38 protein-coding genes, 2 tRNA genes and 2 rRNA genes are annotated in these 49752 nt (G+C 36.9%); 31 read left to right on the top strand and 11 right to left on the bottom strand.

Going from position 1 to position 49752, the window contains the following annotated elements; genetic code table 11:
* From BM361_RS16760 to BM361_RS16735, 6 genes are all read left to right on the top strand, one after another.
* Positions 1-86 (top strand): 23S ribosomal RNA (locus BM361_RS16760); the annotation flags it as partial.
* An 87-nt stretch (positions 87-173) separates the two neighbouring features.
* Positions 174-281 (top strand): 5S ribosomal RNA (gene rrf / locus BM361_RS16755).
* Between the two features lie 149 nt (positions 282-430).
* Positions 431-2446, top strand: coding sequence for a LamG domain-containing protein (locus BM361_RS16750; RefSeq protein WP_074980287.1), 2016 nt, complete (start codon positions 431-433; stop codon positions 2444-2446).
* Between the two features lie 99 nt (positions 2447-2545).
* Positions 2546-3892, top strand: coding sequence for a Gfo/Idh/MocA family protein (locus tag BM361_RS16745; RefSeq protein ID WP_074980285.1), 1347 nt, complete (start codon positions 2546-2548; stop codon positions 3890-3892).
* A gap of 19 nt (positions 3893-3911) precedes the next feature.
* On the top strand, positions 3912-4667 hold the full coding sequence (locus tag BM361_RS16740; protein ID WP_074980284.1) for a 3-keto-disaccharide hydrolase: 756 nt from the start codon (positions 3912-3914) through the stop codon (positions 4665-4667).
* Positions 4664-5257, top strand: a complete 594-nt coding sequence (locus BM361_RS16735; RefSeq protein WP_074980282.1) for a 3-keto-disaccharide hydrolase — start codon at positions 4664-4666, stop codon at positions 5255-5257. The genes BM361_RS16740 and BM361_RS16735 overlap by 4 nt, the downstream gene beginning before the upstream one ends.
* A gap of 218 nt (positions 5258-5475) precedes the next feature.
* Here BM361_RS16735 and BM361_RS16730 read toward each other — a convergent pair whose 3' ends face one another.
* Complete coding sequence (locus tag BM361_RS16730; RefSeq protein WP_074980281.1) at positions 5476-5709, bottom strand: DUF6095 family protein; 234 nt, start codon at positions 5707-5709, stop codon at positions 5476-5478.
* A gap of 163 nt (positions 5710-5872) precedes the next feature.
* Here BM361_RS16730 and BM361_RS16725 point away from each other — a divergent pair, with 163 nt between their 5' ends.
* Positions 5873-6985, top strand: coding sequence for an acyltransferase family protein (locus BM361_RS16725; protein ID WP_074980279.1), 1113 nt, complete (start codon positions 5873-5875; stop codon positions 6983-6985).
* Between the two features lie 241 nt (positions 6986-7226).
* Here the strand turns inward: BM361_RS16725 and BM361_RS16720 are convergent, their stop codons facing one another.
* The gene (locus BM361_RS16720; RefSeq protein WP_074980277.1) at positions 7227-7685 is read right to left on the bottom strand and encodes a GNAT family N-acetyltransferase; all 459 of its coding nucleotides are present in this window, start codon (positions 7683-7685) and stop codon (positions 7227-7229) included.
* A 157-nt stretch (positions 7686-7842) separates the two neighbouring features.
* Positions 7843-8700: a winged helix-turn-helix domain-containing protein gene (locus tag BM361_RS16715; protein ID WP_175496602.1), complete on the bottom strand. Its 858-nt coding sequence runs from the start codon at positions 8698-8700 to the stop codon at positions 7843-7845.
* 124 nt (positions 8701-8824) lie between these two features.
* On the opposite strand from BM361_RS16715, the gene BM361_RS16710 reads away from it, so the two are divergent.
* From BM361_RS16710 to BM361_RS16700, 3 genes are all read left to right on the top strand, one after another.
* Entirely contained in the window at positions 8825-9487 is a 663-nt protein-coding gene (locus BM361_RS16710) for a YceI family protein (protein ID WP_074980274.1), read from the top strand.
* Positions 9488-9530: 43 nt separating this feature from the next.
* Complete coding sequence (locus BM361_RS16705) at positions 9531-10577, top strand: ligand-binding sensor domain-containing protein (protein ID WP_083425995.1); 1047 nt, start codon at positions 9531-9533, stop codon at positions 10575-10577.
* Between the two features lie 152 nt (positions 10578-10729).
* Positions 10730-12361 (top strand): ABC-F family ATP-binding cassette domain-containing protein, encoded by a 1632-nt coding sequence (locus BM361_RS16700; RefSeq protein ID WP_038260515.1) that lies wholly within the window; start codon positions 10730-10732, stop codon positions 12359-12361.
* A gap of 126 nt (positions 12362-12487) precedes the next feature.
* Here BM361_RS16700 and BM361_RS16695 read toward each other — a convergent pair whose 3' ends face one another.
* The 3 genes from BM361_RS16695 to BM361_RS16685 form a co-directional block, all read right to left on the bottom strand.
* Positions 12488-13945 (bottom strand): glutamate synthase subunit beta, encoded by a 1458-nt coding sequence (locus BM361_RS16695; protein WP_074980271.1) that lies wholly within the window; start codon positions 13943-13945, stop codon positions 12488-12490.
* A gap of 2 nt (positions 13946-13947) precedes the next feature.
* Complete coding sequence (gene gltB, locus BM361_RS16690) at positions 13948-18465, bottom strand: glutamate synthase large subunit (protein WP_074980269.1); 4518 nt, start codon at positions 18463-18465, stop codon at positions 13948-13950.
* Positions 18466-18817: 352 nt separating this feature from the next.
* Positions 18818-19960, bottom strand: a complete 1143-nt coding sequence (locus BM361_RS16685) for an acyl-CoA dehydrogenase (RefSeq protein WP_074980267.1) — start codon at positions 19958-19960, stop codon at positions 18818-18820.
* 270 nt (positions 19961-20230) lie between these two features.
* On the opposite strand from BM361_RS16685, the gene BM361_RS16680 reads away from it, so the two are divergent.
* The 11 genes from BM361_RS16680 to BM361_RS16630 all read left to right on the top strand — a co-directional run bounded on the left by BM361_RS16680 (position 20231) and on the right by BM361_RS16630 (position 33101).
* Complete coding sequence (locus BM361_RS16680; protein WP_074980266.1) at positions 20231-21457, top strand: Glu/Leu/Phe/Val dehydrogenase dimerization domain-containing protein; 1227 nt, start codon at positions 20231-20233, stop codon at positions 21455-21457.
* A gap of 17 nt (positions 21458-21474) precedes the next feature.
* Positions 21475-22869 (top strand): sodium:proton antiporter NhaD, encoded by a 1395-nt coding sequence (nhaD, locus tag BM361_RS16675; RefSeq protein WP_038260523.1) that lies wholly within the window; start codon positions 21475-21477, stop codon positions 22867-22869.
* Between the two features lie 42 nt (positions 22870-22911).
* Positions 22912-23601, top strand: a complete 690-nt coding sequence (locus BM361_RS16670; protein ID WP_074980264.1) for a MotA/TolQ/ExbB proton channel family protein — start codon at positions 22912-22914, stop codon at positions 23599-23601.
* A gap of 1 nt (position 23602) precedes the next feature.
* Positions 23603-23989 (top strand): ExbD/TolR family protein, encoded by a 387-nt coding sequence (locus tag BM361_RS16665; RefSeq protein WP_038260526.1) that lies wholly within the window; start codon positions 23603-23605, stop codon positions 23987-23989.
* Complete coding sequence (locus tag BM361_RS16660; RefSeq protein WP_074980263.1) at positions 23989-24813, top strand: energy transducer TonB; 825 nt, start codon at positions 23989-23991, stop codon at positions 24811-24813. Before BM361_RS16665 ends, BM361_RS16660 begins: the two co-directional genes overlap by 1 nt.
* A 7-nt stretch (positions 24814-24820) precedes the next feature.
* Positions 24821-26032, top strand: a complete 1212-nt coding sequence (locus BM361_RS16655; protein ID WP_074980291.1) for a bifunctional folylpolyglutamate synthase/dihydrofolate synthase — start codon at positions 24821-24823, stop codon at positions 26030-26032.
* A gap of 69 nt (positions 26033-26101) precedes the next feature.
* A tRNA-Val gene (locus tag BM361_RS16650) sits at positions 26102-26176 on the top strand.
* Positions 26177-26201: 25 nt separating this feature from the next.
* Positions 26202-26276, top strand: a tRNA-Val gene (locus BM361_RS16645).
* Positions 26277-26447: 171 nt separating this feature from the next.
* Entirely contained in the window at positions 26448-27704 is a 1257-nt protein-coding gene (locus tag BM361_RS16640; RefSeq protein ID WP_175496601.1) for a helix-turn-helix domain-containing protein, read from the top strand.
* 666 nt (positions 27705-28370) lie between these two features.
* The gene (locus BM361_RS16635; protein WP_055725792.1) at positions 28371-31496 is read left to right on the top strand and encodes a SusC/RagA family TonB-linked outer membrane protein; all 3126 of its coding nucleotides are present in this window, start codon (positions 28371-28373) and stop codon (positions 31494-31496) included.
* Between the two features lie 12 nt (positions 31497-31508).
* Entirely contained in the window at positions 31509-33101 is a 1593-nt protein-coding gene (locus BM361_RS16630; RefSeq protein WP_175496600.1) for a RagB/SusD family nutrient uptake outer membrane protein, read from the top strand.
* A gap of 73 nt (positions 33102-33174) precedes the next feature.
* Here BM361_RS16630 and BM361_RS16625 read toward each other — a convergent pair whose 3' ends face one another.
* Together BM361_RS16625 and gldJ are read right to left on the bottom strand one after the other, a co-directional pair.
* Positions 33175-34443, bottom strand: a complete 1269-nt coding sequence (locus tag BM361_RS16625; RefSeq protein WP_074980258.1) for a UDP-N-acetylmuramoyl-tripeptide--D-alanyl-D-alanine ligase — start codon at positions 34441-34443, stop codon at positions 33175-33177.
* Between the two features lie 64 nt (positions 34444-34507).
* Positions 34508-36154, bottom strand: a complete 1647-nt coding sequence (gene gldJ / locus BM361_RS16620) for a gliding motility lipoprotein GldJ (protein ID WP_038260538.1) — start codon at positions 36152-36154, stop codon at positions 34508-34510.
* Between the two features lie 362 nt (positions 36155-36516).
* On the opposite strand from gldJ, the gene porV reads away from it, so the two are divergent.
* The 9 genes from porV to BM361_RS16575 all read left to right on the top strand — a co-directional run bounded on the left by porV (position 36517) and on the right by BM361_RS16575 (position 45949).
* Positions 36517-37665: a type IX secretion system outer membrane channel protein PorV gene (gene porV / locus BM361_RS16615; RefSeq protein WP_074980256.1), complete on the top strand. Its 1149-nt coding sequence runs from the start codon at positions 36517-36519 to the stop codon at positions 37663-37665.
* Between the two features lie 2 nt (positions 37666-37667).
* The gene (cdd, locus tag BM361_RS16610; protein ID WP_074980255.1) at positions 37668-38153 is read left to right on the top strand and encodes a cytidine deaminase; all 486 of its coding nucleotides are present in this window, start codon (positions 37668-37670) and stop codon (positions 38151-38153) included.
* Between the two features lie 260 nt (positions 38154-38413).
* Positions 38414-39412 (top strand): pyruvate dehydrogenase (acetyl-transferring) E1 component subunit alpha, encoded by a 999-nt coding sequence (pdhA, locus tag BM361_RS16605; RefSeq protein WP_038260545.1) that lies wholly within the window; start codon positions 38414-38416, stop codon positions 39410-39412.
* Between the two features lie 6 nt (positions 39413-39418).
* Complete coding sequence (locus tag BM361_RS16600; RefSeq protein ID WP_074980253.1) at positions 39419-41047, top strand: pyruvate dehydrogenase complex dihydrolipoamide acetyltransferase; 1629 nt, start codon at positions 39419-39421, stop codon at positions 41045-41047.
* 91 nt (positions 41048-41138) lie between these two features.
* Positions 41139-42101 carry a M28 family metallopeptidase gene (locus tag BM361_RS16595; protein ID WP_074980252.1) on the top strand — a complete coding sequence of 321 codons (963 nt, stop codon included), beginning with the start codon at positions 41139-41141 and terminating at the stop codon, positions 42099-42101.
* Positions 42094-42783: an SDR family NAD(P)-dependent oxidoreductase gene (locus BM361_RS16590; protein WP_074980250.1), complete on the top strand. Its 690-nt coding sequence runs from the start codon at positions 42094-42096 to the stop codon at positions 42781-42783. The genes BM361_RS16595 and BM361_RS16590 overlap by 8 nt, the downstream gene beginning before the upstream one ends.
* Before the next feature lie 12 nt (positions 42784-42795).
* Complete coding sequence (locus tag BM361_RS16585) at positions 42796-43395, top strand: SprT-like domain-containing protein (RefSeq protein WP_074980249.1); 600 nt, start codon at positions 42796-42798, stop codon at positions 43393-43395.
* Positions 43396-43405: 10 nt separating this feature from the next.
* Entirely contained in the window at positions 43406-44485 is a 1080-nt protein-coding gene (locus tag BM361_RS16580; protein ID WP_074980248.1) for a mannose-1-phosphate guanylyltransferase, read from the top strand.
* 3 nt (positions 44486-44488) lie between these two features.
* The gene (locus tag BM361_RS16575; protein WP_074980247.1) at positions 44489-45949 is read left to right on the top strand and encodes a DUF389 domain-containing protein; all 1461 of its coding nucleotides are present in this window, start codon (positions 44489-44491) and stop codon (positions 45947-45949) included.
* A gap of 26 nt (positions 45950-45975) precedes the next feature.
* Here the strand turns inward: BM361_RS16575 and BM361_RS16570 are convergent, their stop codons facing one another.
* Positions 45976-46743, bottom strand: a complete 768-nt coding sequence (locus BM361_RS16570) for an ABC transporter ATP-binding protein (protein ID WP_074980246.1) — start codon at positions 46741-46743, stop codon at positions 45976-45978.
* A 25-nt stretch (positions 46744-46768) separates the two neighbouring features.
* Entirely contained in the window at positions 46769-47506 is a 738-nt protein-coding gene (locus tag BM361_RS16565) for an MlaE family ABC transporter permease (RefSeq protein ID WP_074980245.1), read from the bottom strand.
* 217 nt (positions 47507-47723) lie between these two features.
* Between BM361_RS16565 and pafA the strand changes: the two genes are divergently transcribed.
* Positions 47724-49382, top strand: a complete 1659-nt coding sequence (gene pafA, locus BM361_RS16560) for an alkaline phosphatase PafA (RefSeq protein ID WP_083425994.1) — start codon at positions 47724-47726, stop codon at positions 49380-49382.
* Between the two features lie 55 nt (positions 49383-49437).
* Here the strand turns inward: pafA and BM361_RS16555 are convergent.
* Positions 49438-49752 (bottom strand): integrase core domain-containing protein (locus BM361_RS16555; protein ID WP_139226745.1); only part of this gene is annotated, 315 nt, incomplete at its 5' end.

Genomic DNA, 49752 nt, shown 5'->3' with positions numbered 1-49752 from the left:
TGGAGATGACAACGTTGATAGGCTATAGGTGCAAGTGCAGTAATGCAGGTAGCCGAGTAGTACTAATTACCCGTAAGCTTATGTACTGATTCTTTTTCTTTTGTTGCTAAAACTTATAATTTTTATCTCAATATGTTACCTTATTAGAGTTGGCTACAAGTCAATCAAAGACTTAAGGTGGTTACAGCGGTGGGGCTCACCTCTTCCCATTCCGAACAGAGCAGTTAAGCCCACCAGCGCAGATGGTACTACGAAAGTGGGAGAGTATGTCGCCGCCTTCTTTTAGAAAACCCTTTATCACTACGATAAAGGGTTTTTTTATACCCGAAATCTAACAAAGATTTAAGCATAGTATTCCAATGCCCTATTCCGTAGTTTTTGTTTCCTAAATAACTCTTTTTTGTTACCTTCGGAAATGCTAAACTTAACTATGGAATCTTTAAATATAAAGCATCTTTGTTTTCTGATTATGTTATGCTCTTTACAGGTTTGTCTCGCTCAGAGGGATAAAGAGTTGCATATTTCTATAGTACCGGATAGTACTTCATTACCTGCAAATATCTCTGTTATTAAATTAACTGACGCCTCGCCTTTAGCTGTTGATAATAGCCCTGATTATGCCATAGATTTGTCAGCCGTAGATACGACCTATTGGAATTTGGATAGGTTAGATTCCTTAATTTTTAAAAAAGGCGTATTGCCGCGGGCTCTCATTAAAAGTGATTATAATTTTTATAATAATTATATAGATCATCTTAACTCCATACGGCAACATAAGGTAGATGTCAGTATTAATGGAGAACCATTGGTAAAAACAAGTTGGAAATCGCTGAAGCTTACTACTACCGGTGTTTTTTCTACAGTTTCAACAACCTTGTCACCGCAAAAGCGAGGCTTCTGGTTTTCACCCGATATATTTAACTTTAATGCTTATAACAGTGAGAAGCCCAAAGTTTTTAATGCCTATAAATATAGTTTAGATGAAAAATTAATCTTTTATCTACCTTTTAAAGAAGATATAGCGAATGAAGTTCGTCAGGATCAGGTGGCTACGAATAGAGATATTCAGTTTGTAAAAGATGATGTGAAAGGTCAGGTGGCTTATTTTAACGGCACCACTAGTTATGTTGACTTTCGATCTGATAATGAGGCGGATTTAAAGGAAATAACGGTTACCGCATGGATTAACCCTTCGGATGTGAATAATAGTCATAGTATTATTGGGAAGGGAGAAGTGTTCTCGGCTAAGATTTATGAGGGACGTTTGCAGTTCACAACCCCAGGGATCAAAGATCATCAAACCTCGAAAAAGCTGGTAGAGCCTGATCAATGGAGCCATGTTGCCTTTGTGTATGTCCCTAATAGTAAAATATACTTTTATTTAAATGGCGAACTTGTTTATGAAACGAATGCCTCTACAATTGAACATAGCGACCATTCAATTTTGATTGGTAGTAATTTATGGGGACAGAATTTTGAGGGACTAATGAGTGAATTCTCTTTATGGACCAGGGCACTCAGTGACGATGAAATTAATGAGGTGTATACCAATGGACTGGTTTTAAAGGAAGATACCGCCATTTCCAGTAAACTCATTTGGTTCCTTTTAATCGTGGTAGCAGTTTTGACTTTAATATGGTTTTTGAGGCGGCGTAACCCTGTGGTGAATGATCGGATTCCTGCTGTCATTCAGACGAAAGTAGACAGCCATGGCACCACCGATGTTGTCTATAATATACAACTTCTTGGAGGTTTTAAGATTTTCAACAAGGAGAGAGAAGATATTACCCATAAATTTTCGCCTAAAAGAAAAGAGCTTTTGCTTCTTTTGATTCTCTTTAGTTTAAAGGAAGGTGGAATTACTTCAAAAAAAATGGGCGAACTGCTCTGGCCCTCATTTAGTCCTTCGAGTGTTAAAAATAATCGAAGTACCCAAATCAAAGAGATTAGAAAAGTACTTGATGAGTATGCTATGGATATTTCTATAGTGTATGAAGATAAAAAGTGGAAGATTAGGCTTGGAGAGGGAATTCATATGGACGTGAAATCCCTTAACGAATACATATCATTTTTATTTAAAACAAAGAAGAGTGAACTTCCTTTGGATCGTTTGGTTTCAGTGGTGAATATTGTCGACTCAGGTCCACTTTTACCGAATATAGAAATGGAATGGATAGATGATTTTAAATCGAGATATGATAATAGTATCCTGGAAATCTTAACACCTTATCTTGATCAATACAAATCTAGTATAGCAGAAGAATTACTATTCGACCTTTGTAATGCTGTTTTAGTTATTGATCCATTACATGAATCTGCGGTTAAAACCAAAATAGAGTTATTGATTAAACAAGGTAAGCATATGTCTGCCAAAAAAGTCGCTGAAAATTTTATGCGCCTCTATTTGAGCTTCTACAAGGAAGAATACACTTCTAATCTTATTTAAATTTCAACTTTTTTAAGGTACTACCCCATTTATTACCCCTTCTGATACATCATGTCTACTTAAGTTTAGACAATTATTTAACCTAAACTTTAAATTCACATGAATAATAAAAGGAGATCATTTTTAAAGAACTTAGGGCTTGCGGGAGCTGCTGCAAGTGTTACTCCAATGGTATTTGCTAATGAAGCAAAGACTTTTCAGTTATTAAAAAGAAACAACACATTTTCATTTAATAATACTATCAAAATTGCGCTAATTGGTGCAGGCGGAATGGGGGTTGCTGATGCAAGAACAGCATTGTTAAATCCTAATATAGAAATAGTAGCCGTTTGTGATTTATATACCGGTAGACTTGATGCTGCAAAATCTAAATGGGGAAGTGATATTTTTACTACCAAAGACTATAAAGAAATATTAAAGCGTAGTGACGTAGATGCCGTTATTATAGGAACACCAGATCACTGGCATAAACAAATTAGTATTGATGCTTTAAAAGCAGGTAAGCATGTGTATTGCGAAAAACCAATGGTACACTCTGTAGATGAAGGTTTAGAGCTTATTGATACATGGAAAAAATCTGGAAAGATTTTTATGGTTGGAAGTCAGGGCATGTCTTCATTAGGAAATGAAAAAGCCAAACAATTACTTGCTGCTGGTGTTATAGGAGATATTAATTATGTCGAAGGATTTTGGGCACGTAACTCTCCTGCTGGGGCATGGCAATATGCCATTCCTGATGATGCCTCTACTAAAACGGTAGATTGGAAGCGTTTCATTTCAAATACCAAGAAAAGACCTTTCGATGAAACCAGATTCTTTAGATGGAGAAATTATACCGATTATGGAACTGGAATGTCTGGCGATTTATTCGTACACTTATTTTCGAGTTTACATTTTATTACAGATTCATACGGTCCGAATAAAATTGCTTCTACCGGTGGGTTAAGATATTGGAAAGATGGTAGAGAAGTGCCGGATGTTTTGTTAGGTATGTTTGATTACCCTGAGAGTGATCAACACCCGGCATTTAACTTGTCGTTACGTTGTAATTTTGTCGATGGTACCAGTGGAAGTACATACCTTAAGATTGTAGGTAGTAAAGGATCTATGGAAGTGAAGTGGGAAGAAGTTGTGCTTAAGCTTAATGCGAATGGTCATAGCGAGGATCCATTCCTTCAGGAAAAAGCAAAAGATGGTAAAACTCAAAGAGCAGATCGGAAGGGTATTGTTCCTCCTTTAGAAACTGTATATAAAGCAGAAAAGGGATATAAAGGTGCGCATTACGATCATTTCGCGAACTTTTTTGGAGCAATAAGAAATAATGGAACCGTAGTACAAGACCCAGTGTTTGGATTTAGAGCTGCAGCGCCGGCATTGTTATGTAACGATAGCTACCGTCAGAATAAGTTCATTGAATGGGATCCTGTAAATATGAAACTAGTATAACCACAACCAAAATTTATAAATGAAAAAAATAGTTTATACCTTCATTGCTCTGTCTGTTATGGTGGCATGTAAAAGTAATGGAGATGAGAAGAGCAAAGATGCCGCAACGGCTGAAGCCGGGCAGCAGGAAAATAAAATCGTAGACCAAACGCAAGAAGACGATTGGACGTATTTATTTGATGGAACAAGTACTGATGGCTGGAGAGGCTATAACGCTGAAACCCTACCGGAAGGCTGGGTGATCGAAGATGGTAGTTTAAAATCACTCGGAAAAGGAGGAGATATAGGCGGTGATATAGTATACGGTAAGGAAGAGTTCGGGGAATTTGAATTATACCTCGAGTGGAAAATTGCCAAAGGAGGTAACAGTGGAATTTTCTACCACGTTTTGGAAGGTGAAGAGTTTAAAGCACCTTACTTTAGTGCTCCCGAATATCAGGTGATCGATCAGATCGGTTTTCCACAGAAGCTGGAGTTATGGCAATCTATAGGAGCGGATTATGGAATGTATAATCCGGACTTTGAAGGAGCTGTTAAAAATGCAGGTGAATGGAATACGAGTCGTATAGTGTTTACCAATGATAAAGTTTCTTATTATCTGAATGGTAAAAAAACTGTAGAGTTTGTACCTTGGTCAGAAGACTGGAAAATAAGAAAGGAAAAGGGGAAATGGGAAAAGTTCCCGAATTACGGTAAAGCAAAAACAGGATTAATAGGTCTTCAGGACCACGGAAGTTTCATTTGGTATAAAAACATAAAAATTAAAAAATTATGAAAAAATTAGTTTTATCAGCTATTACACTTTTAACATTGGTAGGATGTAAGTCTGGTTATACTTCATTGTTTAACGGAAACGATTTAACCGGTTGGGAAATCTACGGAACCGAAAAATGGTATGTAGAAGACGGCTTGTTGATTTCAGAAAGCGGCCCGGATAAAAAATACGGTTATTTAGCTACCGATGAGCACTACAAAGATTTTGAACTTACTGTAGAGTTCAAGCAAGAAGCTGATGGAAATAGTGGTGTATTCTTCCGTTCTAGCATTGAAGGAACTAAAATTACTGGATGGCAGGTAGAAGTGGCACCACCAGCTAAACATACCGGAGGTATTTATGAATCTTATGGTAGAGGATGGTTAATTCAGCCAGAAGCTTCAAAAGACGAAAACCTTAAGTATGGTGAATGGAATAAAATGAAAATTAGAGTAGTTGGTAACCATGTAACTACCTGGTTAAACGGTGAGGAAATGGTGAGTTTTACTGACGAAAAAATTGGTAACGCTAACGGTAAAATCGCATTGCAAATCCACGACGGAGGAGGAATTAAAGTGTTTTGGAGAAATCTTAAGGTGAGAAGTCTCTAGAATAACTTGAATAATTCTTTAAATCAAGGATAAAATTGAAATGAATATTGCATATAAGCCATTAGGTTGATGCAGTTGAACAATACAGTATATAAAGAAATTACAGATTAAGTTAGTTAGTTGAAGCGTAGGGGCATTTGAAAATTACAGCATTCGTTTTTCGAATATTAAGTAAAGTTATGTTTGGTTAGTTGCTTAATGTAATCAGTAGAATGTCTCTATTTCTTTCCGAAAAATGCCTGAAGCATGATCTTAATACTGTAAAATCCCATGGCAATTGCGGCAAAGGCACTCAAGACCCCTGTAATTAGTACAGGCCAGTAAAAAGGGTGTCCTTCATTTTTAAAAGCTTGGTAAATAAGAATAGGAGCGATAAACATTAACGCCAGGGTATAGGCGAAATACTTAAAACTCTTGGCAAATAACTTTTTATCTGTACGATGTTGCTCCATTACTTTTTTTTTGTAAAAATAAACAAAATTAAGATGAGAGTCGTCTCCATAAAGAAACCCATTTTAGATATAGGCTGCCCTTTCAGCTTGTCAGCTAATTAAAAATGCGCTGGCCTAAGGAGAATCTTTAGATAATCCGATCTCAACACCAAAAAATAATAGAATGAATAGTACCAATGATGAAAACCTGCTAAAAAGCAAACAACATTTTTATGTGTTAGATGGTTTAAGAGGTGTTGCCGCCATAGCGGTTGTAATATTTCATTTTATGGAATGGGTTTATCCTGATTTTACTGAAAACTTCATAGGTCATGGTTTTTTGGCCGTCGATTTTTTCTTTTGCCTATCCGGATTTGTAATCGCTTATGCTTATGATAACAGGTTGCCAAAAATGGGATTGAAGACATTCTTTACTTCGCGGCTTATAAGACTTCATCCATTAGTAGTTGCTGGAACTGTACTCGGATTAATCGGACTATTCACAGATCCCTTTGCAGACCATGCTGTTAACTATTCAATTTCGTCTGTAGTTCTCATAGTAGTTAGTTCTTTATTACTTATTCCTTTTCCGGTTATGGAAGAGAGAGCTTTTAATCTCTTTAGTTTAAACGCTCCTTCATGGTCATTATTCTGGGAATATGTTGCAAACATTCTCTATGCCCTGATTTTAATACGACTTTCCCGTAAGGCTCTTTGGTTGTTGCTTGTAATAGCAGCCGCTGCCTTAATATGGGTGAGCTATAATGCCGGGAATCTTTTAGGAGGCTGGAGTGGTGGTACTTTCTTAGATGGAGGTGTTCGTATGAGTTATTCATTTATCGCCGGATTGCTGGTGTTTAGATCAGGTTGGATTATTAAAAATAAGTTGGGGTTTGTTGTTTTGTCTTTATTATTGGCTGTAGCATTTATGTCTTCTGGATTAACATATCCCTGGATCGTTGAGCTGATAATTGTAATGTTTTACTTTCCTTTATTAGTAGCCCTTGGAGCGGGATCGGTTTTAACTGACCCTATTCGAAAAATATGTGTTTTTATGGGGAATATTTCGTATCCACTCTACATGACTCACTATGTAGGCATCTGGTTTTTTGGTAATTATTTTATTAGTAAAACCATCCCGAAAGAACAATTGCCATGGGTTATAGGTTTAGGAACTGTATTGATGATCGTATTTGCGTGGTTGGTCATGATTTTATACGACATGCCGGTCCGTAATTTTCTAAAGAGGAAAAGATCAGAAAGGTTAAGACGTAAACAACTAGAATTACAGGGTTAGGATAGTTAAATGGTGTCTATAACGAATTAATTAATGATTTTTTTAAATCTTCTAAACCTAAATTCTTTGCAATAATGATTGCTTTATCATTGATTAGGAAATTGGAACGAACTCCGGTAATTCCATATTAAATGGCGGCCGTGTATTCTTTGCATTTTAAATCACTCACATTGATCCGGTCTAGATTATAATTCTTAAGATTCTGAATTCAGAAAATGTTTCTTGATGCTCGTAAATTGATTTATAGTTCCAATCGCATTTCCACCAGATTAGGCTTAAAGCCAGCTTTAGTATAGGCATTTTTTGCAAGTACGTTTTTGTCGTAAACCTCTAAACGTATTTCAGTAAGCTCTTTAGTTTTAGCCCAATCAATGAGGCTGTTAACAATCTGCCTGTTAATGCCCTTTCCTCTGAATTCAGGCTTTACATACATAAATCCCAGATAGGCATATTCTTTAAACTTCCGAAATGGTTCAGCAGTTAAAATTTTAGCATATCCTGACCCTACAATTTCATTGTCAACAACCGCTACCAACACTTCAGCTTTTGGTGATCGGATAAGTGCTGATAAATCATAGTAGTTAACTTCGCCTTCTTTTAATGTGTTGTCAAAAGGACGTTCAGCTTCTACTATGCCTTGTTCAAAGGTTAGTAGGATTTCAATATCTGATTCCTGTGCTTTACGAATCTCTATGGCCATTCTTAAAATACTTTTGTGCGAATTTAAAATTATTTTTTAAAGAATAAGTGTGTATGATTTTAGTAATTAACCTTATGGGCTATAGAATGCATTTGACTCATGAGATTGATGTCAAAATAACTATATACTTAAAGGCTAATCTAAAATATAGAATGTTTTAAACACTTTTTAGTTCTAGTTTATACCCAATACCATGTACATTTACGATCTTAATATTGGTATCGTCTTTTAGTTTTTTACGTAATTTAGAAATATAAGTGTCTAAACTCCTGCCCACAATCACTCCGTTATCTTCCCATATTTTTTTGGTTAATTCCTCACGAGTAATAATATTATTAGCATTGGTAACTAAAATTAATAGTAATTCACATTCTTTTTTGGATAACGATATTTCATCCGATTGCTTCACGAGTTTATGTTGTTTGGGGTAAAATGAAAAATGACCAATATTCATTATTTCATGATCTTCGATCGATTTCGCAGGATAGTTCTTTTTTTTGAAAGAATAAAAGATCATGCTGGTTAAAATACCTCCAAGGAATATGAACAAAACCCATATCCATTGGTTAGGGGAGGTGTTGGAAACTAAGAATTCAACCGTTATCAAATAACATGCTCCTGGAAGGTTACGACCTTTACACGGAATGATATCCATGTCTTTGGTTTCCTGAACTTGATAGCTATACGCTATTTCCTCATCACTACAGGGGATGACTTCAACGATATATTGTGCTGGTAACGAAGCTTTATTGAAATAATATGATATAATGCTTGTTAAGCTATCAGGTACAATGGTTATCTCTTTTTCAAAAGATAATTGGTATTTCGAAGTACTTATTTGTTCAATAGGTAACACCAGGGAGGTGGAGTCATTTTGAGCCAATAGTAAATGATGCCCAACCGCTCTGAGGGCTACCTTCACTTTTTCCGGGGCTATTTCGTGCTTGTTATTACTGCATGATACCAAGAGCAACACTACCACGAGCCAGGTAGTAACTTGATTTTTAATTTTCATAGGCATGGTAAAGAACATCAATTTTATATCTTTTTACAAGGCTTTGTACTTCTTTTACACTTTTTTGACACTTTCAGGATGGGTTCCCTATAGCTTTGATGAATAATCTTAAAAAACAAGAACCATGCAAAAAGCAATTATCTTATCGAGTATTATGGTGTTAGCCCTTATTCTTAATGGTTGTGCCCAAAAAAACAAAGATGAAAAACCGAACGATTTAACTGCTAATAACGAATTAAAAAGCGAGCAGAAGGCTGCTGATAATTTAAATGGCGATATGGCTATTAATCTGGAGCGAAGTGTTATAAGCTGGAAAGGATCTATGCTATTTAATTTCGGAGAACACTACGGAACCTTACTGCTTAAGCAGGGTGAAATTACTTTTGCTGACAATAAAATTGTTGGTGGGAATTTTACAGCCGATATGAATACAATTTGGAATACCGATGGTGATTACAACAAAAACCTGATTGATCATTTAAAGAATGAAGATTTTTTTGAAGTCAGTAAGTTTCCTGAATCTTCTTTAGAAATTACCGGGATAGAATATGTTGATGAAACCCGAATGAAACTTGATGCCAATTTAACAATAAAGAACATCAAAAGACCTATAGAAATTTTTAAAGCGGATTATGATCGGGAAGCGCATACACTAACTGCAAAATTCAAAATAGATCGTTCAGAATGGGGTATTAATTATAATGCAAAAGGTGTCGCCAAAGTAAAGAATCATGCTATTTCCGATGCTATAGCCATAGAAGCTACTATTTATCTTGATACGAAATAAATACTAAAGCAATAGTAATACATTCTAAAAACCAAATACAGACATGAGATATATTTTAATAGTGTTATTATCAATTTGGTCGGTTTCTCGTATTGCTGAAAACCAAAAGGAGAATATACTAGAAATAGCAAGTTTAATTGGGCAAAACAATGCATCGCAGATTGGACAATATGTAGTTGAAATATATCAGGATTCTAAAGGAAACCTGTGGTTCGGAACCTTAGAAAAAGGTGTTGCCAAATATGATGGAAGTGAATTGATTTATCTCACTACCAAAGATGGATTACCGAGTAACAGAGTTGTGAGTGTTGTAGAGGATAGGTCAGGGAATCTATGGTTTGGTACAGGTTCAGGGCTATCAAAATTCGATGGGATGTCATTTAGCAATTATTCGGTAACCGAAGGACTTTGTAATAATATGATCAGTAATTTGTTTATAGACAGCAAGGAAGATTTTTGGATAGGAACCTGGGGTGGCGTCTGTAAATTCGATGGAGTAGTATTCGAGAAGTTTATTATTCCGAATCCAAGTGTCGACACTCGACTTAATATGGATACAAAAGACTGGGTAACAATAATTATGGAAGATTCCGACGGAAGTATTTGGTTTGGGAGGGATGGATATGGAGCTGTTAAATACGACGGAAGCTCTTTTATTCATTATACCATTAAAGATGGTTTGAATTCTAATAATGTACAGGCAATTGCAGAAGATCATGAAGGAAATATCTGGATAGGAACGAGAGTGGCAGAAAAAGACAATGCTGATGCCAGTAAAAGATTTGGTAAAGGTGGTTTGAACAAATACAATGGAGAGAAGTTTATTCAGTTTCCAAATATTGATGGTTTGAGTAAAAATGATGTATATACTATCTATAAGGACAACTCTGGCAATTTATGGGTTAGTACTTTAGGTGACGGAATTTATAAATATGAGAATAAAGAATTTAAGAATTATCCCTTGTCGAAGCCTACTATGAATATGCTGGAAGATAAGGATGGACGTTTATGGTTTGGTTGTTCGGGCGGATTATATCGTTTGGATTCAAGAGATATCATAAATGTAACAACAACCGGGCCCTGGAATTAAGAACAATAAATGAAACCATGGGCTAAGAATGGAATAAATTATCTTAGTGAAGACATATAAAGTTTGTGACAAATCACTGATTATTAATTTGTCATGAAATCGGTAACAATATCGCTTCAAAACTCTACTTTTGCAGGCTTAAAATTATTGTTATGATTTCAATTAACGGTCTTACTGTTGAGTTTAGTGCAAGAACCTTGTTTAAGGATGTGAACTTTGTTATTAACCCAAATGACAAGATTGCATTAATGGGAAAAAATGGTGCGGGAAAGTCAACTATGATGAAAATTATAGCAGGCGAAAAGCAACCAAATAAAGGAAGTATACAATGTGCTCCTGAAACGGTAATAGCGTATCTGCCGCAGCATTTACTAACAGAAGATAATTGTACCGTTTTTGAGGAGACCTCTAAAGCCTTTGGTCATATATTCGAAATGAAGCGGGAGATGGAAGCGCTTAATAAACAGTTGGAAACTCGAACAGATTATGAGTCTGATGAGTATATGAAAATCATTGAAAGGGTAAGTGAGCTTGGAGAAAAATTTTATTCAATAGAAGACACGAATTACGATGCCGAGGTCGAAAAGGCTTTGCTGGGATTAGGGTTTAAGCGTTCAGATTTTTCGCGTAATACTTCCGAGTTTAGTGGTGGATGGCGTATGCGAATAGAATTAGCAAAAATACTGTTGAAGAAACCCGACCTTGTACTTTTGGATGAGCCGACCAACCATATAGATATTGAATCAGTTATTTGGTTAGAGGACTTCTTAAAGAATAAGGCCAAAGCAGTTATCGTGATCTCACACGATAAAACCTTTATCGATAACATAACCAATAGAACCATAGAAGTAACTATGGGGCGTATTTACGATTATAAAGCTAATTATTCACATTACTTGACGCTTCGCGAAGAGAGAAGAGCTCAACAATTAAAAGAATACAATGAACAGCAGAAGCTAATTAAGGAGACTAAACGGTTTATAGAGCAGTTTAAAGGAACCTATTCAAAAACGAATCAGGTAAGCTCCCGACAAAGAATGCTTGAAAAAATGGAAATCGTAGAAATAGATGAGATCGATACTTCTGCCATGCATTTGCGTTTTCCACCATCGGAGCGTTCAGGTGATTTTCCTGTCACGGTTAAAGATTTAAGTAAATCGTATGGGGATCATACAGTTTTTCAGGAGGCCAATATGGCTATAGCCAGAGGTGAGAAGGTTTCTTTTGTAGGTAGAAATGGAGAAGGTAAATCTACGATGATCAAGATTATCATGGGAGAAATAGGTTTTGACGGACATGCACAATTGGGGCACAATGCCAAAGTAGGATATTTTGCTCAGAACCAGGCATCTTTGTTGGATAATGACCTAACTGTTTTTGAGACGGTAGACAGTGTTGCTGAAGGGGAAATCAGGAAAGAGATAAAAAATATCCTGGGTGCATTCATGTTTTCGGGTGATGCGATTGATAAAAAGGTACAATACTTGTCAGGAGGTGAAAAAACCAGGTTGGCAATGGTGAAATTACTATTGGAGCCAGTGAATGTGTTAATCCTCGATGAGCCGACAAACCACCTTGATCTCAAGTCAAAAGATGTGCTTAAAGAAGCATTGCTAAAGTTTGACGGAACCCTTATTCTGGTATCGCACGATAGAGCATTTTTGGAAGGACTTTCGCAAAAGGTGTTTGAATTTAAAGACCAGCGTGTGATTGAACATTTTGAAACTATCGATGAGTTTTTGGAAAGGAACCGGGTTGAGCAGTTAAAACATCTTGATTTGTAATTGTGCCTATTATGAGATGGCTTCGTTAGATAGTGTTGATGATTTGATCTCAATGTTAAAGCAAAAAACCCCACAATATGACTAGTATTGTGGGGTTTAAAATATATAGTGGTTGGTTAATGGATTCTAAACTGTAGGTAAATCTCCTTTTTCTTTTGTTGGAAGATCTGATGAGCCTGTTAAATAGACGTCTACCTGTCTGGCAGCCTCTCTTCCTTCAGAAATAGCCCAAACGATTAACGATTGACCTCTACGCATATCCCCGGCAGTAAAAACATTAGGAACATTTGTTTGGTAATTGTTGCCTTTTATGTTGCTTCTCGCATCAGTATCTAAACCTAATTGCTCCGGTAATGTTTTTTCCGGTCCTGTAAAACCAAGTGCTAATAAAGCAAGGTCGCATGGCCATTCTTTTTCAGAGCCTTCAACCTCTTTCAACTCTGGACGTTGACCTGGAGTGTGGACCCATTCTACCTCAACAGTTTTTAAGGCTTTTAAATTTCCTTTATCGTCCTTAATAAATTCCTTGGTTAAAATGCTCCAGTTACGATTACATCCTTCTTCGTGTGATGAACTGGTTTTAAGGGTGAATGGCCAATAAGGCCATGGGTTGTCTGAAGTTCTGCTATCCTCAGGACGAGGCATGATTTCAAAGTTGGTTACTGATTTAGCCCCGTGTCTGTTGGAAGTTCCTACGCAGTCAGATCCTGTGTCCCCACCTCCAATAACAATAACATGCTTGTCTTTGGCGTGTAAAGGCTCTGTTGTTTCATTAAGTCCATCAACAACCTCGTTATTTCTCTTTAAGAATTCCATGGCCTGAACAACTCCATTTGCATCGCTTCCTTCAATTGGTAAACCTCTCCTTTGTGTGGCTCCACCACAAAGTACTACAGCATCGAATGATTTCAGTTCCTCAACATCGTAATTCTTTCCAACGTGTACATTGGTTTTAAATTCGATGCCCTCTTCTTTCATAATGTCGAGTCTTCTGTCAATAACAGATTTCTCCAACTTAAAATCAGGAATTCCATAGCGTAGTAATCCACCGATCTTGGCATCTCTTTCAAAAACCGTTACGGTATGACCTGCTCTGTTTAACTGCTGTGCAGTAGCTAAACCTGCGGGGCCAGAACCCACTACAGCTACTTTCTTACCCGTACGGTTTGTCGGAGGTTGTGGCTTAATCCATCCTTCTTTAAATCCTCTTTCAACAATATATTTTTCAATTAACTCTATCGAAACAGATGGTTTTATGATGCCTAATACACATGCCGATTCACAAGGTGCCGGACAAAGTCTTCCGGTAAACTCAGGAAAGTTGTTTGTAGAATGCAGGATGTGCAATGCTTTTTCCCAATTGTTCTTATATACTGCGTCGTTAAAATCCGGTATTAAATTACCCAATGGACAACCACTGTGGCAAAAAGGAATACCGCAATCCATACAACGAGCTCCTTGTTTTTCTAATTCTTCCTGAGGAAGTTCCTGTGTAAATTCTTTATAGTTTTCTACACGTTCTTCAACAGCAAGGTTGCTTTCGTATCCTTTATCAAATTCTAAAAATCCTCTTAGTTTTCCCATGATTATGCTGTTGTTAATTCTTGTTCTTCTTTTTGTTTAGCAAGCATTTCCAATGCTTTTTTGTATTCAGTAGGCATTACTTTTACAAAGTTTTTCTGTTCCTGATCCCAATTATCAAGGATAGACTTTGCAATCGGACTGCCAGTGTACTTCAAATGGTTGCTGATTAAATCTTTCAATTCTTCGATATTCTCCGTCGAAGGTTCTTCAATTTCAACCATTTCCATATTAAAGTTTCTGGAGTCAAGCGAGTTGTCTTTGTTATAGATATAGGCGATACCTCCGCTCATACCTGCAGCAAAGTTTCTGCCTATTTTACCAAGAATCACTGCAATACCTCCAGTCATATATTCACAACCATGGTCTCCAATTCCCTCCACGACAGCTTTTGCTCCGGAGTTTCTAACCAGGAATCTTTCTCCTGCAATACCATTAATATAAGCTTCACCATTAATAGCACCATACATAGCAACATTACCGATAATGATGTTCTTGTGTGGTTCGAAAGTCGCCTCCTCAGGAACTTTAACAATAAGTTTTCCACCTGATAATCCTTTACCCAGGTAATCGTTGGTGTTACCGGTTACAACCATTGTTAAACCTTTAGTAGCAAAAGCTCCGAAACTTTGACCAGCTGCACCTTTAAAGTTTAACGTGAGTGTGTCTTCAGGCAATCCGTTAGCACCATGTGTTTTAGTAATTTCATTACTTAAAATGGCCCCCGTGGTTCTGTTGATGTTCGTAATTGGAAAGTCTAATGACATTTTTTCCTTACGATAAATCGCTGGATGCGCCTGACTGATTATATCAAAATCTAACACATTATCGAGTTGATGATCTTGCTTCGTTGTGTTGTAAAGCTTTGTTGTTGGATCAACTTGCGGTTTGTATAGTATGTTAGAAAGGTCTATTCCTTGTGCTTTATAATGTTCAATGGCAGTATTCATGTCAAGTTTTTGACTCTGACCAACCATTTCTTCAATAGTTCTGAAGCCTAGAGAAGCCATTATTTCTCTTAATTCCTGGGCAATAAAGTACATGTAGTTAATTACATGCTCAGGTGTCCCTTTAAAATTCTTTCTTAATTCAGGGTCCTGAGTAGCAATACCTACAGGACAAGTGTTAAGGTGGCAAGCACGCATCATAATACATCCGGAAGCAACAAGCGGAGCCGTAGCAAAACCAAATTCTTCAGCACCTAATAAAGCAGCGATTGCTACATCACGTCCTGTTTTTAATTGACCATCACATTCAACTACAATTCGATTTCTTAGATCGTTTAATACTAATGTTTGTTGTGCTTCAGCAATACCTAGTTCCCAAGGAAGTCCCGCGTGCCTAAGAGAGGTCAAAGGCGATGCACCAGTACCTCCATCATATCCTGATATTAAAACAACATCGGCCTTCGCTTTTGCCACACCGGCAGCAATTGTACCTACGCCTACCTTAGAAACTAACTTAACGTTAACTCTGGCTTCTCTGTTTGCATTTTTTAAATCAAAGATCAGTTGAGCTAAATCTTCTATCGAATAGATGTCGTGGTGCGGAGGAGGAGAAATTAATCCAACGTAAGGAGTCGAGTTTCTCGTTTTGGCAATTTCCGGATTTACTTTTGGTCCTGGTAATTGACCACCTTCTCCTGGTTTAGCACCTTGAGCCATTTTAATTTGTATCTCTCTGGCATTCGATAGGTAATCTATAGAAACACCAAACCTACCCGATGCAACCTGCTTTATTGCACTGTTTCTCCAGTTTCCATTAAGGTCTTTTTGGAAGCGTCCAGGATCTTCTCCACCTTCTCCAGAATTACTCTTACCGCCAATTCTGTTCATGGCTATAGCCAGGTTCTCATGAGCTTCACGACTAATAGATCCAAACGACATGGCGCCTGTTTTAAATCGCTTAACAATATCCGTCCAAGGTTCTACCTCGTCAATAGATATAGGATTCAGGTCTTTGAATTTGAACATCCCTCTCAAGGTCATCAAACGTTCACTTTGTTCATTTATAAGGGAAGCGTATTCTTTATAAGTGTCATATCTGTTCTGTCTTACTGACTGCTGTAATTTAGCAACTGAAGCAGGGTTGAACATATGGCGTTCTCCATTTCTTCTCCAACGATAATCACCACCGATTTCAAGATCCATCTCGGCACCAATCTGACTGTTTGAGAATGCTTTTTGGAAGCGCTTTTGTATTTCTTTTTCTATTTCATATAAACCAATACCTTCTATACGTGTAGAGGTGTTACAAAAATATTTGTTGACGAACTTTTCATTAAGACCTAAGGCTTCAAATATTTGGGAACCTCGATAAGAATGTAAAGTGGAGATTCCGATTTTGTTCATTATTTTAATGATCCCCTTACCGATGGCTTTATTAAAATTTTGAATCGCAACCGGAGCTTCAATTCCATTAATTTCACCTTCATCAACAAGGTTCGCTATAATTTCATTAACCATGTACGGGTTAATTGCACTAGCTCCATAGCCAAACAAGGTAGCGAAATGATGAGGTTCACGTGGCTCAGCAGATTCAACGATTATCCCCATAGAAGAACGCTTTTTATGCTTCTTCAATCCGTGGTGTACAAAAGAACATGCTAACAGCGAAGGTATTGGAGCCATAGTTTCAGAAACACCTCTGTCCGAAAGAATAATGATGTTAAATCCTTCATCAATAGCAGTAGATATTTCTTTGATAATATCTTCTAGTCTGGATTCCAGTCCGTTAAGTCCTTTAGCTGCTTCATAAAGAATGGAAATAGACTTGGTTTTAAAGTCTGGATGCTCAATGTATTTTATTTTGTCTAAATCCTCATTTGAAATAACAGGGTTTTGTATGCGTAGTTTTTTCGCTTGTTCAGGAATAACATCAAATATATTTTTATCTGCTCCGATCGATAAACTGATGTCAGTAACTATTTCCTCACGAATTCCATCCAAAGGCGGATTGGTAACTTGCGCGAATAATTGCTTGAAATAGTTAAATAACAATTGTGGCTTATCTGATAAAACCGCAAGAGGAGTGTCGGTACCCATTGACCCAATAGCCTCCTTAGCTCCGATAGCCATTGGACTAATAATTGTTTTGATATCTTCCTGTGTATATCCGAATAATTTTTCGCGGGTGATAGGATCAACAGCCTCTACAGGAGTCTTGTTTCCAGTATAGGCAATCTTTGCCAATGGAAGTAAGTTTTCGTCAACCCATTGTCTGTAAGGTCGTTTAGAAACAATAGTCTCTTTAACCTCCTCGTCTTCAATGATACGTCCTTCATTCATGTCAACCAAAAACATTTTACCAGGCTCTAATCTACCGTGGTATTCAATATTGTCTGGCTCAACATCTACAACACCCGTCTCAGACGACATAATAACATATCCATCTTTTGTTACAGAATAACGAGAGGGACGAAGACCATTCCTGTCCAATAATGCACCGATATAATTACCGTCAGTAAAAGGGATTGAAGCAGGACCGTCCCATGGCTCCATTATACACGCATTATATTCGTAGAAAGCTTTTTTGTTATCCGGCATAGATTGATGTCTTTCCCAGGCTTCAGGGACAAGCATCATCATGGCTTCTGGTAGAGATCTTCCTGTCTGCAACAATAACTCCAACACCATGTCCATAGAAGCAGAATCTGATTTACCGTCAAGAACCACCGGAGGAATATGTTTTAAATCCTCGCCGAACAATTTGCTGGCAAAAAGTTCTTCACGAGCCTTCATTCTACTCAAGTTTCCAGTAAGGGTGTTGATCTCTCCATTGTGACACATATATCGGAATGGCTGAGCCAAATCCCATGTTGGGAAGGTGTTTGTTGAAAATCGTTGATGCACCAATGCTAACTTTGTAACTACGTCCGGGTCTAATAGATCCAGATAATAACCACTGATGTCTTGAGGCATAAGAAGACCTTTGTATATGATGGTCGTGGTGGAAAGACTGGCGAAATAATAGAAATCGGCTTCAGCAATACCGGAATCATATATTTCGTGCTCAGAAATTTTTCTGGCGGCATATATTTTAGCATTAAATTCCTGCTCACTTAGATCCTGATTATTTTTTCCAATAAAAACTTGCTTAACAGTAGGTTCGCTATTGGCAGCAATCTCGCCTAAAACTTCTTTGTTAACAGGTACATCCCTCCAGCCTATAATGTTTAGGCCTTGTTTTTCGATATTGCTGTTGAATGAATTTATACAAAGTTGAGTTTGATTATCAGATTTCGGCAGGAAAACCATTCCTACAGCGTAATCTTTTTGTTTCGGGAGCTCGAAGCTACATACTTTTTTAAAGTATTCATGGGGGATTTCAATTAAAATACCAGCACCATCACCCGTTTTTCCGTCTGCACTAACTGCACCTCTATGTTCTAACCTAACAAGAATATCTAGAGCTTTATGGATAATGTCGTTGGTACGAACACCCTTAAGGTTACATATAAATCCTGCTCCACAGTTATCTCGTTCAAATTTCGGTGAGTAAAGTCCTTGTTGTTTTGGTGTCATAATCGTTGAATTATTTTCACAAATTTACCCAAACCTCTGCGAATAATTCTTGTAATCACCTGATAAACAACATAAAATTTAACGATTGTTAAATTTGTTCTAAGAAAATGTAAAATTAATATTTTGAAGGGGGTGAGATTATTAAAATAGGAATTTAAACTTTATATTTTTTTAAACCCCTATTTTTTTGAGGGGAGGTAGGCCTTTATTGTTGAAGTTTGCGGTTATCCCCCTGAATAATTCATTAATTCGCGCATAAAAACACGGTTTTGACTACGGCACCCCCTGTTTGGAGTCTTGTTTAAGTCAAAAAGAGGGCGAAAACCCTCTTTTATTAGTTGTGAATTACCTCTTAATCTTTTAAAATAGATCTTGAAATTACAATTTTTTGAATTTCCGAAGTTCCTTCGTAAATCTGGGTAATTTTGGCATCCCTCATTAATCTTTCAACATGGTACTCTTTTACGAATCCATATCCTCCATGAATTTGTACAGCCTCAACAGTAACGTCCATAGCTACCTTAGAAGCGTAGACTTTTGCTGCCGCACTAGAGAGGTCATAATTATCACCATTGTCTTTGTCTCTGGCTGCCTTCATAATGAGGAGTCTTGCTGCTTCAATCTCAGTATACATGTCGGCTAATTTAAAAGCTATTGCCTGATGATTGCAAATTTCAGTACCAAAAGCTTTGCGTTCCTTTGAGTATTTTTTTGCGAGCTCATATGCGCCTGAAGCAATACCAAGAGCTTGCGAAGCAATTCCTATTCTGCCGCCAGATAATGTTTTCATGGCAAATTTAAAACCAAACCCATCTTCTCCAATCCTGTTTTCTTTAGGGACTTTAACGTCTGTAAACATTAAGGAGTGCGTGTCACTTCCGCGAATACCTAACTTATTCTCTTTAAGCCCTACCTCAAAACCGGGCATTCCTTTTTCAACAATTAATGCGTTAATACCGTGATGTCCTTTTTCAGGATAGGTTTGTGCAATAACTAAATATACATCGGCAGTACCACCGTTAGTAATCCAGTTCTTGGTTCCGTTTAATATGTAATGATCCCCTTGGTCAATAGCTGTAGTTCTTTGAGAAGTGGCATCACTACCAGCTTCAGGTTCCGATAAACAGAACGCGCCAATAATTTCACCTGAAGCAAGCCTTGGCAGGTATTTTTGTTTTTGTTCTTCGGTCCCATATTTTTCCAGACCCCAACAAACTAACGAGTTGTTTACGCTCATGACTACAGAGGCTGAAGCGTCAATTTTGGATATTTCTTCCATAGCTAGTACGTAAGAAACAGTGTCTAGACCGCTTCCGCCATATTCAGGCGCTACCATCATTCCCATAAAACCAAGCTCGCCCATTTTTTTTACTTGTTCAGTAGGGAACTCTTGTTTTTCATCTCTCTCAATTACCCCAGGCAATAATTCAGTTTGAGCAAAGTCTCTTGCTGCCTGCTGTATCATTAAATGTTCTTCAGATAGTTTAAAATCCATGTTGTTTTTAGTGTTTTTGTATAAAAAGTGTTCAAATATAATCTTTAATTGCGATATTATCAATTGGAGCACGTGTTTAGTGATAAATCAATAATTTATGGAGTGCATCACAGTTATTAAAACTTTAACCGAAAAGATTTAATATGTATTAGTTGTCCTATTAACATAGGAAAGTTAAGGAGTTTTTTATATTTGTTGCTATTAAATTTTGAGCGATTGTATTCATCCTCTATTATTTAACACTCACTAAGAACTAAGAACACACACTGAATGAAAGAATTATTAAAACAATACGAAGAAAAAGAACCGGAAATAGTTTTTCATTGGAATGACCCTGAAACCGAGGCAGAGGGCTGGACGGTAATAAACTCACTAAGAGGTGGAGCTGCTGGAGGAGGAACTAGAATGCGAGTAGGGTTGGATATGAATGAAGTTACCTCGTTGGCGAAAACCATGGAGGTGAAGTTTACCGTTTCCGGGCCGGCAATTGGAGGGGCAAAGTCAGGGATTAATTTCAACCCAAAGGATCCAAGAAAAAAAGGAGTGCTGGAGCGCTGGTATAAAGCTGTGTCACCTCTTTTAAAAAGTTACTATGGGACCGGAGGTGATTTGAATGTGGATGAGATTCACGAAGTAATTCCAATAACCGAAGATTGTGGTGTATGGCATCCGCAGGAAGGTGTTTTTAATGGGCACTTTAAGCCAACTGAGGCTGATAAGATTAATAGAATTGGGCAATTAAGGCAAGGGGTGATCAAGGTGATTGAAAGTGAAAACTATTCGCCTGATGTGTCAAGAAAGTATACTGTTGCTGATATGATAACCGGTTACGGTGTTGCAGTTTCTGCTAAACATTATTATGATATTTACGGGGGTACCATAAATGGAAAAAAGGCCATAGTTCAAGGGTTTGGTAATGTTGGTGCCGCTGCCGCATATTATCTGGCTGAAATGGGTGCCAAAGTTGTTGCTATAGTCGATGTTGTTGGAGGTGTGATGAAGGAAGAAGGTTTTAGTTTTGAGGAGATTAAATCATTTTATCTCGATAAAAAAGGAAATAACCTTAGTGCTGATAATTTAATTCCTTTTGAAGAAATGAATGAAAAAGTGTGGGATATACCTGCTGAGATTTTTGCGCCTTGTGCAGCTTCCAGATTAATTACAAGGGCACAAATCGATAGCATGATAAATAAAGGCTTAGAAGTAGTTTCATGTGGGGCGAATGTTCCTTTTGCTGACAAAGAGATATTTTTTGGACCAATTATGGAATTTACTGATAAGCAAATTAGCCTTATTCCTGATTTTATTTCAAATTGTGGAATGGCAAGAGTGTTTGCTTACTTTATGGAAAGAAGAGTAGAAATGACTGATGAGGCCATTTTTGAAGATACTTCCAATACCATTAAAAAAGCATTGTTAAATACATTTAAACAAAGTGCTGCTAAAACAAATATTAGTAGTACAGCATTTGAAATTGCGTTAAAACAATTAGTATAATTTTTTAAAATTTATTCATGGAAACCATTATTCTTATAGTATTTGTATTAGGGTATCTAGCCATTACGTTAGAGCATAGTCTGAAAGTAGATAAGTTGGTGCCTGCCCTTGCAATGATGGCGGTGTTGTGGGCATTAGTAGCTTTGAATATTGATGTTTTTCCTTCCTGGTATGATTCTGCTAAGCAATCTATAATGGAGAACTTTTCATTATTAGAACATCAGGAGAAAGTTCATATTCTGGAAGAGACACTCTTGCATCATTTGGGTAAGACAGCAGAGATATTAGTGTTCCTTTTAGGTGCGATGACCATTGTTGAGATAATCGATTATTTCGATGGGTTTTCTACCATCAAAGGGTATATAAAGACAAGAAGTAAAAGAAAGTTGTTGTGGATTATAACTGCATTAGGATTCATTCTTTCTGCCATTATTGATAATTTAACTGCGACGATAGTACTGATCACTATTTTACAAAAAGTAATTAAAGATAAAGAGCTGCGATTATGGTTTGCAGGTTTAATTGTGATTGCTGCGAACGCGGGTGGAGCTTGGTCTCCAATTGGCGATGTGACCACTACGATGCTTTGGATCGCAAAAAAGGTAAGTGTGTTGCAGTTGGTTGAGCATGTGTTCATACCATCGTTACTTTGTTACATTGTGCCTACCTTTATTGCATCGAGAATGAAGGTTTTTCAAGGTTCAATCGAGTTTGAAGATGAGGAGCCTTCTGGTTCTAAGCATGCGGCGATTATGTTTTATCTGGGTCTTGGGGCAATTGTTTTTGTTCCGATTTTTAAAACAGTTACGCACTTACCACCTTATGTTGGTATGATGTTATCTTTAGCAGTAGTAGCTACATTAGCTGAAATATACAGCAATAAGAAATTCAGTCTAACTGAAATGGGGGGAGAAAGTGAAGCTCATTCTCACCATAGCCCTGTACACAAGGCTCTTGGTAGAATTGAAATGCCAAGTATCTTGTTCTTCCTCGGAATTTTATTAGCTGTTGCTGCATTAGAGTCTTTAGGAATGTTATTCCATTTTGCAAGTTCTATGAATGAGACAATGCCTAAATTAGGCACAGAAATGCATTCAACGCATTTGTCTGATATAGTTGTAATGCTTCTGGGAGCAGGTTCTGCGGTTATTGATAACGTACCACTGGTTGCGGCCAGTATAGGAATGTTCCAAATTCCTATGGATGAGCCGGCATGGCACTTTATTGCGTATTCAGCAGGTACAGGAGGAAGTATGTTAATCATTGGTTCTGCTGCAGGAGTGGTGGCCATGGGAATGGAAAAAATCAACTTTTTCTGGTATCTTAAGAAAATAGGTTGGTTGGCAGCTGTTGGATTTTTATCAGGAGGAGTAGGATTTATTCTTTTGAGGAATTTGTTGCTAAATGCATAATTTTTAACCCCAATAATCGTTATATCAAAAATCAAATAACCTATGCTATTATTTCAAGAAGCTGCACAAGAAGTTGCAGAGGAAGTGATCTCTGAAGAGAAAACACTTTCGGTAGTTGACCTTATCATGAATGGCGGAGTTGCCAGTATTTTAATTATTGCAGTACTTTTTGTGCTGCTCGCGGTTGCCCTTTATATTTATTTTGAGAGAATACTTGCTATTAAGGCTGCCTCTAAGGTGGACAAAAATTTTATGAACCAGATACGAGATCACGTATCTAATGGTAAATTAGAAGCTGCCAGATTACTTTGTGCACAAACTGATTCTCCGGTGGCCAGACTTACTGAAAAGGGTATAGCTCGTGTAGGGAAGCCATTGGAAGATATTAATAAGGCCATTGAAAATGCGGGAACTTTAGAGGTTTATAAGCTCGAAAAAAATGTGAGTATATTGGCTACCGTGGCAGGTGCAGCGCCAATGATTGGTTTCCTGGGAACTGTGATTGGTATGATTTTAGCTTTCCATCAAATGGCAACAAGTGGAGGCCAGGCTGAAATGGGATTATTAGCCAGTGGAATATATACGGCGATGACTACCACAGTTGCGGGATTGGTTGTGGGGATTATTGCTTATATTGGATATAACCATTTAGTGGTTAGAACAGATAAAGTGGTTCATAATATGGAGGCAAATGCCGTAGATTTCTTAGATCTTTTAAACGAACCGATTTAAGATGAAACTGAAGGGAAGAAATAAAATATCGCCGGAGTTTAGCATGAGCTCAATGACAGATATTGTTTTTCTGTTATTGGTGTTCTTTATGCTAACATCCAATGCGCCAAATGCCTTAGATCTTTTGTTGCCAAAGGCGAAAGGTAAATCGACAAATACTCAAAATGTTGCTGTGAGTATAAACAGAAATCTTGAGTTCTTTGTTGATAGTGAAAAAGTAAATCCTGAATTTTTAGAAACGGAATTAAAAAGAAAGCTTAAAAACGTCGATAAACCAACGATTATTCTAAGAGCCGAAGAAAGTGTTCCTATAGAAAATGCTGTAAATGTAATGGATATAGCAAATAGAAATAGTTATAAAGTAATACTTGCCGTAAGGCCTCAATAATGTCATTAATAGATACCAAACATAAAAGAAAGTCATTAGCAATAACCACTACTTTGTTGATAGGGTTATTGCTTTTGATGTTCTATGTGGGTCTATCGTATTTGGATCCTCCGATCGAAAATGGTATTACAGTAAATTTTGGCGTTACCGATTATGGTTCTGGTAATAATCAACCTGTAGAGCGCGTTAAAACGGCGCCTCAGCCTAAACAGGAAATGCCGCGAGAAGTTGAACCTGTAAAAGCGGAGGAGCAGGTGGAAGATGTGATTACCAGTGAACAGGAAGATGTTCCGGTGATTCCTCCAAAAAAATCGACTCCAAAAGATACTCCAAAAGAAGAGCCTAAAAAAGAAGAAGTCAAGGAGGTTGTCCAGGAACCTAAAAAGCCATCCAAAACTACAACGGATGCTTTGTCAAGTATTATAAATGGTCCTGAAAACGACGGGAAAGCTTCTGGAAGTGAAGGTGATGATAAAGTTGCAGGAGATAAAGGTCAGCCTGATGGAAATCCATACGCCAGTAGTTATTTTGGTGGTGGTGCAGGAAATGGTGTAGGTTATGGGTTAAATGGTAGATCTCTTGTTTCGCGTAAAAAATTCGTGCAGGATTGTAATGAGTCCGGAGTGGTTGTTGTTCAGATAGAAGTAGATAGGACTGGAAAAGTGGTTAGAGCAACCCCAGGAGTCAAAGGAACTACTAATAATGCACCATGCCTCTTAGAGCCTGCTAAACGCACTGCAATGTCTCACCGCTGGAATTTAGATGAAGATGCACCATCTCGTCAGATTGGTTTTGTGGTTGTTAATTTTAGATTGGGCGAATAATTCATTTATGACATATCAAGAAACTCTGAATTGGATGTTCAGCCAGCTTCCTATGTATCAAAAGCAGGGAAAATTGGCTTTTAAAGCAAAATTAGATAACATAAAGGCGCTTGCTAAGCATTTAGGATCTCCTGAGAAGCGTTTTAAGAGTATTCATGTGGCTGGGACGAACGGAAAGGGGTCTACTAGTCATATGTTGGCATCGGTGTTCCAGGAGGCCGGCTATAAGGTTGGTTTGTATACTTCGCCCCATTTAAAAGATTTTAGAGAGCGCATTAAGATCAATGGTTTGCCTATTTCTGAACAGGAAGTAGTTGAGTTTATTACTGAGCATAAACTATTCTTTGAAAATCATGATTGCTCTTTTTTTGAAATGACCGTTGGTATGGCCTATGATTTTTTTGCAGCTAACCAAGTAGATATTGCTATCATAGAAGTTGGGCTGGGAGGCAGGTTAGATTCTACGAATATTATTACTCCTGAGGTTTCTGTGATTACTAATATCGGATTAGATCATACCGATATGTTGGGGGATACGCTGGAGCAAATTGCTTATGAGAAAGCAGGGATTATAAAACCTGGTGTTCCGGTTGTTATTAGTGAATATCATCAGGATACCTACCCTGTTTTTAAACAGGTGGCAGAAACGCTTGGATCTGATCTTTACTTAGGATCAGAATTGCTTAATTCCTATGAGTCAGACTTACGGGGGCATTATCAGAAACGAAATATAAAAGGAGTCGTCACCGCAATCCATTTATTAAAAAGTAAATTTAAAATTAGCGAATCTGATATTGTTACCGGACTGTCAAAGGTTGTTTTAAATACAGGTTTGCTTGGTAGATGGCAACAACTACAGCAAAGTCCGCTTGTAATTGCCGATACGGCACATAATAAGGAGGGGCTCTCTATGGTGTTACAGCAATTAATTAAGATGCCATGTGAGAAGTTGCATATTGTTTTGGGTGTCGTAAAGGATAAGAATTTGCAAGAGATTTTGTCGGTTTTTCCACGGAATGCAGAATATTACTTTTGTCAACCAGAAATTTCTCGTGCCCTTGGTGTTGAAGTTCTAAAAAATGAAGCAGCAAAGTTTTTATTAAATGGAAGTTCTTATGTTTCTGTTAGTGAGGCCTATATGGCCGCAAAGAAAAATGCTGGTCCCGGGGATTGCATTTACATAGGGGGGAGCACTTTTGTGGTTGCTGAAATAATCTAGAAAAAAATGCTGGATTTTTTTGTGTGAGTCAAAAACAATTGTATTTTTGCATCCGCAATAAAGAAGTGAGGGCTCTTAGCTCAGTTGGTTCAGAGCACCTGCCTTACAAGCAGGGGGTCGCTGGTTCGAATCCAGCAGGGCCCACAATTATTGTCTTAATGTTTTTATCGGGCTCTTAGCTCAGTTGGTTCAGAGCACCTGCCTTACAAGCAGGGGGTCGCTGGTTCGAATCCAGCAGGGCCCACAAGAAGGAGATGTTTTTTCATCTCCTTTTTTTATGGTGTTAACTCAGGTTAATTAACTAAAATTTAAGGAATATCACCAAGTTAGTTTTTGTTTTACTTGTTACTTTTGAATTCTTTTTTATTAAATAATTGTGGTTAATTTTTGTTAGGTTTAAATGCTGATAAATTTTTTGAGTTATATTAATTCGTTTTCTTCAGCGCACGAAATTGTTGGAGGTGTTGAAGATAGGTTTCATATACATAACTTGTTCTTTAATACTCTTTTCTTATTGGCAGGTATTTCCGGAATTGTGCTTGGCATTAACCTTATTATGAAATCAAAGCGGAATTTAGCAATTTCATACCTTTCTGTATTTGTACTAGCCATTTCCCTTGCTATTTTGGAGTTGGTTTTGTATTGGTCCGAAGATTGGAGTTACGATCCCGTGGTTCCTTTATATAGGCTGTTCTTTTTTTTATGGGCCCCATCTATATATCTTTTTTTGAAGGTAAAGTTAAGTTCGGAGGTTTTAAAAATAACAGCAAAAGAATTGCTGGGTCATTATTTCGCTTTCTTCATATGCTTTTTTGGTATTTGGTACCTCTCCTTTACCGCGAATAATGATATTAATTCTGGAAATTTAATTTTCCTTGTGTTTGACTTCATTGCGAATAGTGTCTGGTTTAAGGTGCTTTTCTTACTGCTGTATTTTGTCGGGATGTATAAGCTTTATGTTAAGGCTAATAGTAGTCTCTCAAGGTATCATAAGAAATATATTATTGCTTTATTTGTGTATTATATGCACTTAATCGGACTTTTGTTAGTGAGGGCTGTGCTTAATGATGAGGTTTGGTTTGTTTATATTGCCAGTTATATTTTCGCTATTCTGTTCTCTGTATTTATATTGTTTACGGCCTTAGTGATATTTTTTGACGAAAGAGTCCTGGTTAAGAGTTTTATATCAAAGAAGGAAGAAGAGTCTTTGGAAGATTCGGGCCTTGAGAGCGAGAAGGGTATGGAGCTTGAAACGGATGCCACTGACTATTCTCATTCTGTTCAAAAATATAAGAATAGTGGGTTGACAGAAAGTATGGTGGCTCAGTATAAGAATGATTTATTAAGGCTTCTTGAAGTTGATAAGGTTTATTTGGAAAATGATATTACATTGGATAAGCTTGCCGAATTACTCGATACTGATCGCTATAGTGCATCGCAGGTCATTAATCAGGAGTTTGATAAGAGTTTCTATGAGCTTTTGAATGATTATAGGGTGCAAGAGGTTAAAATCCTATTAAATAGCTCTAATCATTTAAATGAAAGTGTTATTCAAATAGCATACAGCGTCGGTTTTAGTAATAGAGTATCTTTCAACAAAGCTTTCAAGAAAAGAACAGGGATGACACCTACTGAGTATATTAATGGTGTCAAGAGAGGTTTTAATTCTTAAATTTTCTGTAAACTTCATACCGAAGTGTCAATTCTTGTCGGGATTGTGTTATTTTCTATCGGAGTTAATTTATGTCAAGACGTTATGTCGTTAATTTGCCTTAATAAAGGCTGGGAGTAGTGTTATCTACTAAACTTTGTTAAGTATTTTATTTGAATTAGTCCTCTTTATAAAATATCGAACCTGGCCTTTTTTTCTTTTAGATACTCCATTTTACAGAGCTATTGTGATAATTTTTCTTTTTAAAAACTTGAGTTAATCATCTTCCTGCCTAACTCAGGTTGAGTATATTTTTTACTTTTTGTAAGCTTTAATTCTTAGCAAAGCCCGACTGTCTTAATAAACCTATAAGTTTTTATTGATTTAATCGTCTATATGCGGATTTTTTAATAAATAATGCGTTTAGTTGTGTTATTAAGGGTCTAATGTGTTAAAACCCCTGTTTGGTCTAGGTGTTAACATAGGTCGGGAACTATTAATTTGGGTCGGAGTTTATCATGTTTAACATTCGTTTAACGTCATTTGTTGCGGTTTCAGTTGGCTGTATAGATTTGTATTAACTTCTGAATATCGATGTTATTCCAATTTGTTTCAGGAATAAGGCGATTAAGTTCTATAGAGTCTTCTGGATCTATTATTTATTACTAACTCAAATTATTAACTTTTATGAGAATTAGGTTTTACTTGTTTTTAAAGGTGTTCCTGATTTCAGTCATTGCGATGGCTCAGGAAAAAACAGTAACCGGTGTGGTAACAGATCAAGATGGTCTGCCGTTGCCAGGGGCGAGTGTTATTGTTAAGGGTACCACAAATGGTACTCAAACAGATTTTGATGGTAATTATTCCATCAATGTTCAAAATGGATCAACATTAGTTTATTCTTATGTTGGTTTAAAAACTACAGAAAGAGTTGTAGGAGCTTCTTCAACTATAAATGTTTCATTGGAGCAAGATTCACAGGCTTTAGAAGAAGTGGTAGTTGTGGCTTATGGTACAGCTAAGAAGGCTACTTTTACAGGTTCTGCATCTGAGGTTAAGTCTCCGGAGCTTGAGAATATTCCTGTAGCTACTTTTACTGATGCTTTACAAGGTAATTCAAGTGGACTTCAAGTGAACAGTACCTCTGGTGATCCTGGGTCAGGTTCGGCCATTAGAATTAGAGGTATTGGGTCGTTGAGTGCTAACAGTTCTCCCCTTTATGTTATTGATGGAGTTATCGTGAATAACGGTAACGTATCAGAATTAGCAGAAGAGGGAGATAGAAGTTTAGCGACTTCTGATGTGTTATCTTCTTTAAATCCTGCTGATGTAGAATCAGTAACCGTTTTAAAAGATGCTGCCTCTACGTCAATTTATGGTGCTAGAGCTGCTAACGGGGTGGTTTTAATTACAACCAAAAAAGGTAAGAAAGGAACAGTAAGAATTAATTTCGATACTAAGTATGGTCTTTCTTCATTGCCAAGAGAAGGGTATGACCTTATGAATTCAGCACAGTATTATCGTACTTACTACGATGGGTATATTGCGAATGGATATTCTTCTGACGAGGCTAATCAGCGTACTGTAGCTGCCTTATCTGGTAATAACCCATACAACGTTGTAAATCCAATTGGTGCTGACGGTCAGCTTGTGCCAGGTGCGCAAATTGCTACAGATGTTGACTGGGTTGATCAGGTGTTTGGAACCGGTGAGATCAAAGAATACAATTTAAGTGCTTCTGGTGGTACTGAAAAAACATCTTACTTTACTTCATTGGGGTATTTAGATCAAACAGGTATCGTTGGTGGTACTGATTTTGAGAGAATTTCTACCAGAATTAATTTAGAGACTCAACTTTCTGATAAAGTTAAGGTTGGAACAAATACTTCATTAACTTACACAAACCAAAACAGAGCCTCTGCAAGTACCGCTGGTGCTTCAGCAGTTAGAAATGCTTTGTTATATGCAAATGCCATTCCGGTTTATCAAAGAGATGCTGATGGTAATATCGTGCTAGATGATAAGGGTAATAGAGTGTATAACTTTAACAATCCCGTAAGTTTAGATTTTAACCCGTTATATACAGTAGAGAATGATGTGTATAATACAAAGACTTACAGAGTTTTGTCTGGTATTTTTGCTGAGTTCGATTTAGATTTCATTACAGAAGGATTGAAATTTAGAACCGATGAGTCTATCGACTTTTCAAGTGTTGATGATTTCCAGTTTTATAATCCATTCCATGGTAATGGGCCAAGTGTTAACGGTAGAGGGTATGCGATCGCTTCATGGAATTCTTTATGGACAGCTTCACAGAAGTTTATCTATGACAGAACTTTTGGTGATCACCACTTTAATGTGTTAGCAGGTTTCGAGAGTTCAGAAAATAGAAATCGTGTAATTACTGCACATGCTACTCAGTATGCTATCTATGGTGATGTAGTGTTATCAGACTTAGCGAACGCTGCGCAATATGAAGGGGCAAGTTCAACAACTGATAAATGGTCTATTATGTCGTATTTCGGTCGTGTAAATTACGATTGGAAGGATAAATATTCAATATCTGCTTCATACAGACGTGATGGTTCTAGTAGATTCGGAGAAAATAACCGATTTGGTAACTTTTACTCGGTTGCAGGTTCTTGGAGAATTTCTGGTGAAGAGTTTATGCAGAGTGTTGATTGGGTAGATAACCTAAAATTAAGAGGTAGTTATGGTACTTCAGGAAATGATCGAGTAGGGTTGTATGACTATATTACAAACTTCTCATCATGGAACTATGACGGTATGCCTGGTAATGCATTATTTAAGCCTGGTAACCCAGATCTTTCATGGGAAGAAAGTGCTACTTTAAACGTTGGTCTAGACTTCCGTTTATTTAGAAATAGATTAAACGGTAGTGCGGAATACTATAACAGAGAAACTTCTCAGTTATTATATGAGACTCCAATTTCACTTGTTTCAGGTTTTGCTAATGTAATTAAAAACTCAGCGTCAGTTAGAAACTCAGGTTTCGAATTTAGTCTAGATTATAGATTGATCGACGGTGAAAACTTTAATTGGGATATTGCTGCTAATTATACAATTAATACGAATGAGATCTTAAGTTTGCCTACTGAAGAACAGATTAACGGAACTAAGATCTGGAAAGAAGGTGGAAGTATTTATGATTTTTACCTAAGAAGATGGGCTGGAGTTGATCCTGATAATGGTGATCCACTTTGGTATACTAGAGTTGTTGATGCGGATGGTAACGAAACGCTTGAAACAACTAATGATTATAATACAGCAGACAGATTTAATGTAGGTTCTGCACTTCCTGATGGTTATGGAGGTTTCCAGACAACTTGGAGCTATAAAGGATGGAGCTTATCTGCAAATACTTACTTTAGCATTGGTGGAAAGATCCTAGATCAGGTTGAAGCTGACTTATTAAATGATGGTAATGAATTAGGATACCAATTATCTGCTAAACAAGCAAACTCTTGGTCGCAGGCTGGTGATATTACAGATGTACCTCGTTTCATTCCGAATAATTCAAATAACTCTAATGGTGGTTTGTCTACTAGATACTTATACGATGGTACTTATGCTAAATTGAAGTCCGTTACCATTTCGTATTCAGTTGATAGAGATGTGTTGGATAAATTTGGTGTAAATAGTTTGTCCGTTTATGCTTCAGGAAATAACTTGTTAACTTGGACTAAATCAGATTTTGAAGGTTTTGACCCGGAAGTAGGACTAAACGGGTTGACTGGTTATGTAACTCCTAATGCAAGAACTATTGTTATGGGATTAAAATTAGGACTATAAAAACATATGAAAATGAAAAGATATATTAATAAATTATTATTGTTGTTTCTGGTAGTTAGTGCTGCAAGTTGTAGTAATGATTTCCTAGAGCAGCAACCATCAGACAGACCTACAGAAGATGTCCTGTTTAACTCTGTAGAGGGAGCAAAGATTCATTTAAATGGTTTATATTCTTTGCAGAACTATTACTATGGTGAAGGTACGAGAGGTATCTTGATTCCTGCGGTTATGGGGGATGATGCTTTAGTTATCTCTAGTAATAACTATACTAGATATGTGAATGAGTATCGTTATAACTACACAGTAGAAAGTAGTAGAGCTTACAACCTTTACTATTACAGTTACAGAACAATTTCAAATGCTAACTTATTCTTATCTCAAATCGATGGTATCGAGGGAAATGAGGCTGAAAAGAACGATCTTAAAGCTCAGGCTTTATCATTAAGAGCGTTTGCTTACTTTAGTCTTGTAAGATGGTTTGGTGAAACGGCGTATACTGACGATCCTAATGGTAGAGGTGTTCCTATTAACACAACTGTGAATAGTTTGGATGGGTATAACATTCCAAGAAGTACAGTGGGTGAGGTGTACGAGCAAATAGTTTCAGATTTAACCTTAGCAGAGCAATTAAGTCAGCCTGCTGATTACAAAGGATATATTGATGCTAGTGCAGTTGCAGCAATACAGGCAAGAGTATATCTAACGATGGGAGATTGGCAAAATGCTTCTAAGTACGCTAAAAAAGCTTATGCAGGTTTTTCTCTTATAGATGAGCAAACTTATTTAAGTGGTTTTAACAGTACGAACTCAGAAGTAATTTGGGAACAAAGATTCGTTGATAACGATACCAACATTTTCTTAAGTATTCCTTCGTTTACTTATACATCAGGTAATATCACCTATGGTGATAACAATGGTGATGGTGTTGTTGATGGGAATGATGTAAATGCAGGAACTCCGGGTGCTGAATTTGTATTTGGTTACAACAGTTTAAGAGTTACTGAATATTTTATCGAACTTTTTGAAGATACTGATTTCAGAAAGAAAATGTTCCCTGTTAACTTAGATCCTGACGGAAATAGAATTGGAGATGTTTCTCCAGATAAGACCTATGCCCAGTATGGAGCTGCAGACGGTTATTTAACTACCAAGTATAAAAGTGTTAGCTCATTAGGTACAGGAGATTTCCCTAGAATTCGTGCTAGTGAAATGTATCTTATCGAAGCTGAAGCTGAAGCAAACTTAGGTAATACAGCGGCTGCTCAAAGTGCTTTATTGACTATTAAGCAGAGAGCCGATAATACTGTTGCATCTGTAACCTTAACTGGTCAGGATTTGTTAGATGAAATCTATTTGGAAAGAAGAAAAGAATTGTTCTTTGAAGGACATAGATTCTTTGACATAAAGAGATTAGATCAGGACTTGGATAGAACTCCTTCAGATAAGGATCATTGGTCAGACTTTACTAATAATGATATCAGTAACGATCCAAACATTATTCCTAGAAATAGTGTAAGTAAGCGTTTTTGTTTACCAATCCCTCAAGATGAAATCAATGCAAATGAGGCGTTGACTGATGAGGATCAAAATGAAGTTTACAAGTAAGACTTATCAATAGAATATATTAAATCCCGTAAGGCATAGCTTTACGGGATTTTTTTGTAAGAGGTGTTTTTGGTTATAATAAGTCAAGAATACGCTCTAAAGCCATTCCTCTTGAGCCTTTGATTAGGATATTTAATGATTGCTCATTCTTAACGTCTAAATCCCTGGCAAGATCCTCATAGGTTTCGTGCTTAATGAAATTGTTTTTGGTGTTATAAAAGTTTTTACCCACCAAATGAACGATTTCAAAACCCATTGTAGAGCAGAGGTCAGATATGATTTGATGCTCTTTGGCAGCGTCCTTGCCTAACTCAAACATATCACCCAGTATCAGGATTTTTTTGCCTTTTTGTTGGGCGAAGTTCTCTATAGCAGCTTTCATGCTTGTTGGGTTAGCATTGTATGCGTCCAGGATGATTTTCTTTCCGTTTTTGTTAATGATTTGCGAACGGTTGTTAGAAGGAACGTAGGCCTCAACACCTTTCTTTATAGAGTTAAGGTCGATGTCGAAATAGAGTCCAATAGTGATTGCAACTGCAATATTGCTGAAATTATAGTTTCCTATTAGATTGGTGTGTATATCCATTTCGGCGTAGGAAACAGTAACATAGGGAGTTGTTTCTTTGTTGGTGATTTGTATGTCAGCAATGGTATGCTCGCTAAATCCATATTTGTTTGGGTAGCCTTCTAGTTTTTCTTGTTGAATTCGGTCATCGGCATTATAGAATATGGTTTTGTTGTTGGAGATTAAATGTATGAAAAGCTCGCTTTTTCCTTGAATCACTCCTTCGATGCCTCCGAAACCTTCCAAATGTGCTTTTCCGAAATTAGTGATAAAACCGTAGTCTGGTTGCGTAATAGAAGTTAAGAATGCAATTTCTTTCAAATGGTTGGCTCCCATTTCCACAATACCAATTTCTGTACGATGATCCATGCTTAATAAGGTTAGAGGTACGCCTATATGGTTATTGAGATTGCCAACGGTTGCAGTAGTTTTGTATTTCTGCGATAGAACAGCATTAATCAACTCTTTGGTAGTCGTTTTGCCATTACTACCAGTTAATGCAATGATAGGTGTGTTAAGCTCTTTTCTGTGGTAACTGGCTAATTGCTGTAGGGTATTAAGAGTGTCTGTAACATGTATAGTGTTAGGTCCTTTGTATTGTTCTTCGTCTATTACAGCGGCTATAGCGCCAGCTTGAAGTGCTTGATGGGCAAATTTATTGCCGTTAAAATTATCGCCTTTAAGAGCAAAGAAAAGGTCTCCCTTTTCTAATTTACGGGTGTCGGTACAAACCTTGTTGCATTTTAAAAACACCTTGTATATATCTTCAATATTCATAGGATAAATGTATAAAAAAAGCCCTGTTTTAAACAGGGCTTTTTATCAACATATTTGTGTAGTATTAATGTCTTGCTCTTTTTGTTCTTTTCTTGGCTTTAGAACCTACACGAGACATGGCGCATCTAAATCCGATATAATCAGTAGCCATGTATTGTGGTAAATATCTCCTTTGTGCCGGATCTAACCAATATGCTCTATCTCTCCAGGAACCACCTTTATATACTCTTACTTCATCATTGATAAGGGTTGTTCTGTTATTAGACTTGTCATACTCCATGATCATGTTTCCGGTAGAATCCGTGGATATTTTGTGCTTTGGAGCATTATACATGTCCTCTTCTGACTCACCGTCATCAAACCTTTCATAGAAATTTCTTGTAGAACCTTCATCACCATCTCTATAGTCTCTGTTGTCACTTTTAGAGAAGTTTGTTCTTAAGTAGGTGTCTTTTTCGTCTACTGGAACCATAGCCAATTCGCCAGGAAGATCTCTGGCTACAATTCTACCATTACTCAAGGTGTCATATTTGATTTCGCTTTGAGAAACGATCTTTAATTGTCCATCTTGATTGATGGCAGGTTTCATATAAACGTTTCCTCTGTAATAGTTAAAATCGTTTGCTTCATCATCAACTATAGGACGATATACATCTGCTACCCATTCAGCAACATTACCGGCCATATCATAAAGCCCGAAGTCATTTGGAGGATAAGTTTTAACTTTCGCTGTAATATCTGCTCCATCGTCAGACCATCCTGCGATTCCACCGTAATCACCTTTTCCTTGCTTGAAGTTGGCTAGTTGATCACCAATATTTTTTCTTCTTCCAGATCGGGTGTATTCACCTTCCCAAGGATATTTTTTTCTACCTCTGTAGTTGTTGTATTCTCTGGTGCCTACAATTGCCTGTGCAGCGTACTCCCATTCAGTTTCAGTAGGTAATCTGTAATCTGGAAGTATGATGCCACTTGTTCTTTTTGCAAAAACATTTGTAGAATCTCTTTGAGCTTTTCCTTGTAATGAGTCTATGTTACCGCCGTAGGCTTCTTCAGGTCTGTTTAAGTAGGTTTCAGTACTGAAGGTACCATCGATATCTCCTTGTGTAACTGCATATTTTGTGTTTCGAGCTAGAAATCCTTCTCTCTCAAGAATGTGCTCGTTAACACGATCAGTTCTCCATTCTGCAAATTGAGCAGCTTGAACCCAGTTAACACCAACGACAGGATATTCTGCATATGCCGGGTGTCTTAGGTAATTGTCTACCATTTCTTCGTTATAGCCTAAACGGTTTCTCCAAACTAATGTATCAGGTAATGCCCCTACATAAATGTTTTTGTAAGATGGATCATCTGGAGGAAATACGCTTTTAAGCCAATCCAGATATTCTAGATACATTACATTAGTAACCTCCGTTTCGTCCATGTAGAATGATTGAACGTGTTGTTGTGTTGGTGTGTTGTTCCAATCGTGCATAACATCGTCCTGCACTTTTCCTTTAACAAAAGTTCCTCCTTCTACAAACACCATTCCTGGAGGTGTTTCTTGCTCCTTAAAGTTGCTGTTGTATTGAAAACCACCTTCTTTGGAGTTAATTTGCCACCCGGTTGCCCTGGAGGTGTTTTTAGAAGATAAAGAGTTTTTGCATCCTGTAAAACACGCTACTGAAATAAAACAGAGCGACAAGATTTTAATAGAATACTTTCCCATAGTTAAGATTTGAGTTGTCATAAAAACATTGTGCAATATAATAATTAACTATATAAATTCAATTTTTTGAAATAAAAAATGCAATTCGTTTTCGTTGTATTACACTAATCCTTTAACGTTTATTTTGTAATTTTATTATGACGATTGTTAATAAAAATGAGAGTCATGCCGTAGGAAGACGTTTTTAATAAAGGTCTAATTGATTTGTATAAAGTATGTTGGTGGCGTTTTTAATATAAAAGACGACCATTTTTTATAAGATTTTCTGCATATCTTCGTTAACCTTTCAGTTAACCTTTGTGAGCTTTGTACTTGCTTTAACGGGGCAAAAGATTATTTTTGCTTAAATAGATTTTTCTCGTATGAAGAATATGCTAATGTTTATTTTGATTTATTCTATGGTGAATATGGTTTATTCGCAAGAAGAATATCAAGAAATAACCACAGGAGTTCCTTTCTTATTAATTTCAGCAGATGCAAGGGCTTCTGGAATGGGTGATCTTGGCGTGGCAACTTCACCTAATGCCTTTTCTCAGCAATGGAATCCTTCGAAATATTCATTTTCTGGTGAACAGGCTGGTATCGGAGTTAGTTACACACCATATTTAAGAGAGTTGGCCACAGATATCTCCCTTATGAATGTTACCTACTATAATAGATATAATGATAGAAGTGCCTATGCGTTTAGTTTGAAATATTTTGGTCTTGGTGAGATTTTATTCCGTCAGGGTATAGACGATGAGCCAATACCTGCAGAACCTAATGAATTTGCACTTGATGGTTCATATTCCCTGAAATTAAGTGATTATTTTTCAATGGGCGTTACAGGACGTTATATAAGGTCCAATTTAAAACTGCAACAAATTGATGCCAATTCCAGATCGGCTAACAGTTTTGCAGTTGATGTCTCCGGGTATTATCAGTCTGAAGAAAAAGTATATGATAAGTTTAACGGAAGATGGCGTGCGGGATTTAATGTTTCTAACCTCGGTCCTAAAATTCAATATGATGAAGGGGGACAAGAAAGTTCGTTGCCTACCAATTTAAAATTAGGTGGTGGCTTTGATTTTATCCTCGATCAGGATAATACTGTTGCTGTTTCATCGGAGTTCAATAAATTATTAGTCCCGACTCCTAAGGATTTTGACGGAGATGGAGATATCGATAATGTAGATAACCAAATGTATAACGATATTGGTTTTTTCGAGGGAGTGTTTAAATCCTTTGGAGATGCCCCGGGTGGTTTTGATGAGGAACTGAGTGAAATAATATGGGCATTGGGAGCTGAGTATAATTATCGTGAGATTTTTGCTCTTAGGTCGGGTTATTATCATGAAAGTAAGAAGAAAGGAGTGCGGAGATACTTTACCTTAGGTGCAGGGTTTAAGTTTAATAATACAACCATAGATCTCTCCTACTTATTCTCAACCTCTAATGTGTCGAATCCGTTAGAAAATACCTTGAGGTTTGGGTTAACTTTTAATTTTGGAGAAACCTATTATGATTATTAAATATGGAGAAGCTCACTGTTCAATCCGAATTTGAAATTTACGAAGGTCTTCAGGAATTGCCTGAAGATATTCAGGATTTAATGAGTCTGGCAGTTGAAACCAGAAAAAATGCCTATGCTCCTTATTCTAATTTTAAGGTGGGCGCGGCCATTCTTCTTGCTAATAAAGAGGTAGTGGTGGGGAATAATCAGGAAAATGCTTCATTCCCATCAGGACTTTGTGCTGAACGTGTTGCAATATATCAGGCAGGTGCTAAGTTTCCTGAGGTTCGAATAAAAGCCATAGCCATCACTGCCTCATCCGATAAATATGTAACAAGTGCTCCGATTCCTCCTTGTGGTGCTTGTCGTCAAGCTATCGCCGAATATGAAATAAATCAGGAGTCTCCAATTCCTATCTACTTCATGGGGGCTGTGGGGAAAGTGATGAAATCAAATTCATTAAAAGGTCTTTTGCCCTTGCTTTTCGATAAAAACAACTTTATTTAACAAAAAAATGAGATAAAAGCCTTTTTTCATTTTTTCACTTTTTTTGAATATGCTACTTTTGTAGTTCGCAATTAATTGTAATGATTTATCTGCTTAGAAAGTTAAAATAAGTGATTAAGGAAACGAGCATTAATAAAATTTAATTACAGCTTAAGCGTGTTGAAGTTTTTTAATGTGAGAACGAAGGCAATGAGTGGTTGCATACGGTCTCAATTTTATGAATTATTTTATATAGGTAGTAATTAGTAAAATTTAAACGTGTGAAAAAAGTTACTAAAGAAGTTTACCTGAAATGGTACGAAGATATGTTGTTTTGGAGAAAGTTTGAAGACAAGCTTGCGGCAGCATATATACAACAAAAGGTAAGAGGGTTTCTTCATTTGTACAACGGACAAGAAGCCGTTTTAGCAGGATCTTTACATGCTATAGATCCTAAAAAAGATAAACTGATAACAGCTTATCGAAACCACGTGCAGCCTATCGGAATGGGGGTAGACCCAAAACGAGTAATGGCCGAATTGTTCGGAAAAGGTACGGGTACTTCTCAAGGTTTGGGAGGTTCAATGCATATCTTCTCTAAAGAACATAACTTCTATGGAGGTCATGGTATTGTAGGAGGGCAAATTCCTCTTGGTGCCGGACTTGCATTTGCAGATAAATATCAGGGTAATGATGGGGTGACTTTATGTTATATGGGAGATGGTGCTGTTCGTCAGGGATCACTTCATGAAACATTTAATCTTGCAATGTTATGGAATTTACCTGTTGTGTTTATTTGTGAAAATAACGGATACGCAATGGGGACCTCAGTTGCAAGAACTGCTAACCATACCGATATCTATAAACTCGGACTTGGATATGATATGCCATGTGCGGCGGTAGATGGTATGAACCCTGTTAAAGTTGCAGAAGCCGTACATGAGGCTGTTGAAAGAGCTCGAAAAGGTGATGGCCCAACTTTCCTTGAGATTAAAACTTATAGATACAGAGGTCACTCAATGTCTGATGCTCAGCATTACCGAACTAAAGAGGAGGTAGAAGAGTACAAAAAGATTGATCCGATTACTCAGGTATTAGATATCATTAAAGAAAAGAAATACGCTTCTAAAGCCAAAATTGAAGAAATCAATAAGCGTGTAACTGATCGGGTTAAAGAATGTGAGAAGTTTGCAGAAGAGTCTCCGTTCCCTGAGAAAAATGTAATGTACGATACGGTATACGAACAAGAAGATTATCCGTTTTTATCACATAAACTTTAATATATAATGGCAGAAATCATTAATATGCCACGTTTGAGCGATACCATGGAAGAAGGTACCGTTGCAAAATGGCTTAAAAAAGTAGGAGACAAAGTAGAAGAAGGTGATATATTGGCCGAAATAGAAACAGATAAGGCTACTATGGAGTTCGAATCGTTCTATTCTGGAACACTACTTCATATTGGTGTTGCTGAAGGCGAAACTACAAAAGTTGATGAGCTTTTAGCTGTTATTGGTGATGAGGGAGAGGATGTTAATGCCATTATTAATGGTGCTCAGGCAACTGAAACAGTTGAAGAAAAAACGGAAACACCTCAGGAAACAACCGCTGATACAGCTGCTCCGGCTGCAGAGATGCCGGAAGGTGTAGAAGTGGTTACCATGCCACGTCTGAGTGATACCATGGAAGAAGGTACCGTTGCGTCTTGGCTTAAGAAAATTGGAGATGAAGTCACTGAGGGAGATATTCTTGCTGAGATCGAAACTGATAAAGCCACCATGGAATTTGAGTCTTTCTATGCCGGGACCCTATTATATATAGGTGTTCAGGAAGGTGAATCTGCACCCGTTGATTCGATATTGGCGGTAATTGGACCTAAGGGTACCGATGTGGATGCAGTGCTTAACGCCTCTAAGTCTGGTGGAAGTGCTCAAACTGAGACTCCAAAGTCTGAACCTAAGAAGGATACACCTGTGGCAAAACCAGAACCAGTGGTTGAAAGTAAACCTGCTGCAACAGCAACGACAAGTACAACTGCAGGAGGTAGAATTTTAGCCTCTCCACTTGCTAAAAAAATGGCTTCCGAAAAAGGAATCGATTTAGCAAATGTACAAGGTACTGGAGAAAATGGAAGAATTGTTAAAAAGGATATAGAGAGCTACAAACCAGTTGAAACTTCTGCTCCTGCTTCTACAGAGGTAAGTGGTGTTCAGCCATTTGTGCCTGCAGGTCAGGAAAGTGTTGAAGAGGTTAAGAACTCTCAAATGCGTAAAACCATTGCCAAACGTTTAGCAGAGTCTAAATTTAACGCTCCTCACTACTACTTGACAATAGAAGTGGATATGGACAATGCAATGGCTTCAAGAAAACAAATTAATAACCTGCCAGATACAAAAGTGTCTTTCAATGATATGGTAGTAAAAGCATGTGCGATGGCATTGAAAAAGCATCCTCAGGTTAATACTTCATGGAAAGGAGATACCACTCAGTATAACCATCATGTTCATGTAGGGGTAGCTGTTGCTGTAGATGAAGGGCTTGTTGTTCCTGTGCTTAAGTTCACAGATCAACTGGGCTTAACACAGATTGGCAGTCAGGTAAAGGACCTTGCGGGTAAAGCGAGAAATAAGAAGCTTACGCCTGCAGAAATGGAAGGAAGCACCTTTACAGTTTCTAACCTTGGTATGTTTGGTATTCAGGAGTTCACTTCTATTATCAACCAACCTAATTCTGCCATTCTTTCTGTAGGTGCAATTGTTCAAAAGCCAGTGGTTAAAGATGGACAGATTGTTGTGGGTAATACCATGAAAGTAACTTTAGCATGCGATCACAGAACTGTAGATGGGGCTACTGGAGCACAGTTTCTTCAAACCTTAAAAGCGTATATGGAGAATCCGGTTACTATGCTTGCGTAGACTACAAATAATATATATTTATTAGAAAGCTGCTTTGTTTATAAATAAAGCAGCTTCTTTTTTTATCTTTATATCCAATTAAAATTTAGAGATGATAAAAAATATACTTTCAGTGACAATCCTTGGCTTAATTGCATTTGGATGTAAGCCTTTGTCAAATAGCAAATATAATGACCGTGAAAATCCTGAATCTGTAACCGAAGAATCAGTAGCTGAATTAATGGATTTTTTGTCCTCAGATCTACTAATGGGTCGAGATTCCGGAACAAAGGGACTTGAAGAAGCCGCAAACTATATTGAACATGTTTTTTCTAAAAGCGGGGTGAAACCATATTTTGAAACCTACAAGGATTCTTTGTCAAATTTTAAAAATGCGTTTAATGTTGTCGGAGTAGTAGAAGGAAGTGATCCGGAGTTAAAAAATGAATTTATCGTTCTGGGAGCTCATTATGATCATGTTGGTATCATAGACGCAATAGAAAAAGATTCTATAGCCAACGGAGCGAATGATAATGCCTCCGGGACAACAGCAGTAATAGAATTAGCAGAATATTTCGGTAAGACAAAAGAAAATAAAAGAAGCCTGATATTTGCATTGTTCGCGGCCGAGGAAAAAGGATTGCTCGGGTCAAAGCACCTGGCACCAAAATTAAAAGAAAAAGGTATTAATCTATATGCAATGGTGAATTTTGAGATGATTGGGGTGCCTATGAGTAAAGACTATACAGCCTATTTAACAGGGTATGAGGCCTCCAATATGGCTGCTAAGATGAATGAATATTCCGGAGATGAAAATTTAGTTGGTTTTTTACCTCAAGCTAAAGAGTTCAATTTGTTTAAAAGATCAGATAACTATCCTTTCTATGAAGTCTTTAAAGTGCCTTCTCAGACCTTATGCACATTCGATTTTACAAATTATGATTTTTACCACCATGTGGATGATGAAATGTCGGAGATAGACATACCACATATGACTTTATTTATCAAACAGATGATTCCTGTAATTACCCAAATGGCAAATACTAAAAAGAAGGAAGTTTATTTTTATGAGTAATAAGAAACATATAATTATAACCGGAGTTAGCCGTGGAATTGGATTTGAACTGGTAAAACTTTTTGCAGATGCAGGCCATAAAGTATTGGCTCTTTCCAGAAACGATAAACCCGTATCGCAGTTAGAGTATCCAAATGTTACCAGTTTTTCATTTGATTTAAACACTGATGAAGATGTTAATCGAGTGAAATCATTTGTAGAAAATGAATGGAAGCATGTAGATGTGCTTATCAATAATGCAGGTAGATTGCTCAATAAACCTTTTTCCGAAACCTCGCGAACTGAATTCGAAGCAGTGTACAAAGTAAATGTTTTTGGATTAGCAGAATTAACCAGAATAATTATTCCACATATGAACAAACAAAGTCATGTTGTGAGCGTTAGCAGTATGGGAGGTGTACAGGGAAGTATGAAATTTGCAGGGCTCTCAGCTTACAGTTCTTCAAAAGGAGCAGTGATTACACTTACCGAGTTATTAGCTGAAGAGTACAAAGAAACAGGTCCTTCATTTAATGTGTTAGCATTGGGAGCCGTTCAAACTGAGATGTTAGAAGAAGCTTTTCCCGGTTACATGGCACCATTATCAGCTTTGGAAATGGCAACTTATATTTATGAATTCTCCTTAAGTGGTCATAAATATTACAATGGTAAATTACTGCAGGTTTCGAATAGTACACCCTAAACAATTTGCTGAATGTTTGACGTCTTAAAAAAATATGTGCCGGATAATGCTGCTCAACCGTGCTTTGAATTGATTAAGCAAAATGAAGTTCATTTAAAAGTGGTTAATGAACGCGTAACACGTCATGGAGATTATAGAAGACTGTCCAATGGGATGCATCAAATAACAGTTAACGCCAGCCTTAATAAGTATCGCTTTTTGATAACGCTCATACATGAAATAGCACATTTAATTGCGTTTCAAAAGTATGGTCGTTATATCAAACCCCATGGCAATGAGTGGAAGTATACCTTTCAACAATTAATGTTGCCATTCATACGCCCGGAAATATTCCCTTCTGTCCTCCTGCCTGTATTGGCAAATCATTTTAGAAATCCCAAAGCAAGTAGCGATACTGATGCTAAATTATCGTTAGCATTGAAGCAGTTTGATGAAGGACCCGATAAAACCTTTATATTTGAATTACCATATGGGAGTTTGTTTAGAATCTATAATGGTAAAATTTTTAAAAAGGGAAATAGAAAAATAAAGCGATACGAGTGTCTTGAAGTAAATTCAGGTAAGGTGTATCTTTTTCAACCAAATGCTGAGGTAGAGGAACTCCCACAGTAAATCATTCAAGATGAATAAAAATTATTATGCGGTAATCATGGCCGGAGGCGTAGGTTCTCGGTTTTGGCCGTTAAGTACCCAGGGCTATCCAAAACAATTTCATGATCTTTTAGGGTCAGGGCAAACGCTTATTCAAAAAACGTTCTCACGCCTGAATCGTTTTATTCCAAAAGAGAACATATTGGTTTTAACTAATGAGCGATATAAGGAACTTGTTTTAGAGCAACTTGTGGATGTTAAAGAAGATCAGGTAATTTTGGAACCCGCAAGGCGAAACACAGCCCCTTGTGTTTTATATGCATCATTAAAAATTCTCAAAAAGAACCCAAATGCCCTTATGTTAGTTGCCCCTAGCGATCACTGGATTGAAGATGAATTTACTTTTGAGAAAAACATTAAAAGATGCTTTGAAGAATGTGCTCAAAAGGAGATTCTAATGACACTAGGAGTTAAACCAACTTTCCCTAATACAGGATATGGATATATCGAGTTCAAAAAGAAATCAGGAGTAGAAATTAAAAAGGTACGTCAGTTTAGAGAGAAACCTGACTATGAAACGGCTAAAATATTTTTAACAAAAGGAAACTTTTTATGGAATGCCGGAATTTTTGTTTGGGGGGTCCGGAGTATTGTAAATGCCTTTCAAAAGTTTCAGCCAGAGCTATACACCTTGTTTGCTCAGGGTATGCAAGTGTACAATTCCGATAATGAATCTGATTTTATAGCAGAAAATTATGAAAAGGCACAAGACATATCTATAGATTACGCAATCCTTGAGCACGCTAAAAATATTCATGTACTTTTAGCAGGTTTTGATTGGAACGATTTAGGAACATGGGGCTCTTTATATAATGAACTAGAGAAAGACGGAAACCAAAATGCCATTCTGAATGCAAAAACTTTGCTTACTAATAGTAATAGGAATATTATTAAAACAGGCCCGGGAAAAATTGTCGTTATGGAAGGATTAAATGATTATATTGTGGTGGATAAAGACAATATTCTTTTGGTTTATCCTAAAGAAAAAGAACAAGATATTAAAACAGTATTGGTTTCTGTTAAACAAAAGTTAGGCGATCATTTAATATAGGGCATGGAAGAGAAAGCAAACAATACCAAACAGGAAGACAAGGTACAAGAGGAGAAAATAAATCAAAGTACCGATAAGGTTAAAAAGGATTTTTCCGGCCTTCTAGGAAGTCTTAAGACCTTTCTGGCAGACCTTTTGGATATTAGAGGAAATACAGACCAAGAAACTACCATTGATGAGATCAAAGGGGATATAGCTTTTAAAGGTCATACTTCCTGGATTTTAATTTGTTCCATTTTTATAGCATCTGTTGGGTTAAATGCAAATTCAACCGCTGTAGTTATTGGAGCCATGTTAATTTCACCCCTAATGGGACCTATTTTGGGGATGGGAATGTCATTAGCAATTAATGATATAGACACTTTACGAAGATCCGTTAAAAACTTTCTCGTAATGGTGGTTTTAAGTGTTTTAACAGCTTTCTTATTTTTTAAACTGTTTCCACTTCGAGATGAATCATCAGAACTTTTAGCTCGAACTGCTCCGGATATTCGGGACGTACTTATTGCGTTTTTTGGTGGTTTGGCACTGGTAATTGCTCGTGCAAAAAAAGGTACAATAGCAAGTGTGATCTTTGGGGTAGCAATTGCAACAGCCTTAATGCCTCCGCTTTGTACTGTTGGTTTTGGACTTGCTATATGGAATTTACAATATGCCGGTGGAGCTATGTATCTCTTCATTATTAATACGATTTTCATAGGATTGGCTACCTTTTTGGTATTAAAGATTTTACGATTTCCGATGGTGCGCTATGCTAATTCGGCCAGAAGAAGGTTTATTGCAAGAGTAGCATCTATAGTAGCAATTATAGTTATAGTGCCTGCATTGTTTACGTTTTATAACGTGTGGCAGGAATCGATGTTTAAGAAGAATGCAAATTCATTTATTAATGAGAAGGTGAAAACGTATCAATTTTCAGATCAAGGATATTTTCTTGATAAATATAATACCATAGAATACAATGGAGGAGATAATCCAATAATTGAATTGGTTTTTGGTGGTGGCGAGTCCATACCCGATAATGTAATTCAAACCTGGAGAACACAAATGGCTACCTATCCGTATCTGGAAAATGCAACATTGGAAATTAAAGGAGGTAAGGATGATTCTGAAGAAAAGTTTAAATACGTTTCGGAACTTTATGAATCAAAAAAGCGTGAAATGGAAACTAAAGATCAACGAATTTCAGTTTTGGAAAATGAATTGGAGAAGTTGAGTATGTATGCATATAACCAAATTCCGTTTGCAGAGATAAGTAAAGAAGCTAAAATAAATTATCAGAATCTTGAAGAATTTGCCTTTGCGTTTCAAATGAAAACTAATTACCAAAAAACTGATACCATACCGGTTTTTTATGTAAAGATGAAAAAGACAGCAACAGCCTCCAAGGAGTTAGAGAAAATGAAAGAGTGGCTAAAAGTTAGAACGAATAATACTAAGGTTGAAGTCAAACAAGTCAATTAAAAAAAGGAGCTCATGAGCCCCTTTTTTTAATCCCTTTCTTCAATATACATTTGTCTTACTTTTTTAAACAAGTCAGAAGAGTAAACAAAATTAGTTACTGCTTCATTATTTGTTTTGAAAATTTCGTTATTGGTGCCTTCCCATTCCTTATGACCATCTTTAAGAAAGATAATCTTTTCCCCGATTTCCATTACCGAGTTCATGTCATGTGTATTGATGACTGTGGTGATGTTATATTCTTTTGTAATTTCCTGAATGAGATTGTCTATTAAAATAGCCGTTTTTGGATCAAGTCCAGAATTAGGTTCATCACAAAATAGATATTTTGGGTTGTTGACAATAGCTCGGGCAATAGCTACACGTTTTTGCATACCACCGGATAATTCGGCCGGGTATTTTGTGTGCGCATTTTTAAGGTTTACCCTTTTTAAAACAAAATCCACACGTTCCTTCATTTCATCGTATTCCTTATCAGTAAACATTTTTAATGGAAACATTACATTCTCTTCAACGTTCATGGAATCAAACAGGGCACTTCCCTGAAAAACCATTCCCATTTCTTGCCGGAGATTTCTTTTCTCATCATCGTTGAGTTCCGAATAAACCTTTCCGTCATAAATGATCTTTCCTTGGTCAGGAGTATGTAAGCCCAAGAGGGATTTAAGGAAAACTGTCTTTCCTGAACCACTCTGACCAATAATAAGATTGGTTTTACCCTTGTCAAACACGGTTGAAATTCCTTTTAAGATTTCAACATTTCCAAACGATTTATGAAGATCTTCTACTACAATCATTTCCGTTGTTTTTTATGAGCATTGATTAACCCAACATCATTTGGGTAATAATATAATTTACAATAATGATAACGACACTCGTCCATACAAACGAAGTAGTACTGGCTTTTCCAACTTCTAGGGCGCCACCTTTCATATAAAATCCATAAAAAGCAGGAATGGTGGCAAGTATAAAAGCAAAGATGATGGTTTTAGTGAAAGCATAGATCACATGAAAATCCTTAAAATCAACTTGAATCCCCTGTACGAACTCAGCACTGGTACTGTAATTTCCAAATACTGCAGCCACCCAGCCTCCAAATATTCCAAGGTACATGGCAATGGCAATAATAAACGGATAAAGCATCAAAGCTATAATCTTTGGGAACACTAAATAATTCAATGCATTAATACCCATTACTTCTAGGGCATCTATTTGTTCAGTGACCCGCATGGTTCCTATACTTGAGGTAATATATGATCCTACTTTTCCTGCCATGATGATAGAGGTAAAAGTAGGTGCAAATTCAAGAATTACAGATTGGCGTGTTGCAAAACCAACTAAATATTTTGGAATCAGAGGGTTGTCTATGTTTAGTGCAGTTTGAATGGCAACTACACCACCTACAAAAAATGAAATAAATACGATTATACCCAGAGAACCGTATATAAGGTCGTCGATTTCTTTTAAAATTAAAGTCTTCATAATCGACCATTTTGTAGGTTTATTGAAGACTTCTCTTATCATTAAAAAGTACTTGCCTATATTTTGAAGATACTTCATGTATTAAAATTCAGGTAATTATTTAAGGACACCCATCCCTAATAACAATACTGTCAGGATGATGGTCTCTAAAAGTTAAAAATAGAATAACTGAGGTAAAAATAATAATCTTAAGCGGTATTTTAACCAATTCTTAAAGCGAATAATAAACGAATCCCCTATTTTTGTTTGTTTAGGTTCGTAAATTTTATATTAGAAATATTAAATACAAAACAAAGTGAAGAAAATTAAATTGTCAAAGCTTGCTTTTTTGACTGCCATAGCAGCTTTATTTCTTAGTAACGGTTTGAGTGCGCAATCGGTTAATGATGCTTATAAAAAACCCAAATTAGTTGTAGGTATCGTTGTCGATCAGATGCGGTACGATTATTTACCTCGTTTTTGGAATCGTTATGGAGACGGTGGATTCAAAAGAATGGTTGCCGAAGGATTTAACTGCAAAAACAATCATTTCAATTATGTACCTACTTATACAGGGCCTGGCCATGCTTCAGTTTATACGGGAACAACCCCTGCCTTTCACGGAATTATAGCGAACGACTGGTATGATAAAACCATAGATAAAAGTGTTTATTGCGCTCAGGATGATAATGTAAACTCGGTAGGAACAAATTCGGATGCCGGTAAAATGTCTCCAAATAGAATGATAACGACCACAGTTACGGATCAATTGAGGTTAGCAACTCAAATGAGAGGTAAGGTCATAGGCATTGCTATTAAAGACAGAGGAGCTATCCTTCCAGCTGGTCATAGTGCCAATGCAGCCTATTGGTTTCATGGAAAGGATGAAGGTGCTTTTATTAGCAGTACTTATTATATGGATGAACTTCCTAAATGGGTGACCAGGTTTAATAAATCCGATGCGGCAAAACAATATAAGAAAGAGTGGAATACATTATATGATATTGAAACTTATACAGCCAGCGGTACTGATATGAATAATTTTGAAGGAAAATTTAAAGGAGAGAAAGATGCGGTTTTTCCTCATAAATTGAATAAACTTTGGAAAGAGAATAACGAATATGATATCATTAAGGCAACGCCATTTGGTAATAGCCTGACTACCGACTTTGCTATAGCAGCAATTGAAGGAGAAGAATTAGGAAAAGATGACGAAACGGATTTTCTGGCGGTAAGCTTTTCAAGTACCGATTACGTAGGGCATCAATTTGGTGTTAATTCCGTTGAAATTGAAGATACGTATTTACGATTAGACCAGGATTTGGAGCGTCTGTTTAATAAGCTTGATCAAGAAGTAGGGAAAGGAAACTATTCGGTTTTTTTAACTGCAGATCATGCTGCTGTTCACGTACCTGCCTATTTGGAGTCTGTGAAGATTCCTGGGGGCTATTTTAGTACATCAGATTTTAAAGTTAAATTAAATGAGTTTCTGCAAGAGGAGTATGGAGCAAAAGGGTTGGTTAAGAACTTCTCTAATTTTCAAATATTCCTTAATTATGAAAAACTGGAAGAGTTAGATCTTGATTTAGCTGAGGTTGAAGAGGCTATAGCTAATGAAGTGGTTAATTACGATGGTGTATTTGAAGTTTTTACAGCACAGGAGATGCGAAAGCATGACTTTACCCAACCAGTACCATATTTATTGCAAAAAGGATACAATCACAAACGATCAGGTGATGTTATGGTGGTTCTGGAACCGGGTGTGATAAGCTATTCAAGAACAGGATCAACGCATGGATCTAATTTTAATTACGATACCCATGCACCTCTATTATTTTTCGGACATGGAATTAACCATGGAGAAACTACGGAAAGAACGGAAATACCTGATATAGCGCCAACAATCTCAGCATTGTTGGGAATCGCATTCCCGAATGCGACTACTGGAAATCCAATCAGTGAGGTTATAGACTAAATATAAATCTAATGAGTCGTCCTAATATAGGTTGACAGTTTTTAAAAAAGTTAAATCAAACCAGAGTAGTTCGCTTCTCTGGTTTTTTTATATGTACAAAATTAGGTGTTTTCATGTTAAGACTTAAATGTGGTCTTACATTATTGTAAGTATCAATAGACTCTTTAACCAGGAGTTCAAGTTCTTTCTTGTTATTGCATTGATAAATTAAAAATTCACTTTTTAAGATACCGTTTATTCTTTCGGCTAATGCATTTTGATAACAGTCATACCCTGTAGTCATGGAAGGTCTGATATTGTTTTTTCTCAATTCCGTTTGATAAACCTCGGAGCAATATTGTAGCCCTCTATCCGAATGATGGATGAGCTT

The organism is Zhouia amylolytica (assembly GCF_900116365.1).
GTDB lineage: Bacteria > Bacteroidota > Bacteroidia > Flavobacteriales > Flavobacteriaceae > Zhouia > Zhouia amylolytica.
The sequence above is the reverse complement of the archived record's forward strand: the minus strand, read 5'-3'. Positions and strand labels throughout refer to the sequence as shown.

What these genes read in the sequence shown, in the direction of transcription:
- BM361_RS16700 (WP_038260515.1), top strand. Translation starts at nt 10,730, where the DNA reads ATGATTTCAATTAACGGTCTTACTGTTGAGTTTAGTGCAAGAACCTTG.
- nhaD (WP_038260523.1), top strand. Translation starts at nt 21,475, where the DNA reads ATGGAAACCATTATTCTTATAGTATTTGTATTAGGGTATCTAGCCATT.
- BM361_RS16590 (WP_074980250.1), top strand. Translation starts at nt 42,094, where the DNA reads ATGAGTAATAAGAAACATATAATTATAACCGGAGTTAGCCGTGGAATT.
- BM361_RS16740 (WP_074980284.1), top strand. Translation starts at nt 3,912, where the DNA reads ATGAAAAAAATAGTTTATACCTTCATTGCTCTGTCTGTTATGGTGGCA.
- BM361_RS16710 (WP_074980274.1), top strand. Translation starts at nt 8,825, where the DNA reads ATGCAAAAAGCAATTATCTTATCGAGTATTATGGTGTTAGCCCTTATT.
- BM361_RS16630 (WP_175496600.1), top strand. Translation starts at nt 31,509, where the DNA reads ATGAAAAGATATATTAATAAATTATTATTGTTGTTTCTGGTAGTTAGT.
- BM361_RS16625 (WP_074980258.1), bottom strand. Translation starts at nt 34,443, where the DNA reads ATGAATATTGAAGATATATACAAGGTGTTTTTAAAATGCAACAAGGTT.
- BM361_RS16695 (WP_074980271.1), bottom strand. Translation starts at nt 13,945, where the DNA reads ATGGGAAAACTAAGAGGATTTTTAGAATTTGATAAAGGATACGAAAGC.
- BM361_RS16635 (WP_055725792.1), top strand. Translation starts at nt 28,371, where the DNA reads ATGAGAATTAGGTTTTACTTGTTTTTAAAGGTGTTCCTGATTTCAGTC.
- BM361_RS16680 (WP_074980266.1), top strand. Translation starts at nt 20,231, where the DNA reads ATGAAAGAATTATTAAAACAATACGAAGAAAAAGAACCGGAAATAGTT.
- BM361_RS16720 (WP_074980277.1), bottom strand. Translation starts at nt 7,685, where the DNA reads ATGGCCATAGAGATTCGTAAAGCACAGGAATCAGATATTGAAATCCTA.
- BM361_RS16655 (WP_074980291.1), top strand. Translation starts at nt 24,821, where the DNA reads ATGACATATCAAGAAACTCTGAATTGGATGTTCAGCCAGCTTCCTATG.
- BM361_RS16585 (WP_074980249.1), top strand. Translation starts at nt 42,796, where the DNA reads ATGTTTGACGTCTTAAAAAAATATGTGCCGGATAATGCTGCTCAACCG.
- BM361_RS16715 (WP_175496602.1), bottom strand. Translation starts at nt 8,700, where the DNA reads ATGAAAATTAAAAATCAAGTTACTACCTGGCTCGTGGTAGTGTTGCTC.
- BM361_RS16670 (WP_074980264.1), top strand. Translation starts at nt 22,912, where the DNA reads ATGCTATTATTTCAAGAAGCTGCACAAGAAGTTGCAGAGGAAGTGATC.
- BM361_RS16730 (WP_074980281.1), bottom strand. Translation starts at nt 5,709, where the DNA reads ATGGAGCAACATCGTACAGATAAAAAGTTATTTGCCAAGAGTTTTAAG.
- gltB (WP_074980269.1), bottom strand. Translation starts at nt 18,465, where the DNA reads ATGACACCAAAACAACAAGGACTTTACTCACCGAAATTTGAACGAGAT.
- BM361_RS16660 (WP_074980263.1), top strand. Translation starts at nt 23,989, where the DNA reads ATGTCATTAATAGATACCAAACATAAAAGAAAGTCATTAGCAATAACC.
- gldJ (WP_038260538.1), bottom strand. Translation starts at nt 36,154, where the DNA reads ATGGGAAAGTATTCTATTAAAATCTTGTCGCTCTGTTTTATTTCAGTA.
- BM361_RS16685 (WP_074980267.1), bottom strand. Translation starts at nt 19,960, where the DNA reads ATGGATTTTAAACTATCTGAAGAACATTTAATGATACAGCAGGCAGCA.
- BM361_RS16595 (WP_074980252.1), top strand. Translation starts at nt 41,139, where the DNA reads ATGATAAAAAATATACTTTCAGTGACAATCCTTGGCTTAATTGCATTT.
- BM361_RS16725 (WP_074980279.1), top strand. Translation starts at nt 5,873, where the DNA reads ATGAATAGTACCAATGATGAAAACCTGCTAAAAAGCAAACAACATTTT.
- cdd (WP_074980255.1), top strand. Translation starts at nt 37,668, where the DNA reads ATGGAGAAGCTCACTGTTCAATCCGAATTTGAAATTTACGAAGGTCTT.
- BM361_RS16665 (WP_038260526.1), top strand. Translation starts at nt 23,603, where the DNA reads ATGAAACTGAAGGGAAGAAATAAAATATCGCCGGAGTTTAGCATGAGC.
- BM361_RS16750 (WP_074980287.1), top strand. Translation starts at nt 431, where the DNA reads ATGGAATCTTTAAATATAAAGCATCTTTGTTTTCTGATTATGTTATGC.
- BM361_RS16570 (WP_074980246.1), bottom strand. Translation starts at nt 46,743, where the DNA reads ATGATTGTAGTAGAAGATCTTCATAAATCGTTTGGAAATGTTGAAATC.
- BM361_RS16745 (WP_074980285.1), top strand. Translation starts at nt 2,546, where the DNA reads ATGAATAATAAAAGGAGATCATTTTTAAAGAACTTAGGGCTTGCGGGA.
- BM361_RS16565 (WP_074980245.1), bottom strand. Translation starts at nt 47,506, where the DNA reads ATGAAGTATCTTCAAAATATAGGCAAGTACTTTTTAATGATAAGAGAA.
- BM361_RS16575 (WP_074980247.1), top strand. Translation starts at nt 44,489, where the DNA reads ATGGAAGAGAAAGCAAACAATACCAAACAGGAAGACAAGGTACAAGAG.
- BM361_RS16735 (WP_074980282.1), top strand. Translation starts at nt 4,664, where the DNA reads ATGAAAAAATTAGTTTTATCAGCTATTACACTTTTAACATTGGTAGGA.
- porV (WP_074980256.1), top strand. Translation starts at nt 36,517, where the DNA reads ATGAAGAATATGCTAATGTTTATTTTGATTTATTCTATGGTGAATATG.
- BM361_RS16580 (WP_074980248.1), top strand. Translation starts at nt 43,406, where the DNA reads ATGAATAAAAATTATTATGCGGTAATCATGGCCGGAGGCGTAGGTTCT.
- BM361_RS16705 (WP_083425995.1), top strand. Translation starts at nt 9,531, where the DNA reads ATGAGATATATTTTAATAGTGTTATTATCAATTTGGTCGGTTTCTCGT.
- BM361_RS16600 (WP_074980253.1), top strand. Translation starts at nt 39,419, where the DNA reads ATGGCAGAAATCATTAATATGCCACGTTTGAGCGATACCATGGAAGAA.